Below are 57,671 nucleotides of genomic sequence, written 5' to 3' on the forward strand. Positions count from 1 at the left end.
GCTAACCTTTGGGAGCAAGCTCCCAAAGGTCCGCTCGACTTGCATGTATTAGGCACGCCGCCAGCGTTCGTCCTGAGCCAGGATCAAACTCTCATAAAAGTAGTTTGTTAGCTCATTTGCTGGTCTTACTAAATTAATTGTTGACGTTTCGTTTCGTTTCGTTCAGTTTTCAAAGATCAAATTTCCCAATCGCTCATTGGCGACTTAACTAATATACCATGCGAGCAAATCACCGTCAACCCTTTTTTTTAAAATGTTTTTATAGAACGTTGTTCCGGATTAACAGTAAACATATTCTATCATTAGAAACTATTAAAGTCAACTTGATTGTTCAAAGTATTTTTTTAACAAAAAGGTCGTAAAAAAAGACCTATCAGCTTTTGCCAACAGGTCAAATGTTAACTCTTCTATTACTTACTATAATTACTCCCACTCAATGGTTGCTGGCGGTTTGCTCGTAATATCGTAAACCACACGGTTAACGTGCTCCACTTCATTAACAATTCGTGTCGAGATTATTTCAAGCACATCCCAAGGGATTCTCGCCCAATCAGAAGTCATTCCGTCAATGGATGTTACGGCGCGGATTCCGATCGTATGGTCATATGTCCGGGCATCGCCCATGACACCAACACTGCGGATATCAGGCAATACCGTGAAATACTGCCAAATTTCTCTATCTAATCCTGCTTTTTTAATTTCTTCTCGTAAAATAAAATCGGACTCGCGAACGATTTCGAGCTTATCATCCGTTACTTCGCCAAGAATTCGAATACCAAGTCCAGGTCCTGGAAAAGGTTGACGCCAAACGATTTCGTCAGGAATACCGAGTTCAGTACCTAATGCACGAACCTCATCCTTAAACAGCGTGTTAAGCGGCTCAATTAATTTAAACTGCATATCTTCCGGCAAACCGCCGACATTATGATGCGATTTAATCGTTTGTGCAGTTGCTGTACCACTTTCAATAATATCCGTATACAGTGTCCCTTGGGCTAGGAAATCAATGCCTTCCAGCTTCGTTGCTTCATCATCAAAAACATAAATAAATTCGTTTCCAATGATTTTACGTTTTTGCTCGGGATCTGTTACACCTCGCAATTTTCCAAGGAACCGCTCTTTTGCATCCACTTTTATAACATTCATATGGAAATCTTCCGTGAATGTTTTCATTACACTTTCAGCTTCACCTTTTCGAAGCAGACCATGATCAACAAAGATACATGTTAGCTGGTCGCCGATCGCTTTATGGATTAAAACGGCAACAACAGACGAATCAACACCACCGCTTAAAGCACAAAGTACTTTTTTGTTGCCGACTTCCTGGCGGATTTTCTCCATCTCTACTTCAATGAAATTCCCCATTGACCAGTCGCCTTTACATCCACAAATCCCGAAGACAAAGTTTTTCAATATTTCATTCCCATGCACGGAGTGTTGAACTTCCGGGTGGAATTGAACTGCGTACATCCGCTTTGCTTCATTACTAATGGCGGCAATAGGACAAGCTGGGCTTGTACCATCAATGATAAAGTCTTCCGGTGCATTTTGAACCAAGTCGCCGTGACTCATCCAAACAACCTGCTCATTTGGCAAGCCTTTAAAAAGCTGAGAACCTTCTTTAACTTGCATAAGCGCCTTTCCATATTCACGGCCCTTTGCTCTTTCAACTTTTCCACCAAAATGGGTAGTCATAAGCTGCATTCCGTAGCAAATCCCAAATATAGGAATACCTAAATCAAATAGCTGTTCATCGCAGCGAAAAGCATCTTCCGCGTAAACACTGTTCGGCCCGCCTGATAAAATAATTCCTTTTGGGTTCATTTTTTTTATTTCATCTACGGTAACTGTGTGCGGATGTAGTTCACTATAAACTCCAAACTCACGGATTCTTCTTGTGATCAGTTGATTATATTGACTTCCGAAATCCAGTACAACAATCATCTCTTGATTATGTAACTCTGTTTTTCCTGGCATTAAGGCCCCTCCAATACTATTTAGAAAATTAAAAAACTGGAACTCTCCTTCTCATCTAAGAAGGCAGAATTCCAGTTTTATTGATGACAAAAAACGCGTAGCCCAGATAAACCCATGCATCTTTCCTGAGCATTCGCTTGTCTTCCGGAAAAACCTGCCTTCATAGTCAGGCCATTTACGGCGGCCTAGTAGAGACTCCCGGACCATATTAACGGGATTATATGAAGGGCTGCCAACAATAGAAAAGCTGAAGTGCCCGTTTGGCAACGTAGGCTGGCACTGCAGCTAGACGTATAATCATTCTGTCAGCAACGTTTCATGTATATTTGCTTCATTTTATACCTGTTTCAATTCACGGTCAACCTGTTGCCTTTTTGATTAAATTTTCCCATAATTTGCTCGCGTATTCCCATTCTGAATCCGGATAATCTCCACGATAAATGGCCCGTTCGTAAAGTTCTGTCAAGTCACTCATATCATTAGAGTCAAAGTGGCGATCAACATAGGCCGCATATTCACGTAAGGTCTGCCCAATCTCCCGCTTAACACCAAATCGATCCAATTGCTTCAGTAAGTCTTCATAAGCTTGGACAAATGTTTCTCCTCCAGACTTTCGTTTATAAGACCATAAAAGTAAATGTGGAATCCATTTTCCTCTATTCCAAAAGAGCGAAAAACCTAAAGCCACAATCGCTAGTAAACCGAATAACAATGCCATTTTATTGTTTACTGTAAATGATTTTATTTTGGGCCATTTAGTATTTGAAGTTTTAATTTCCTTCTTTTTACTAATTTCCGGTTTTGGTTTCTCTGCTTCAGATATAACTGGCTTCGCTGGCTTAACAGTTGGTGTAACTGTTCCAGTGTTTTCTATAGCCTCATCCCGAAGAAAGGTAGTGTAATTATCAAAACTTCTTGTCGGTTCGAACGGAACCCACCCTTGTGTCGGAAAAAATACTTCTACCCAGGAGTGAGCATCGTTATTCGTGACTTGATAAATCCTATTGTCAGTTCCTTCTAGGCCGTTATAATTACCGGCAGTATACCCTTTCGCCCATCTAGCTGGAATATTTACCGCTCGAAGCAGCGTAACCATTGATGTGGAGAAGTTATCACAATATCCTCGATATGTTTCGAATAAAAACTGATCCACATAATCTTCGTCTTCCTCTGGAATAGCGACATTCGTCTGATCATACACAAAGGCTCCCGATCGAAAATACCGTTCAATCGCCTTCGTCTGATCAAACCAGTTATCTTGACCCTCTATTAATTGTTCTGCTAATTCCCGTACCCTGATTGGCAACGATTCTGGAAGCTGTGTGTACTGCTCCAATATACCTTCGAAGTGTGGTTCATCAGGCAGCTTCTTTGTTCCTCGTAATTCCTTCATACTAAAGGCAGCTCTTCTATACTGCATTTCATATTCTTTCAGACTGACTTCTTTATCCTTACTTGTAAAAGTGGAAATTTTATTTAAATCGGGATCGAATTGAAAATATCCATCTTCATTGCCATGAACAGAAAGAAATCCATAAGGCACGACAATATGGGGATAAGGAATTTTTACATCAATAATAGCTTTTCTGATTGGCTCATCTGTAATAGATGCATAGTCGAGAATAAATTCCTTTCCATTACGAATCTTTCTCTGAGGAATGGGATTCTTTGATGCCTTCCAGCCTTTCCCGGTATAAATATCTTTCGTCTCTACTCTCCAATATTGTTGGGATGGTGTCCTAACTTCAAAAACAACACGGTCATCACCTTTAAATGGCCCCCCTAATCGGGAATCATCGATGCCATAGCCAATTGTAGAAATACTATTTTTTCGGGGCATGACATTTTCGGCTTTCGATTGGATGAAAGGGACTGGATCAGGCCATATCGGTCCCGCTTTTGGTGAAGCGAAACCGATAGTGATGCTGGCCACAACCATGATTGCCAGTGGAATCATCCATTTTGTCAACAGTACTTGGCGATTTTCGATTTGTTCTTTTTCCAATAACCGCTGAAAAAATAATATGCCAAGCAGGATAAACCCAATCGCTGTAATTCTAACAATCGCCCATTCACCATCGTATTTTGTAAAAGTATCAAGCACTCCTACGTAAATAATAGTCATAAAATAAAATACGAAAATTCTTTTTCTAATCATAAGCCAATATTGAAGAAGATACGTCATAATCCAAAGCAAGATAAAGAAAAGGACAGAACGAAATATATCTGATAAATCATAAATATTCCCAGATAGCAGCATCTTCAAATTGGCTACCATATCTTTAAAAAAGACGACGAGCCAACTTAAAAAGCTGCTATTTTTTTCATTAAAAATAGCATGAAGAAAATATAAAATAAATCCTGCTTTTAAAGAATAGCTTATCCACCAGAAAAGCGGAAGATAATTTACCAAAAGTGAGAATGCAATGAAAATAACGAAATAATGGATTTCACCCGTATCAGTTATTTGGTTAAGTGGTCGCAGCCATTCCCAAAGCAATAAAAAGCCAAAGAAATAAAGCGTGAATGAAAAAGCGATTCGTTTATTGGTCACGCCCGCATCACCTCTGAAAATGCAGTTCGGAACTCCCCGTCATATAACGTTTTTATGATCAAGCCGCTTTTTAATGCTGATGCCTTAAGCTTCATTTCTTGTGCGTGAGAAATACTACGTCTTTTTTTGATTAAGTAAATAATGAGTGTACCTTTTCGCCGCATATACATGCCAGCACGATCAATCAATTGTTTATCTAATGTTGAAGTAATTAAAATTAAAGCTGCCGGATGATTATATAGTGCGGCTTCTCCTTCAATCAAATTTGCTAAATGAACGGTGCTATCTGCATTCACTTTGGCAAGATGGTGAAAAATTTGCTGTTGTTGCTGTTCTCCGCCTTTGATTGGAATGATGGTTCTTTCTTTTCCTGCCGATAACAAACCAACCTGCCCCCCATTCCTCAAAATCGCCCTAATAGCTGATGCCGTAAACTTAACCATTTCCTCGAAGTTTTCGGTATGTGTCCGGTCCAAAACGATGAAGAGATCATTAGACTGCCTAATTTCAAATTCTTTTGACATCATTTCATTGGTTCGAGCTGTCGCTTTCCAATCAATCCAAGCAAATCGATCACCTGGCTGATATTGTCTAACACCAGCGACAAGCGATGTATCTTTTTGAAATTGCATAGCTGAGGTCGTTCCTCCTTGCTCGAATCTGTTTTCAAGGGGCCGATATATCATCTCTTCGAATTTCGGATAAACAAGGATTGATTCTCGACAGTCAAACCACCATTCCTTCTTTGCTATTCCAAGCACATCACCAGATGTAAGTCGGATCGCTTCAAAAATGTGCTCTCCTCTGGAGGCTTTGTCAATTCGATAAGATAGCTGTAACTCTCTTTTAAAACCAGGAAATAATACTTGTTTACTTCTAACACTATCAAGCCCCACTGGTGTAATATCTTCTACGATTAAAAAAAATAATGGCAATGGCATCCGCCTTCTTATCATAATCGTCACGTTCATATGATCATCTGCACTGTAATCTTTAGGCTCTATTAATCTTTCAACTTTAAATTGGCGACGAGAATAAAGATGTAGAAAAAGGGAATAAAGACCAAACGGGAAAAAGCTAAAAAATAAAAACCAGCTTACAAATCCGCCTTGAAACATGGCATATGAAAAGGTAAGTGCAAACAAAATGATTAGCATAAAAAAACCCAAAACTGGTTTTAAGCGAGTAAATAATCGGGGTTTACGAAATCTTGACTTCATTTTTACTTCACTGCCCTTTTAATAGGGACATGCGTTTTACTAATAATGGTTGCTAATATGCGTTCTAGGGATGCACCTTGATACTTCGCTTCTGATTTCAAAATGATCCGGTGGGTAAATACGTAAGGTGCTAAATATTGAATATCATCTGGTATGACGAAATCCCGCCCAGAAATAAAAGCGAGCGCTTGAGCGGCCTTCATCAATGCAATAGAAGCACGAGGACTTGCACCTAAATAAATACTAGGATCTTTTCTTGTTTGTGTGGCGAGCTCCACAATATATTGCTTGATTGTCTCCTCCACATAAACTTCTTTCACTTGCTGTTGCAGATCCCTTAATTCCGCCAGCGAAATAACTGGCTCAAGCTCATCGATTGGGGATACTTTCTGCGACCTTGTCAATACTTCGATTTCTTCATTTGGAAGTGGATACCCCATTTTCATTTTTAATAAAAATCGATCGAGCTGTGCTTCAGGCAGTGGATATGTTCCCTCATATTCAATTGGGTTTTGCGTAGCCATGACAAAAAATGGTTTTTCAAGTTTTAAAGTGACACCATCAATCGTTACACTTTTCTCTTCCATACTCTCCAGAAGTGCAGACTGTGTTTTCGGAGAGGTACGGTTAATTTCGTCAGCAAGAATAATATTCCCGACAATCGGACCTGGCCTAAATGTAAACTCCATTTCTTTCGGATTATAAATGGATACGCCAAGTACGTCCGATGGCAGTAAATCAGGTGTAAATTGGATTCTTTTAAAAGAGGCGTTGACAGATTTCGCTAAAGCCCTCACCATCATTGTTTTGCCCACGCCCGGAACGTCTTCCAGCAGCACATGTCCTTCAGCCAAAAGCGCAACAAGACTGAGCCTTGCCACATCGGTCTTTCCAATCATGACTTTCTCGATATTTTGAATGATTTTCTTTATTTGTTGTTGCTTCATATCAATTTTCATCTATATGCACCGCCATCAATTATTTTTCCCATCACCCATATATTCTGTCAATATTCGAAAAATCCTCTCGGTTAATTAAGAAAAGCGCAAGCGCCTCGCCATGGAAGAACGGCTAAGAGCGCCGCGTCCTTATGTCTTCGCCGTTCTGACCCGCATCCTGCGGGCCTCCGACAAGCAAATTTTCTGAGGGGCTAGGCGCTGGAGCTAGACATGATAGAAAAAGAAAGACGAGTCGAAAGTGTTATTTGCACTTTCAACTCGTCCCACCGGATCATTTCCAAAAATCATCAAAAATCGTAATTGGCATATGCCGCTTATGTTGAGATTTTCGGTAGAGAGCTTCAATTGTATTTTTTGCCGTATCTGAAACATCCTTACCTTCGAGATAGTCATCCACTTCTTCGTAGGAAACGCCCAGTGCCACTTCGTCCGGGAGCATTGGCCGGTCATCCTCAAGATCTGCTGTTGGAACCTTCATATATAAATGTTCTGGGCAGCCAAGTTCCTTAAGCATCTGACGTCCCTGTCTTTTATTAAGGCGGAAAATCGGCACTAAATCGGATCCACCATCGCCATACTTCGTATAAAATCCTGTTAGCGCTTCTGCCGCTTGATCCGTGCCGAGAACAACACAATTATAATTCGCAGCAATGCTATATTGAGCTTTCATTCTTTCCCGTGCTTTTTCATTTCCTTTTGTAAAATCGGTTATCTCGACACCTGCTGCTTTTAATGCTTCAGCACTCGCGTCTACGGCAGCTTTTATATTTACTTCAAAAGTGACGCTTGGCTGAATAAACGTTAGCGCATCATCCACATCACTTGCATCTTTTTGATTACCATACGGAAGCCTGACCGCAATAAATTGATATTTCTCAATATCTCTACCTTCATTTAGCTCATCAACGGCCATTTGGGCAAGCTTACCAACAAGCGTTGAATCTTGACCACCGGAAATTCCGAGCACATAACCGTTAAAAAATCCGTGTTTTAACATATATGCTTTCATAAAATCCACGCTCTTACGAATTTCTTCTTTTGGATCTATGTGTGGCAGTACTTCAAGTTCTTCGATAATTCGCTGCTGGAGTTCATCCATTATGAATCCTCCCACCAATCATGATTTTTTTAGATGATCTACTTTCTCCCTAACCTCTTCAATCTTTCTCATTTTATTGTCCCAGCATTTTTCACTGAGGTCGACTGGGTATTCTTCGGGATTTAGCGATCGTTTGTATTCGTCCCATAATAAACTGAGATTCTCCGATGCATAACCTTTAATTTGCTGAAGTGCAGGTAATTCGTACACGAGCTCTCCATGATTGAAAATAGTTTCATGCAAATTCACAGCATCAAAATCAGTCACAAATTTACTAATATATGTGTGAACGGGGTGGAACATTTTCAAACGCGATTCTTCTTCCGGGTTTTCATCCCAAAGAGTAATATAATCTCCCTCTGATTTATGGTTTAACCGATTAATGATGCGATAAACTTTTTTGCGGCCAGGAGTACTAACTTTTTCCGCATTTCCGGAAATTTTAATGGTATCTTGCATATCCCCATGCTCATCTTCAATTGAAACAAGTTTATACACAGCCCCTAAAGCGGGCTGATCAAATGCTGTAATCAGTTTCGTTCCAACACCCCAGGAATCGATTTTTGCCCCTTGAGCCTTCAAATGCAAAATCGTATATTCATCCAAATCGCTTGATGCAAAAATTTTGGCGTCCACGAACCCGGCCTCATCCAACATCTTGCGTGCTTCTTTTGATAAAAAGGCCATATCCCCACTGTCCAGCCTAATGCCTTTAAAATTGATCAGATCGCCAAATTCTTTCGCTACTTTAATGGCTGCAGGAACTCCAGATTTCAGTGTGTCATACGTGTCGACGAGAAACACGCAGTCCCGATGGCTTTCTGCATATTTTTTAAATGCGATATAGTCATCTTTGTAAGCTTGGACCATAGCATGAGCATGGGTCCCTGCAACCGGCATCCCGAATAGTTTTCCAGCTCTCACATTACTTGTTCCATCGAAACCGCCGATAAATGCAGCTCTTGTACCCCAAAGCGCCGCATCCATTTCTTGCGCTCTTCTCGAGCCAAATTCCAAAGCGATTTCACCGTTAACGACCTGCCTGATGCGAGACGCTTTCGTCGCGATCAATGTTTGGTAATTCACAATGTTAAGCAAAGCGGTTTCTATTAGCTGCGCTTCGGCGAGTGGCGCCTCCACTTGGATGATTGGTTCATTGTTAAAAACAACTTCCCCTTCCTTCATGGAACGGATTGTCCCTGAAAAGCGCATATTACGTAAATAATCTAAGAAATCTTCTTCATATTTAACTTCTTCCCGTAAATAGGCAAGATCCGATTCACTAAAACGAAAATCACGGATATATTGAATCACTTTTTCTAATCCAGCATAAATCGCATAGCCATTTGCAAACGGCATCTTACGGAAATACAGATCAAATACCGCATTTCGATTATGGATGCCATCCTGCCAATACGTTTTAGCCATATTGATTTGATATAAATCTGTATGTAATGTTAAACTATCATCTTCATAGCCCTGGTTCATAAACTTCACTCCTTTATTTCGACTGATGTCACTTTTGCCCCTAAGGTGTTGGCGAAATGGGTAAGAGCCCATTGATGACCTGCTTGGTTAAAACTTGCAACAGCATCTTCGTATATGACAATTTGAAATCCTTTATTATAAGCATCAACCGCTGTATGAAGAACACAAATATCCGTACAAACACCGCATAGATGTACTTCCTCTATACCCCGTTCACGCAGTTTTATTTCTAAATCTGTTCCGGCAAAAGCACTAAACCTTGTTTTATCCATATAATGTACGTTCGCATCATTTTTATGTTGCATGTAAACATCTTCTAATGTGCCATACAAATCACGGCCAGAAGTTCCTTCGATATTATGATCGGGAAACTGCCTTGATTCTGGATGATAGATATCCCCTTCAACATGTTTATCAATAGCAAAAACAACAAAATCGCCAGTTTCAATGAAGTTCTTAGTAAGAGAAACAATCGCCTTTTCAATCTCTTGTCCTGGTTTCCCGCAAGTCAACTTCCCATCTTCGGCTACAAAATCATATGTATAATCAACGTTTATAAGTGCTTTTTTTGTCATTAAAGAACCCTCCATTGATATGTTATTTAAGCTTTTCTATTAAGTCATCCGTGTATTTTTCAATATGAAGATCTGCTTCGATATCAGCGTTTTGAAACGCACATGTCTTCATACCAACGGCTTTTGCAGGAATTAAATCAAGCGCTCTGTCCCCAATGGCCCAATCCAAATTGTATTTATCATGCAAATACCGATATGCCCCAACATCTGGTTTCCTTGGGTAGCCATCGTCATCTGGACTGACAATTTCATCAAAATACTGGAGCAGACCCCATTTTGATAATAACTCCTTTGTTGATAACTTTGTGCGATGTGTCACAATGACATTCACATCAGTTGCTGCTAAAATAGCTTTTATCCCCTCAAACGGAGGGCTGCCAGCTTCAGCACGGGCATGGTCCAACTCTTTGAATCTTTCCCGGTAGTCTTCCGAAATCCCGAAATACTTAAACGCTTCTTTTGAAGTCTTTTTCAGCCACCTAAGTGCTTCCACTTTATCAACTGATCTCCCGTGTGCTTCTTCATGGACTGCACAAAAGCTCTCCAAAATCGCCGGGTATGTATCAAAAATGGTTCCATCCAAATCCCAGAGTAATTTCATAGGCAGACACTCCCTTTAATATTCAAATATTTCCTATAATGTTACCATTTCTTCATATTTACTTCCAGAACAAAAGCGGAGGCGCTAGAGCCGGATAAAAAAAGAAGATCACAATGGATCCCCTAGTTTTTCTGCTGCTGTATTTGGTTTAAATGGTTCTTCCTCATAAATGGCAATGCCAAGCCTACTAAAATTGCTGTAAATGGGAATTTTCCATCAGCTGCAAGCCATTCAAAGATTGAAACCGGTGTATAAATACCGTAAAAGAAAATCATTAAAAATAAATAAACTCGTCTCCATTTTCTTTCTTTTGCTGCCATATTCCCCTTCCTTTCCAAATAAAATCAATTCAGTTTAATTGTTTGGCTAATGGAAAGCTGTGAAACAAAATCTACTTTTGGACCTGCTGATTCTTGGAAAAGCTTCTTTTTAATGCCACTAAAATATTTATTATAGGCACTTCCTTCTACATTATTTGATGCCTTCACATAAATTCTTTCGTCCTTAAAAACTTGCATTTCTGCCTCATTGACATTTCCGTTATTGGCGACAATTGCGGCTACAGCAGCAGTTTTCATCTTAGGAATTATTTTAAAGCGAATATCATTTTCTAGCTGATTTCGCAGTGCTTCCTTACCAATACCTGACCGAAGTTGTTCTGATATAACTTGATTAATAGCTTTCCTCCTAATCTCATTATCACTATCATTTCGATAAGAATGGTTAGAACGTAATTGAGTGATTCGCTTATCCACCTTTTCCCTAATTGTTTCGGGATAGCTTTCAATCATTCCAATTAGCGACCGCTCATATTCATCTATTGAATACCATATTTCTTCATATAAGACTGATGTCGCAGCTAGACTCGCTTGCTGTGATGTCGTATTGGCCTGCTCTTTTACTGCCAACACTTGCGTCATATTAACAACTAACATAAAGAGAATCATCATAATGGAAAGAAGGCCAAGCATGAATAAAACGGCATTCCCATCTTCATTCTTCAAAATATTCTTCAGGAATTTCATTCTATCACCCTGCCCTTTGCAGTTGACGAAAAGGAGTAGGAGGGCGCAGCACCAAAATATTTTTGCGGAAGAAAGACAAAGCGTATATTCGCATTTACAGTAGCAGTATAATTTTTCTCACCACTTATAGGAGCACTTTGAAAAGAAAGATAGCTCCCCCCTGCCGAAATAATTTCTTGGGCTGCAGCAGATGCTTCACCCCGATTTTTTGTTAAAGAATATACTTTACCTGCTTCATTGGCAGCGGATTGAACTAAAATTACCGCGTGAATGGAAACAATTAACTGCCACATGATGACTACGACTAATAGAATAAATGGTAGTATTCCGAGAAATTCAATCGTCGCAGAACCTTCCTCATTTTGAATATATTTTTTTGAGCTCATTATGCTAAAAAGCCCCTTTCCTGTTACGCAAAAGCCTTATTTTTGTCCAAGCGTAAGGAACTTAAGTTCTCACGCCATTTAATGGTAAGTGATGTTAATACAACGATAAAGATCGGGAAGAAAATCGTATTTAGAAAAATTTGTGTAATCATAATTGCTGCATATGAAGGTGTAATTGATAAAATGATAAAGTTTAAAAATACGCCAATCCCTAATTCCAATAAGCTAAATAGTAAGATACAAAAAATTAAACCTAGAAAGTGCTTTTTGAAAATTTGCAAGCTTTCTCTCACACTCTTCCAGACTGATTTTTCATCATTCAATGCAATAATAGGAGCGGAAATAAATGCAGCCAAAATAATTAATCCCGGGATAAAGAAAAACATAAATCCGATTACGGCTGCTAAAGCGAGAAGAACAGAGAATACGAAAATATTAAAACCTTGAACAGCGAAACTATAAAATGCTGTTTTTAAGGAATTTTCATTTCCTTGATATTCATTAATTGTAAATTTTACAAAGGGAATGAGTACAAATAAAAGTAAAAGCAATGTAATAAATGCATAGTAAATATCTGCTATCGAGAATAACGAACCAAAAGTTGGCGTAATTGCGTATATATAGTTCGTTATAAACGAATGAATGAGTAAGAATGGTATTTGCACTAAGAAAACGATAATCAGGAATTTTTCATATTTCCCAGCAAATAAAGAAAAAGCGAAAGAAATGGGTTTATCCATTATGCAATACCTCCTATAGTAAAAATAGACTCTCGGCATTCACCGAGTCGGATGGTACAAGATTTTTTTGTCCCAATTTTTCATGTCCCCTCCTACTTTTAATAGGGGATTGACTATTCTGTATTGAATGAGATAAATAATCTACGTACAAAGTATTCTATCACCGTTGATTTCCGTTCCAGGCGGACGCGTTCCGGGGGGACCCGCGGAAAGCGAGCAACTGTAGCGGAAATCAACCAAGCACTACCTTGGTAAAAAAGCCTTTTTAAAAAATAAATATGTAAAGCTTCTTTGGCGTGTCTTTTTTTGAAAGGTTTAAAAACAAATACCAAATATTCAATAAAGCTCAATTCCAAGTAGGTTTTTGGAAATTCGGCGGATTTACGCCTCGAAATTCTGTGAGTCTATAAAAATGATTATTTAGCTGCCGGACCCCTTAACCTTTTTTCACGTTCCTTAATGAGCTGTTTGCCGCTGTTTGTCGTATCTTCAATCTTATGTCGAATCTGCTCATCAAAAGGCAAATGCTTAATGGACTGTTCGAACTTAAATTGTGCTACCCGATCATCGAGAATATGTAGGTTATCCTTCATCCCCATTAAGAACTTCCAGCTTTCCCGTGGAAGCTTACTTTTAAAGTTTCTTTTTTCTACTGCTTGAAAGAATGCCGGAAGTATCTCTTCATATTCAGACAGCAGCACCCCTTGCTGAAATTGGAGAAGATCTAATTTTGATAAAGCGGTCAAAGTATCATCAATATCCTTATCCCCGATGACATGTTTAACTAAAATCTCATTGTCATAATATTTTTCATACTTATTGTAAATTTGATTAAAATCTGTTTGTACGCGCATGAGTTTTTCAAATAAACTTTTACCCTTAACAATCGGATCACTAGTAGAGACGTCGCCACTCGACGATACTTCGTTTTCAATTGCCTCGATTGTATGTTTATAAAAATCGGGATGAATTTTACTGCGGGGCTCCATTATATTAAAAATATTCGCAGAAGCACCTGAAAAGAGAGTTAAAGGAAGCAATGCAGCTCTATATTCCTCACTTGGTCCTGAATCCAGGGAAATAACTGCATATCCTTTAAACTTATTTGGATCATTCGTATGGTAGTTTACAAGGTAATATTCGTTTCCGTTTATGACGTATGCGAAAGGATTCAACGTATACTGTTCTAGCCATTTTTTATATTGTGCTGCTTTTCGCATTAATTGGTCTGTATTCATGGAATCCACCTCGATATTATATGTAAAATGATTAGCTCAAAGGTGGCATAGCAACCTTTGAGCCATATAGATTATTATCTGCCAAACAATCCGCTTAGCTTGCTGAATCCTTTACTAATTCCGTTCGATACAGCATTTTTTACGTTTTTGTAAGTACTTGCAATCACATCTTTATTGTCAGCAATTAGCTTCGTTAATTTCGACGCACCCCAAACCGCTGCTCCACCAACGACTAACGCTGCACCTACCGCCTGACCGCCAGGTATAGCACTGGCAATAGCTCCTGCATTAAACAGGACTTCTCCAAAGCTTGCGGTAGCATCGGCAACAGCCGACACTTTCTCTGCACCTGTTGCATCGCTCTTTACAACTTTAACGGCATTAATCGTATCCATAGTCGTATTATATGCCCCGACACCTGCACCGATAGCGGCACCGGCAACAGTAAATTTAGAGAGCGCACCTACACCACCACTTGCTGTTGTAATTGCTCCTCTTGCCGCTGTAGTACCTGTTAAACTACCACCTCGACTCATGTCGATGAGTAACTTACCTTTTTCATAGCCATTAGTAAGCATATCAACTGCAGTATACGTATCTTCTGCTGCGTCTACGTACCAGGGTGTATTTTCACCAAGCCCAACCTTGACAGTGCTTAACGCTAAACCTGCAAGGAAATTTCCGCTTGGGCCAAAGCCCGTAGCACCGTCAAGATATTCGCCAATCATACTTACTTGGCCACCGATAATATCCTCTACCACGAAAGTACTTATATCGGAAATACTTGGAGGTGGGGCCTCAGCACCTGAAGCTATGGTACCGGCCCCACCTCCGCCGCCACTCATCCATGGTGATCCGTATAAACCACCCGGATTGGACCAAGGACCGTTACTCCAGCCGTTTCCGTTATAGCCTTGTGCTGCCCATGGGGAACCGTTATAGGCAGGGTTGTTCCAAGGTAAACCGTTATACCCTTGAGCAGCCCATGAATTACCATTGTATCCAGGTGAATTCCAGGAGTCCCCATTGTAACCCGACGCATTCCAAGAGTTCCCATGATAACCTGATGAACTCCATGAATTACCGTTATACCCTGGCGTGCTCCAAGAATTCCCGTTAAACCCTGGCCCTTGCCATGAGTTTCCTCCATTAAACCCTGGATTGGTCCATCCACCATTTTGCCAAGGATTGGCATACCATGGCCGATCTGTCCACGTATGCCCATCCCAGCCACTCCCACCTTGAGTGGGTGCGCCATTCCAAGAATCTCCTGTAGTGCCCGAACCTTCCCAAGATTCGCCTTTCCAAGGATTCCCTTCCCATTCTAAGTCGCCTGCATCCCAAGAATCGCCTTTCCAGGAATCACCTTCCCAGGAGTTTCCTTCCCATGGTTGGACAGAAGCCAAAACTGGAATGGAAAAAGTTTGCAGCAATACGATGAATAAAGCTAAAAGGGCAGCTATTCTATTAACTACTTTTCTATATCGCATTCGTATACTCCTCGTATTTATTTAACCCATCGCTGCCTGAACATTATGTATTGGATCGATATTTCTCATCGATCTGTTTTTTTAGCTCATCTATCTTTTCAATATTTAATTTTTCCAGATCGTTCACTACATCTTTTTGAGCTTGATTCACTAGATTCTCTAATTCGATGCTTCGCTTATTAAAAAAGTCCCTTTGCTCCATATTGATTTTTTCTTCTTCTTCCATAATGGACAAAAAGTAACTAATATTTAAATTCTGCGTATCAGCTCGAGAGCCCCAATCATTTGAAAATCCTAAAATATCAAAACTATTTTCGACTCTTTGATTATCAGCATCACTATGCGAATCGCTTTTCCACTCTTCCCATCTTTCCATTACTTTACTTGCACGTTCAAATTCATCTTGCAGCTGATCTCCGTTATTTACAGTTGTATAAACACCATTCGAGATTTTCGCCATTTCTTTTAATTGCTTTTGTGATTCAGAATCAACATTAAACCCAATCACATTAATAATCGGAGAAACATTTGAATCAGCGAATGATTTCGCAACTTCGACCGGGTTTCCACCACATGTTTCAATGCCGTCACTTACCACGTATATAAGGTTCGTGTTTGTTTTTGCATCAAATTTAGCAAGAGCCTTTTTTGATTCTTCTAATGCCCGGGCAAGAGGTGTCCATCCGCTCGGCTGAAATTTGTTTAACGACTTTTTAAAGGCGGCTTCTTCATATTTCCCGAAGCCATATACTTGCTCAATGCTGGAACAGGATAGTTTTTTATCACTTTCTGATCCCGTGCCTTTATGTCCATATACTCTTAATGATACGTTTGCTTCTTCTGGTACGCTGGCCAAAAATTTAGAAATTGCCTCTTTCGCCAGTTCCATCATCGTTTTCCCGCCAATTGTATGAGCCATACTTCCGCTCGCATCAAGAATGACTTCGACATTATAATTTTCTTTAAATGTAAACCGTCCGTCCTTCACAGCCGGATCACCAGACATTGAATATTCCCACTTGTTAATCAAATCTTCCGGATTCGGAAAATCAGTTGCTACTTGAGCATACACATACTGAAAATATTTCTCGTATTCTTCTTCACTAGCATCTTCAGATAGTGGTGGCATATCCTTTATTTCTTCTATGACTTTGGCTTCCTCGGAAAATACATCCTGATCCGCAAACTGTCCTGCTGATTGATGAATCAAATCACCTGCTGTTTTTGGAACATCTGGTAAATCCTTAAAAAACGCGACGTCTTCTTTTGTTTTTTCTGACTCAGTCGCGGATTCAGATTCCGGTTCAGGTTTGGTTTCTTCCTTATTTTCTTGGACGATTTGATCATTTTTCTTCCCAGCTTGGCTTACATCTTTATTTTCCCCTTTACAACCCGTCAAGGCGAGGAAGATGGCGATGATGAATATAAAAAAACTTTTCTTCATTAACTTCTTCCTCCCTATTTTTTAAAATTACTTTCCAATCTTGTCAATAAATCCTGTGAACTTTTTCACTACTTTATCTCCGAATTGGGTATCACCAGCAAATGCAGTGGAGATAAGTCCTACTGCTATAACGACTACTGCAGCGATACCAATCCACTCCAGTGTTTGTGATCCTCTTTCATTACGAATTACGTTATTAAGACGATTTGTGCATTTTACATACATTTCAGTGAGCTTTTTCATTTTTTTCATCCTCCAACATTTTTTTTAATGGTTAAAATAAAGTGAAAATACTATTCTCGCCGTATATTAAATTTAATAGCATCAACCCGGCGATGATTAAGATTGATACAGGGGCAACCACAAATGTCGTTACGAGCGTTACCTTTGGAGACGCTTTGGCAGCTAATTCTTTGATTTGTTCTTCGCGAATTTGCCTTAATGCTTCCGCTTGAATTTTGAATGTCGTGGCAATGGGAACACCCAGCTTTTGTCCTTGGATTAGTGCTTTTATCAACCCTTGGAATTCCTGGTTATCGTTTCTGTCTAATAGATTCCGATAAGCGGTCTCCCGTGGTACTCCAAGATCGACTTCATAATTGAAGCGAGAAAATTCCTCTCTGAGAGGACCGTCGAAGAAACGAATCACCTCCTTAAGTGCTTGATCCAAACTTACTCCTGCATGCAAGCTAGTGCTAATGGTATCTAAGAAATCAGGCAAGTCGAGACGAAGCGCTTCTTGGCGTTTCTTTGCCTGGTTCCGAACCGTAATGATTGGGATAAAATAACCGATGATCGGAAAGATGATAATGGCATATTGCGAGAAAGGAAGCCCAATCATAAATGACATTGCTCCCGCAAAAAAGCCGACGATTAGCAAAAATATTTTCATCCCCTGAAACCGGGCAACAGTCAATTGATATTTGTTTCCTGATTTTTTTAGCAAGACGGCAACATCCTGGTTTTCGCTAAAAAAGTTAATTCTTTGTCCTAAATCAGCAAATTCGTCCGCGTATTTCGTCATCTTTTGAAATAAAACCACACGTCTGTTGAGCTGTTTTTTCTTTTTCTCAAACGCATCGGTATAGGCAATTTCCGAGACATGTTCTAATAGCTGTCGTTTTTCTTTTATATAAACAGAGGAATGCCTAACAGTAAGAATAATCATGAACCAAAATAAGATAACGCTAAGAATAATTAATGCATCCATATACTACACCCTAATATTCGTAATTTTACGGATAAGCAAAAAGGAAAGCACAATGCCGGCAATAAATAAAATCAAAATTATGATTCCAGGGCCTGTCCATAATGGATCGATAAACCCCTCTACAATATTATTCATCACGAGTAAGATAAAAATTGGCATTGCAGGAACAATGTACGAAATGTACTTCTGCTCGGAAGTCATTGTTTTGATTACTTGATTTAGCACTTTTCGATCTTCCAACGTATTGGACATCGATTCGAGCGTGAGAGCTAAATTGCCTCCCGTTTTTTTCTGGATGAGAAGGGTAGCGATAAACAGCTGAAACTCCCTCGATTTATTTCTTTTTTGAACCGACTTCAAGGCGTGATCCAATGAAACTCCAAGCTTAAGTTCATGCGATATCCGTTTAAATTCAGTACCTGCAGGAGCTGATACTTCTCTTGCGACAATGTCAATCCCTTGGCTGATTGTCAATCCTGAACGGGCAGCATTTCCAAGCATTCGACATACTTCTCCTAGCTGCTCATTAAATCTTTCCTCATATTTATTCTTCCTTAGAGAGAAGAGCAAGAAATGCACGGCTGTCAAAATACCTACTGCGATCATCATACTTAGCGAAAATGGCATATTAAAAATATTGACGAATAGGAGCAGTAAAACTAGGAAACCTAAAATATGAATTCCGATATATTCAGATGGTAATAGTGGAAGATTAGCATTCTGTAGTTTACTAATGAGTGCCTGTGCATTTTTTGACTGATCGTAGCGATCTCCCCATACACTTATAGCGCTTTTCCTTTTTTCCTCGGGAAACCATTTATTTACTCGTTTCTGCCATTCCTTCTTTTGGCTTCTATACCCTAGATAGAAATAGCACGACCAGATAATGAGTAAGACTGACAAGCTATACAGTATGGGTACGCTCAAGTTCATTTCCAGCACCTCCTCCGACAGTAAAGATGGAAGGATCGAGATCGATTCCATAGATTCTCATTTGCTCTAAACATTTCGGAATAATACCAGTCGCAACAAATTCCCCAGTGACATGTCCTTTTTCATTTACACCACTTCTTTTAAAGTGGAAAATATCTTGGACTTGAATCCGATTCTCTTGATTTACATACACTTCGGAAATGTTTACGATTTTCCTTGTGCCATCGCTTAACCGTTCTGCTTGAATAATATAGTCAAGTGCACCGACAATATATTCCCTGATGATATGAGTCGGTAAATCCATGCCTGCCATAACCACCATTCCCTCAACACGGCTGATCGCATCTGTTGGCGTATTCGCGTGGACGGTTGTTAGCGACCCTTCATGCCCTGTATTCATGGCCTGCAGCATATCAAACGCTTCTGCCCCACGGACTTCTCCAACGATAATCCGATCGGGTCTCATCCTTAGGGCATTCTTAACTAATTGCCTAATTGACACTTCTCCTTTGCCTTCTACGTTTGGCGGCCGTGCCTCCATACCAACAACGCTTGAGCGGTTAAGGCGGAGTTCAGCGGAGTCTTCAATTGTGATGACCCGTTCGTAAGCTGGAATAGCTTTGGCGACTGCATTCAATAATGTGGTTTTCCCGCTTCCCGTTCCCCCGGAAATTAATATATTTGTTTTTGCTTTGACGAGAGCTTGAATAAAGAGAGACATCTCTTCATTTAAAGATTTAAAGTTCAGTAAATCTTCCATTTCAAACGGCGTTTTCCGGAATTTCCTGATAGAAATAAGGGTTCCGTTCAAACTTATAGGAGGAATGACAGCATTTACCCGGCTCCCGTCAGGTAATCGGGCGTCCACCATTGGCGAGCTTTCATCGAGCCGGCGACCGAGCGGGGCGACAACACGGTCAATAATATGCCGTATATGTGCTTCATCCTTGAATATAATATTTGCTTGTTCAAGTCTTCCGTTTTTTTCCACAAACACTTCTTTTGGTCCATTCACCAAAATTTCAGTGATCTCTTCATCATTCAAAAGCGATTCTAGCGGACCGAAACCAACGCTTTCATCAATAAGCCGCGATAATAAAATATCTTTCTCATGTCGCGGAATAATCACTTTTTCCTCGGACATAAACTGATTGATTAACCGTTCGATTGTAAGTCTTTTTTCGCCTTCTGAAAGACTGATCAACTGTTCGAGATTTGTTTCTGCCAGTAACCGAAGTTTATAATGTTCCACTAATTCATCGATATACGGATTTGCCAATGGGATACGAGTATCCACTAATGGCTCTTTTATTTGTGTCCGATCGAATTTTTTTTGGAAGAGCGACATTTTGGCGCCTCCTGTCTTTATCCATTTTTATTTTAAGTGCCTGATGAACGGGCGCTTTCGCTTTGGATCACTTCAGCATCGAGTTAACCCATTTATGTATGTCTTTTGCTGCAGGGATTAATTTTTTTTCTTTTGGTTCGGTTCTGATTGGCTTTCCTTGGTTGATGGCTGCTTGCACACCTTTGATATCTCTTCGTATTTCCGCAGCTACAGGATATTGGACAAAGCGTTCCAAGTCTTTTTTGGTGAGCTCGTTCTCTCTGCCTTTTTCATTAATCACTATTTCCATTCTCTCTTCAACGACAATGTTAAGCCTTTGGAAAAGTTCCTCTGCATGTTTTAATACTCGAATGGAGGGGGTATCAAGTGTAATCACATAATAGATACGATCAGCCTCTTCTAGGGCAGCGTATGAATTTTCATCAATCATCGATGGAAGATCAATAATAATGAAATCGTAGCTTCTACGGCAGGCTCTTAATAAACGGGTGACGAATTCGCCATCAATACTTTCCGCAAGTTCCGCATCACGGGGACTGATTAAAACTTCTAGTTTTGATGATGGCTCATTTTCCGAAATATTCCGGATATGATTTTCGTTGATTTCATGAATAACAGGTTTTAAATCAATTAAAGATCGACTGCTATCTATCCCAAGAAAAGTTTCCGCTCCACCATATTGGAGATTTAAATCGATATGTAATACTTGAGCCGTCGATTCAAGCTTTAGTGTTTGGGCAAATGCTGTACTTAGGAATGTTTTTCCTGTTCCGCCTTTCCCGCTGTAAAAGGCAAATACTTGGCCATTTCCTCGCTTGAAACCACCTCCAGCTGCAACTTCTGCATTGCCTGCCTGTCTTGTTGCAAGACCATGAATTCGATCAGCCAATATATTCATTTCGTCAGGAATTACTAAATAATCGATTGCACCTGCACGAATCACATCCCGAAGTAATTGGAAATCCTGACCATCATGAATATACAAAATGGACATTTGAGGATTTTCTTTTAGTAAAAATGGAATGATATCGAGTGGAGACTCCGCACCGTTTTTCAACACAATCGCAAGATTAGTTTGTGTATCCCGAAATTCGGATCGGATTTGATTCGGCTCGATTAATTTAATTTGGAATGTATCCTTTAATGTTTCATGAATAGATTCGTAAAGCTCATTATCTTCTCCTACAATCAATAGTTCCGTTCGTTTGCTCATTGGTTCCCTCCGTCAGTTCGCACAGCTTCAAAAAGCAATTACTGAAAGCCATGTTCATATGAAAGATTAGCTAGCGGGCCATTTAGTTTCCTTGCTTCTTCTGCTTTGGATCCGGCTTTTGCTTTTCCTTCGTTTTTTCTTCTTTTGTCACTTCCTCTTTAGTTGACTTTTCAGCATCTTTCGTTTTAGATTTAGCAGGTTGTTGATTTGCGTCCATTTCTTGATTTTCAATATCAGCCTTCTCTTCTATTATCTTCTCTCCCGGTGCTTTTTGATCTGTATCCTCAAGCTGCATCGACTCCAATTTTCCTACATTGGCTTTAACGATTCGGACACTATCCGCATAGTTTTGCATATGAATCAGCTCTGGAGCAGCTTCCAATGGAACCTCAAGCTGGACACCTTTAAATTTGTTCTTTTCTTTTGCAACTCTTGCGACTTTAACATCTTTCATAAAGACGATTGTTTCCTCTTTTGAGTTAAAACGATGAGAAACAATGATATCGACACGATCCATTGCCTCTAATGGCTCATCGAAGAAAATTCTGTCGGCCTGCATGAGAGTAATAAGGCGGTTATTTTCTTCAACAACTGAAGAAGCTTGCTTCAGCATGTTCTTTGTAATAATGTCCCCTGTTGATAAAGGTACAATTGAAACCTTATTCATTAGTTCTTCAGCATTAGTAATATGGTAATCTCTTAAATATTTTTGAGGAATCTCTTCCATTTTTATGTCTTCCGGACGAATCAGCGCTCTAGAAGGGATGTCATCATTAGCAACAAAGATTTGCACCATTGTGCCTAAATTGTTGTTTAGAGCCTGAACCTTTTTTAAAACAAGAAATCCGGATGTTAATGCTAATAATAAAGAAATCACAAAAAATATAATCGCTTTTCTCTTTGACTCCAGCATTCTTTGACCTCGTTTCTTTGCAGCGTAATCAACAAATGTAAACTTAACAAATATTGTTTTTATTTTATAAGTTAATAACATGTTCACATTTAGGTCAAACGTCTCGAAAATGGTGTCGAAATTTACCTAAGTCCTTTTAACCAGCATTACTTTGAAACTGAGATAATTTTCAGGTCCTATTACACGGTTTAAATTGTGACAAGCGAGGTATGTCGAATAAAAATACCCACAATTCGGTGAAATTTTTTCCGTTTTTTTACAAAAGTAGGTATAAATAATCATTTTTTAAACATTACTTTTAGTAATGGTCATTTCCATAATTTAGTCGCTTGATAAAGTTAAGCAAACAAAAAAAAGGATTAGCAACTTTTTGCCCATCCTCGCATTATCGAACTTATTCGCCACTATCTGACGGTAGCTTTATTGTCACAGTGGTACCTTTTTCATCATTATTGGTAAATTGAATTGTTCCTCGATGATTTTCAATAATCTTATAGCTGACCATAAGGCCAAGACCCGTGCCTTTTTCTTTATTAGAATAAAAAGGCTCACCCAACCGATTCAGGAATTCTTTTGGAATGCCCATTCCTTCATCTTTAACTTCAATCTGTACATATCCATTAGGCATGAGGGTTGTTGCAATATGTATATTACCTCCCAAAGGCATTGATTCAATCGCATTTTTAATTAAATTCATGACCACTTGCTTAATTTGCTTTGGCTCGCAGCTAATCGCTGGTAATTTTCTTTCAAAATTCATATTAATTTGTACTTTATGTAGTAAGGCTTCAGGATTCATGAAAAAAATGACTTCTTGTAAAATTACATTAATATCACTGCTAACAAATTTCATTTCCTCTTGTGGTTTTGCTAACATTAAAAACTCATTTACGATCGACTCGATTCTCTCAAGCTCTGTTAAAATAATATGATTATATGTACTTTTTGATTCTTGGGCAATCAGCTGTGAAAATCCCTTTACCGCTGTCAGCGGATTCCTGATTTCATGTGCGATTCCTGCTGCCAATTGGCCGAGTACTCCTAATTTATCTTGCTTCTTGATCATTTGGTCCTTCTTTTTCCATTCCGTTATATCTTGGGTTACACTAAGATTACGTGTAATTTGCCCATTTTCATTTGCCATAGGCGTGACTTTCGTTCTGACCCATCTTTCTTCCCCACCTTCAATATCCTTCAACTTAAATTCAATTTCAATCGGATCATTACAAGGAGATGAGAAGATTCTTTTAATTCTTTCAAAATCCTCCGGTTCAAATCTTTCAAACATGACAGTTGGGTCTGTATACATCGCTTCAATATTAAAACCCCAAAGCTTTTCATAAGAGGGGCTTATATAAAGAAATTTAGATTGTTCAAAATCAAATAAACAAATAACTTCACTTATATTCTCGGTTATCTCAAGTAATAATTTTTCCCGTTCAGCAATTACCTCATTTTGCCTTTCAATTAACATTTTTGTTTCCAATAGCTCAGTAAGGTCTTTTGTAATCGCTACATTCCCGATGATTCTCCCAGTATCATCGATAATAGGTGAGACAATCAATGAGACCGGAAAAATGGTCCCATCTTTTTTCATCCTTAGCGTCTGTCGATGGACTAATTTTTTGCCGACTAAAACTTCCCCTACGATGTCTCCAAATTCATATTGAAGATGCTCTGGAATTACAGGTAAAGTCTTTCCCATTATTTCCGCCGATTTCCAGCCGTACATTTGCTCGAATGCAGAGTTCAGAAAAATAACGCGTCCTTCCAAATCACACATATCAGCAGCCTCTTCTGAAATATCGAACAGATTATTCGCCCCGATATAATTAGCAAGATCTTTTCCGAAATTTTCAATAGTGTCCTCAGACAGACGGGCAACCGCGTGCACCCAACCATCATTAATTGCTTTTCCATTACACCAAAGCAAGGTGATAAATGTTCCATCTTTCCGGCGATATCTATTCGTATATGGAGAGAAGAAATTTTTATTTTGTATCGCCTTTACCACTTCCATTGTTTTCTCACGGTCATCATCATGAATAAGATCTAAGTAATTCATATGGACCAACTCAGAAAAATCATATTGCAAATTTTTTTCAAATGAAGCGTTCACGTACTTGATTCTTCCTTTGGAATCAAGCAAAATTAACATTTCATTTGAGGAATCTGCAAACCACTTAAGTGTTTCAATTATAAGGGCGTTTTCTCTCTCTACTGTCTTCCCCATATGCTAGCACCCCTTAAAGTTATCCTGATTACATAGTTATTACTATTTTAACAGAAAATTTAATTTTTTGCTAAAATTCTCAGTTTTGGAGAGAAGTTTACTTAATATTAGATGGGTTTTTGTGGACAGGATTCGCTAAAAAGAAGGATTACTGTCCTCATAATGGTTTACTTTGATTGTAAAAATTTTATTTTCATTAATTTTGCCATTAATGCGGGGAGATCGGTATTGTTGTGCAACCCTCTGAATAAATCGGAGCCAGGACCATATGCATAGAGCGGCACATCAACACCTGTATGCTGTTTCGTTGTCCAACCGACAAGCGCCCTTTCGGACACTATTTCATTCATCGCCAAATCCGGTTTGGTTGCCGTTTTTATTTTTTGGATTTCTTCTTCTGTCAGGTCAATGTTTGCGTGCTTCTTAACCACATCTTTCACATTGCTCCGGTCTTTTGTTAATTGGCTCACCATAAAATCACCTGTTGCTGTGACTCTCCGAAGGACTTCTAACTTTGCATCATACAGGCCATATCCTCCAACAGACATTCCGCCTGTATCATGGTCTCCTGCAATAACAATCAGTGTCTTTTTATCTTTCTTGGCGAATGCGAGTGCTTTGGCGACAGCGCCCTCAAATGCTTGAATATCTTTCATTGCCCATGCAGCATCATTGGCATGACCGGCCCAATCAACTTGGCTTCCTTCCACCATCAGAAAAAATCCGTCTCTATTTTTTTTCAGTATCTTTAAAGCTGCTTCAGTCATTTCCGCAAGGCTTGGCTCAGTTGTAGCATGTCGATCCAATTCGGGAGCCATCCCTATTTCTGAAAACAATCCAATTAACTTGTCTGTTTTTTTAGCATTCAGTAATTCATCGCGATTAGAAACAAAGTGATAGCCATTTTTTTTCGCTCTATTGATCAAGGTTTCGGGAAAGTACTTTTTTCCGCCGCCGAGAATGACATCCACTTTATTATAAATGTACTGAGGTGCAATTTCCGCTTCATCGGTGCGAGATGCCACATGTGAGGCAAACGCCGCTGGAGTCGCATAAGTAATTGTTGATGTTGCTACAAGGCCTGCTGCTTTACCTGCATCTTTTGAAGCTTCTAATATTGTTTTTAATGTCTCGCCAGTAGGAGCAATACTGATCATCCCGTTATTCGTTTTAACTCCTGTTGCCATGGCGGTTGCTGCAGCCGCGGAGTCCGTTACTTCTGAACTTGCAGAAAAGGTACGATGCATACCTACCAACATACTGTCCATAATTGAATCCTCCCCCTTATACCAACGATAGTTGGTGGCATAAGAAGTAGAAAAGCCGTCTGGAATCATAAAAATAACATTTTTTACTTTACTACTCTCTTTAGCGTCCACATAAAATGAAGAATTCATTGGTGTACTAAAGAGAATGATTAATATAATGATTACAGAAATTACTCTTTTATTCACGATAATCCCTCCTATACTGCATGATAGTAGGAATTATCCTTTGTAATCCTCTTCTTTTTTATCCAAAAATAAAGAAAGCCACGGGCAATCCCGTGGCCATATTTGATATTTCTTTCTCCGCCTAATCGATAGATGTGGTTGTTCCTCTAACGATTAGCTGCGGATTGAATAAAACCCGTTCTTTCCCACGGTTTTTTTCTTTGATTTCTTCAATAATGACGTCTACAACTTTATTACCCATTTCTGTAATGGGTTGTGCAACCGTTGTCAAAGCTGGAACAGTTGTGGTCGCTAAAATGGTATTATCGAAGCCAACGATAGATAAATCCTCCGGCACCTTTAAGCCCAGTTCTTTCGCACCTTGAATGACACCAATGGCAATTAAATCATTACAGGCAAAAATCGCTGTAGGCACATTTTCTTTTTGAACCATGTTTTTTAGGCACTCTTTGCCATTTGTAATGGAAGCGGTCGTTTGAAAAATATTCTCTTCGGAGCATATTAAACCATGCTCGGCGTGTGCTTCTCGATATCCATATATGCGCATCTTACTGCTATTAGCATTTTCCGCAATGATGGCGATATTTCGATGACCCGCAGTGATAAGATGTGAGGTAGCTTCGTAACCGCCCTTAAAGTCATCCACTGAAACAGATGTCACATCAAGTCCAATATCATCTTGCGTTAGCATCACGAGCGGAATGCGCAGTTTCTTTAAACCTTTTAACAGATTTTTATCTTGAAAACTAGATGCAACAATAAACCCATCTACTTGTTTTCTTTGCAATAATTCTAGATACTTCTTTTCTTTTTCCGGATTTTCATCCGTACTGCACATAATCACACTCATCCCTGATTCATGCGCACGATCTTCTATCGTTCGAGCCATCTCTGAAAAAAACGGGTTAGATATGTCGGGAACTAATAAACCAAGGGTTTCCGTTCCTTTACCGGTCAATGCAGAAGCCATTAAACTTGGTTGATAATTAAGCCTTAGCATGGCCTCTTTAACATTTTCTCTTGTAGAATCCCGCATTTTCCCTGTATTATTTATTACCTTCGATACGGTCGCAATTGATACGCCTGCTTCTTTTGCAACATCATATATGGTTGGTTTCATAACAATGCCTCATTTCTTATGCAACACCTATTCTGTTGTTGTTTCCCGCTTAATACCGCCTTAGGAATTTTATCATACTGAATAGGCAGAAAGAAGTGGTGCATGTGTTTCTTATCAATTAAGGCCAAGACTTTAGTTATATGCAACGCTTTCTTCCTTCACATTGATCAGCGTCTTAGTTTCGAAAGACTTTTTACAGGCATAGGCAAGTTTAGTAGATTCAACTCCATCTTTGACAGTAACTTCCGGTTTACGCTTTTCCAAAATACAGTTGATAAATTCTTCAACTTCACTTAAATATGCTTGCTCAAAGCGCTCTAAGAAACCATCTACGCACTCTTGAATCGCGCCTTCTTCCTTCATGATGACGATTTGGTTTCGTTCAGGAACCGTTCCGATCCGAAGCGTTCCTTTCGTGCCAATGATTTCGGTTTCAATATGATAGCCATGGGCACAATTTCGGCCAGCTACAAATATCCCAGTTGTATTATTATCAAACCGGACCATTGCAGCACCCGTTTCTGCATCTTGGATTTCGTCAAATTCTGGACGAGCATAGCTGCCGCCGATTGCCCATATTTCTTCCGGCTCTGCTCCTAAATACCAGCGTGCCAAATCAAAATCATGAATGGCCATATCGAGGAATAATCCGCCACTATAATTCGCTTTGGCAAATTTCAGGAAACTATCCATTTTATTAGCAGGATCCAAGCCATAACATCTGATTAAAACCGGTTGGCCGATTTCACCGGCATCAATTTTTTGCTTGGCAGCAGCGTAAGAACGATCATACCTGCGCATAAATCCAAGCATAAACACTTGATCCGGGTGAGCTTCTACCGCTGTTTGGACTTCAAGTGCTTCTTCCATATAAAGGCCTAAAGGTTTTTCACTGAAAACATGAAATCCAGCTTCCAATGCTTGGTTAATTTGTTTGCAATGATATCCGGAAGGTGAGGCGATAAATATGGCATCCAACTCTTTATTTTTAAGCATATCTTCATAGTTTGTATATCCGAATGGAATATTCCATTTTTGCATAACTTCATTGACTTCTTCCTCGATGACACTGCATACTGCCGTTAGTTCACAATGAGGGATTCGGAATGCCAAATTCTTTGCATGTTGGAGCCCTAAACGACCAAGCCCAACAATTCCGACTTTTACTTTTTTCATGATGCCTCACACCCCTGCTGTTTCTTTAATATAGTTTCGAGCCATTAAAGCATATTCGAAAGGATTTGCTTTTGATGGATCTTGTTCCGCTTCAACAATCATCCATCCTTCATAGCCTGACTGTGCTAAGATTTCAAAGATTGGCTTAAAATCAACGGCGCCGTTTCCAGGCACGGTAAAAACTCCTTCTTTTACGCCCGTTAAGAAACTTAAGCCATCTTGCTTTACCATTTTGGCAACCTCGGGACGAACATCTTTTAAATGGACATGCTTTATTCTCGACATATGGTTTTCTAAAACTTCTAAAGGATTCTCACCTGAAAAATAAAGGTGCCCCGTATCATAAAGTAAATAGACCAGATTTTCATCCGTCATTTCCATTAATTGATTAATCTCTTCAGTCGTTTGTACACCTGTCCCCATATGGTGGTGATAAACAAGCTTCATATCCTTTTCCTGAGCCAGTTCCCCAAGTTTATTTAAACCTGAAGCAAGTTTTCCCCAGTCATCTTCAGTGAAAATTGGCTTTTCTGCAAATAAGGGAGTTTCTTGCTGCCCTTGAATACTATAGCCTTGTTCAGAAACGACAATGACTTTTGCACCCATTTCATATAAAAAATCACGATGGGCCAAAAACGCTGTTTTCGTTTCATCAAAAGGTTTCGTTGTTAAAAATGCACTAAACCATGCGCTGGCAATTTCTAAGTTTCGCAACTTCAAAGCTTTTTGCAATACCGGGATGTCTCGCGGATATTTATTGCCCACTTCAGATCCTGTAAATCCTGCAAGCGCCATTTCACTGATGCATTGTTCAAAAGTATTTTCTCCACCTAATTCAGGCAAATCATCATTCGTCCATCCGATTGGAGCAATTCCAAGTTTCACGGCGTTTTTTTCGAACATAAGCTCCCTCTCCTACACTCCTATTTAGTACTTTCTTGCTTTTTGCAGTTGTTTTTCCTTTTCTTGAAAAGAGGCTTGAACAGATTCATTTTGAGAAACTTCAGCGACTCCAACATGCCACCAAGCACCATAGCCATCTGTCATTGTTTTCGGTAAAACTTTAATATCGATCAGCGTGGAAACAGTTTGTTTCTTCGCATCTTCCAATGCCTCATGCAGCTCTTCCATTGTTTTGACTGTATAGGTTTTAACCCCATATCCGGCTGCACTTTGAGCGAAATCGATACGCATAATGGATCCCGTCAATTGGTTCGTTTCATTATCACGTTTGCGGAATTCAGTTCCGAAACTGCCCATTCCGTTACCCATTTGAAGATTATTAATACAACCGAACCCTGCGTTATCAAAAAGAAGAACATTAATTTTCTTGTTCTCTTGTAAACTTGTAACAAGCTCGGAATGAAGCATCATATAGCTTCCATCCCCGACAAAGCTATATACTTCCTGCTCAGGTGCAGCCATCTTTACGCCGAGAGCGCCGGATATTTCATACCCCATGCACGAATATCCGTATTCCATATGGTATGTATTTGGCTGTCGGCTAACCCACATTCTTTGCAAATCCCCTGGTAAACTTCCGGATGCACCAATAACGATCGCATCTTCATCTACAACTTCATTGATCTTGCCAATGACTGCCGTTTGTGTGAGAGATGAGCCAAGCGTTTTTTCATATTCCGGCAGAACTTCGTCTAAATGACCCGAAACTTCTGGTTGATAACCTTCCGTTTCGTAATCGGTTTCATATAACCTTGACAATTCTTCTTGCCACTCATTTTTAGCTGCTTCAATTTCAGTTTCATACGAAGATTTATAATCTATTTCTGCTAGCTTTTGTGTAAGTACTTCCAGCCCTGCTTTTGCATCAGCAACCAATGGAGTTGCATCTAGCTTCCCCGCATGGAATTCAGATAGATTAATCGTTAAAAAGTCTACATCTGCCGATTGAAATAAATGTTTTGAGGCTGTTGTAAAATCTGTAAATCTAGTCCCAATTCCAAGAACGAGATCGGCTTCCTTAGCAATTTTATTTGCTGCAGCATTTCCAGTTACACCAAGCCCTCCCAAATTAAGCGGATGCGTGCTTTCAATGGCACTTTTGCCTGCTTGCGTCTCTGCGAAAGGAATGTTAAATTTCTCTGCGAATTCACGTAATGCACCCGCAGCTTCTGAATAACGCACTCCCCCGCCACAAACAATGAGCGGCTTTGTCTTATTGTTGAAAAGCTCCACAGCTTCCGCAAGTGCTTGATCTGTTGGCTTTTGTCTGTTCGAACGATATACACGTTTTTTAAAGAAGGATTCGGGATAATCATAGGCTTCACCTTGGACGTCCTGTGGAAGGGCAATCGTGACCGCCCCAGTATCTGCTTGATTCGTAAGCACACGCATAGCGTTAATCATCGCACTCATCAATTGTTCTGGACGCGTGATTCTGTCCCAATATTTGCTTACAGGCCTAAACGCATCATTTGTCGTGATGCTCGCATCGTACGTTTGTTCAATTTGTTGGAGAACAGGGTCTGGCTGACGCGTTGCAAATGTATCGCCCGGAAGCAGTAATAATGGAATATTATTGGCCGTTGCTGTCGCTGCCGCTGTAATCATATTTGCAGAACCAGGCCCGACTGAAGACGTGCACGCAATCAGTTGCTTATGATGATTTTGTTTAGCAAACGCAGTGGCAGCATGGGCCATCCCTTGCTCGCTGCGGCCTTGATATACTTCAAGATCACCGCTATCTTCTTCCAATGCTTGGCCAAGTCCCAATACATTTCCATGCCCGAAAATAGTAAAAATACCTTTGAAGAGCTTTTGTTCTTTGCCTTCCACTTCAATATATTGTTGATTTAAAAACTTAATGAGCGCTTGTGATGTTGTTAATTTCAAAAAACTCACCTCATAACATATGATATTCTTTCAGTTTGAAAGAAAGCCGGAGGCCCGCAGGATGCGGGGCACTCAGGCTGGATTGCATTGGAGCCACTTAGGCTTGTATTTTTGGCGTATGGGAATGGATTCGAAATATTCCCGGTAGGATTCGAGCCACTCGCGCTTGGCTTAGAGCCACTCACGCATGGATTCGAGCCACTCACGCTCGGATTCGAGCCACTCACGCATGGATGCGAGCCACTCGCCCAGATTCGAGCCACTCACGCTCGGATGCGAGCCACTCACGCTTGGATGCGAGCCACTCACGCAGATTCGAGCCACTCACGCAGATTCGAGCCACTCACGCCCGGATGCGAGCCACTCACGCATGGATGCGAGCCACTCACGCATGGATGCGAGCCACTCACGCATGGATGCGAGCCACTCACGCATGGATGCGAGCCACTCGCCCAGATTCGAGCCACTCACGCCCGGATGCGAGCCACTCACGCTCGGATTCAAGCCACTCACGCTCGGATGCGAGCCACTCACGCCGGTATTCAAGCCACTCACACCTATATACGAGCCACTCGCCATTTTTCGCCACCATTCTTCATGTAAAATGAAGTAATATATGGATGCTCCTCACGAAAGGTAGTCAACTAAACCCAACGAGCTGTAACTACTTTCTTTCTTGTATAAAATTCAACTCCGTCCGTTCCGTTAGCATGTAGATCTCCGTAGAAAGAATCCTTGTATCCGGAGAATGGGAAGAATGCCATTGGAGCCGGCACGCCAATGTTTACACCAAGCATTCCTGCGTCGATTGTTTCACGGAATTGACGAACGCTTCCACCGTCTTTAGTAAAGATACAAGCACCGTTTGCAAATCGTGATTGATTTGAAAGATCGACTGCTTCCTCAAGATTTTTTACACGTGTAATAGATAGAACTGGTGCAAAGATTTCATCTTGCCAGATTTTCATTTCACTTGTCACTTCATCAAAAATCGTTGGGCCAACGAAATAACCTTTGTCTTTAGCCTTCTCGTCATTCCGCCCATCACGAAGGAGGCGAGCACCCTCTTCTACACCTGTTTCAATATATTTCAAAGTCTTTTCTTTATGCTGATCACGGATTACTGGACCGAGGAAAACCCCTTCATCCAATCCGTTTCCGATTGTAAGTTCATTCGTTTTTTCCAATAGAAGTTCGATAAACTCATCTGCTACAGACTCTTCTATCGCTACAACTGAACATGCCATGCAACGCTCTCCAGCTGAGCCAAAGGCAGCATTGAGCACTTGAACAGCAGCATTTTCCAAGTTTGCATCGCCTAGAATAATTGAATGGTTCTTAGCTCCAGCAAGAGCTTGAACGCGTTTTAAATTGTTTGTTCCACGCTTGTAAACATATTCAGCTACAGGCTGGGAACCAACGAATGAAATAGCTTTTACATCTTTATGATCCAATAAGCCATTGACAACATCATGTGCACCGTGAACAACATTTAGCACACCTTTAGGAAGCCCAGCTTCTTCAAATAGTTCCGCCAAACGATTCGCTAATAGCGGAGTACGCTCAGATGGCTTTAATACAAATGCGTTCCCCGTTACGATAGCGAGCGGGAACATCCAGCAAGGCACCATCATTGGGAAGTTAAACGGTGTAATACCGCCAACTACACCAATTGGATAACGGTAAACGCCTGACTCAAGACCAGTAGCGATCGAAGGCAGTTGTGAGCCCATTGTCAGAGTCGGTGCACCTGCTGCAAATTCCACACATTCGATTCCGCGCAATACTTCTCCGTGTGCCTCTGTGTAATTTTTACCGTTTTCAATTGTGATTAGCTTTGCCAGTTCATCCCAATGTTCAACAAGCAGTTGTTGATATTTAAATAGAATCCTTGCGCGTCTTGGAACAGCTACCTCTTTCCATGTTTCAAATGCTTTAGCAGCCGCTTGAACCGCTAAATCTACATCTTCTTGTGTAGAAATCGGAACACGGGCAATTTCTTCACCTGTTGCTGGGTTGTAAACTGCCTCGGTTTTTGTTGTTTTTGCGTCTATCCATTCTCCGCCCACATAATTTTGTAATGTTTTCACTGTAGTTTGTGTCATTTAAGTAACCTCCAATGTTATTTTGAGATTTTTCTAGATGTCATCAAGGTAAATTGGGGGCAATCTGATTAATCCCGCGAGTTTAATCGATAATCCCGCCGATTTGATTAGTAATCCCGCCAAATTCATTAATAATCGCGCCGTTATTAAATTAATTCGGCCAAAATGCTTAGTACTACTTGCTGACTTTTTGCTCCGCAATTAAACGATCAATCTCATCCGTTGTCGGCATTGCGTCTGAACAACTATGCTTCGAAATGACAATCGCAGCAGATGCACTTCCATATTCCATCGCTTTTGGTATCTCCCATTGATTCATCAATCCGTAAATAAACGCCGATGCATAAGAGTCACCTGCACCAAAAGTTTTTAATACCTTTGTTTTAAACGTGCCTCCTCTATGGGAAGATCCATCTTTCGTATAAGCAATCGAGCCTTCAGAACCGTGTTTGATAACAACAATTTCTGCATGATAGCTAAACCACTTTTGCGCTGTTCGCTGGTCATCATTATCATTGCTTTCAAATTGTTCCATCATATCGAATTCTTCTCTTGTCCCGATAATGACATCGCATTTCTCAGCGGCTAGATTATAATAAACAGCCGTCTCTTGTGCAGATGTCCATGTATATGGGCGGTAATCAAGATCAAAAATGACAACTACATCATGTTTACGCGCATAGTCTAGAGCTAAAAATACGGCCTCTCTCGATGGACTTGCCGCTAAAGCGGTTCCAGAAATTAATAACGCTTTCGAATTTTTGATATATTCTTCCGAAACATTGCTCGTATCAAGCTTCAAGTCAGCTACATTATCACGGTACATAAGGATGCTGCATTCTTCAGGGCTTTTAATTTCTGTGAAAGCAAGTCCTGTAACAGCACCTGTTTGATCAACCGAGATCCCAGAAGTATCAATATGATTATCTTTTAAGTACTGAACAATAAAACGGCCCATTTGATCATCTGAAACTTTACCGATAAATCCTGATTTCAAGCCCAATCTCGCAGATCCAATCGCAATATTAGCTGGGGAACCGCCAACATATTTTGTAAAAGAAGATGTTTCCTCCATTGGTCTATTAAATTGATCAGCATTTAGGTCGATGCACAGTCTGCCTATTCCAATTAAGTCGATGGAACGGTCAGTTTTAAAATCTAAATTGTACATATAATTCCCTCCTACTTTTACACACTTAAGTTAAGCACTTTATCTCTAACTTAAAAATTTTTATTTCGGAAATAACCATTCATGATCTGGATCATTATGAAACTTCCATGTTCGTTTCGGACCAGCCATTACATTTAAATAGTATGATTCATAGCCTGGCACTGCTGATACAGGATGATACCCTTCAGGGACTAGTACGACGTTTCTGTTTTCGACACTTAATGTCTCATTCAGACTTCGATCATCATTGTAAACTCGTTGAAAGACAAATCCTTGTGAAGGATTGATTTCGTGATAGTACGTTTCTTCTAAGTATGATTCATTTGGCAAGTTATCTTCATCATGCTTATGAGGAGGATAACTGGATGTATTCCCATCAGGAGTGTAAACCTCTACAACTAGCAAACTATCAGCTTCTTTTTGTTCTGGTAAAATATTATGGATTTTACGGCTCATTTTTCCTGATCCACGATCTTCTTGGCCGACATCTTCCGGTGCAATTAACCGTGCCGGATAATTCCCTTTTCCTGGCGCCAAGCAAACAGCTAATTCAAGATCTGTCAAAGCTTTAACCGTATAGGAATCTTCATTTGGCACATAAACGGAGTATGGAGGTATTTTTTCAAACACACTCATTCTCTTTCCGATATTTTCAAACGATTCTTTTTCAGTTTTAACGTCTGCTCGTCCACTTAAGAGAACGAGACATACTTCATTTTCTTCTGTAGATGTGCTCAATGTTTCTCCTTGTTTTAAGGAATAAACTTCAAAACCAACATACTTCCATCCAGCAGATTCTGGCGTTACATGTAACACCCTGCCATTTTCGTCTCTTTGCTTAGGTTTTAAAAGTAGTTGAGACATATTATCCCTCCTGCTATAAAATAAGTTAAGCGCTTAACCAAAGTCTATCTGATTATCAAAATATAATCAATATTTTTTATATAATAAAGATTATTTCACTGCAACCGCATTCAATTCGGATAATGAAACGGAGCGTTTTTCTTTCCACGATAATTGGGCAGCTAATGCGATTAATTCAGCCTTATATCCATCTTCTCCGGAACAAGAAAGTGGTTTTTCTTCAACAATAGCTTTTGCAAATTCAGCAATTTCTGCTACATACGCTTCTTTATAGCGATCAAGGAAGAAGTATTTTGGATGATCAACTGTAATTGAATCTTTTGTAGAGATTTGGACGTTTGTATAACGTTCGTTTTCAGCTGAGACGACTCCTTCATCCCCGAATACCTCGATACGCTGATCATACCCATACACAGCCTGACGGCTATTATCGATTACTCCAAGGGAACCATCATCAAAGGTCAAGGTGATAATAGCTGTATCTACATCATTATTGCGTTTGAACTTTGGATCAATTAAATTCGCTGCACTTACAGACACCTCGGCTACCTCTCTGCCAGAAAGATATCGGATCATATCAAAGTCATGAATGGTCATATCCATAAACATCCCACCAGAACGCTGAATATAGGACTCATCAGGTGCTTGCGGATCCCTGGAGGTTATTTTTAAAATATGTGGCTTGCCAATTTTTCCAGCGCGAACAGTTTCAAAGACTTTGCGGAAATGTTTATCAAACCGACGGTTAAATCCAACTTGGAATTTCACACCAGCCTCTTGTACGACTTGAAGGGCTTCTTTCGTTTCCTCAATATGAAAGCTAATCGGTTTTTCACAAAATATATGCTTCCCGGCCTTTGCGCAAGCTTTAATAAAATCGACATGTGTGTCCGTTGATGAACAAATGAAAACCGCGTTAATTTCAGGGTCCTTCAATATATCATCAGTTTGTGTAGTGAGCACTGGTACTTGTTGCTCCAAATGCGTTCCTTTTAAATGATCAATGCTTATATCTGATATGGATTTCAAGTGGAATAAGCCTGATCTCAATATATTATCAGCATGCAGCTGACCGATTCTGCCAGCCCCAATAATGCCTACTGTTACTTTTTTCATCATAAATCACCTCGTAAAATATTAAATGGATTCTTGTTTAAGCTCCGGTTTTACTTTTTTTGCAATCGTCTCTTTCGGTATCGGGTCAAGTTTCTTATTTGTATTACGCCAGAACCAAACCACTCCCCCGATGAGAATCAGACTCGCCAAGAAAAACACAAGTGACATGTTTGAATAATCATAACCCGCTTTCGCTACACCGATTGGAGAGAAGAACGTATACACACCAACCATTAACGCAATAATCAGAATGGAAAAAGCTTTTGCATGCTTCCAAGGTTTTAGGTCAACTACCTTAGAATCATATAATTCATAAGCTGTTTCTCTAGGTTTTAATCTTCCAATCACAATCATTATTAAAATATTGATTGGGAATAATACAGTTAAAACATAAAGGAAATTAATTTCGTCAAGAATGAATTTTGACAACGCATACAAAATAACATGGACTACTATTGCAATCTTAGGAGCACTCTTCGGCACACGCTTACTGAAAAATCCTACCATTACCATTGCTATTATCGGCAAACTATAAAACCCATTCATTTCTTGTAAATAATAAAAGAGTCCTGATGGAGCATAGATGATGAATGGGGCAACAATGACGGCAGTAGCTGCAAGTAAGGCAGCAAATATCCTGCCGATCTTAACAAGCTCATCGTCTTTTGCTTTCGGTTTAAAAATTGGCTTGTAAATATCCAGCGTAAATAATGTAATAGAACTATTTAACACATTATTAAAAGAGCTTAAAATAGCGCCAAATAAAACAGCGGCCAGGAATCCTGATAATGCTATTGGCAGCACATCATTAATGAGTGTGGGATAGGCCATATCCGGGTTTCCAAGGGCACCACCATATAACAAGTAAGCGATGATACCGGGCAAGACTAAAAATGTTGCCCCGAATATTTTAAAGATCCCAGCAAACAGCACACCCTTTTGGCCTTCCGCTAAATCTTTTGCGGCTAATGAACGTTGAATAATCGATTGGTTCGTACACCAATAAAATAAGTTATTAAACAATAATCCCGTTAACAAAACCGTCCAAGGCACAGATGATGAATGGTTTCCAATTGAATTCAGTTTTGCGGGATTGGCCGTCATTAGCTTACCGACACCATCTACTAAACTACCACCGCCAAGAGCAAACAAGGCTAAAAATGGAATAAGCAAACCACCTATAATAAGACCGATTCCATTAATCGTATCACTCATTGCGCAAGCTTTAAGTCCACCAAGAATGACATAGCCACAACTGATAATCCCTATCGCCATTGAAATGAAAAAAATGATTTTGAATGTACTAATATTAGTGATCGTAGTTAATGAAAAAATGCTATCAATCACAAGTGCTCCCGAATATAATACAGTTGGTAAATATACGGTCGCATAACCTAATAAAAATAACACGGAAACAATCTGTCTCGTTCTCACATCATAACGTTGTTCCAAAAAGTCTGGAATTGTCGTTATGCCCGCTTTTAAATAACGAGGCAAAAATACAAATGCCATAAGAATCAAAGCTATAGGAGCGGTTACCTCCCAGGCCATTACAACCATTGACTCACCAAATGCTTGTCCATTAAGTCCGACGATTTGTTCCGTTGACAAGTTTGTTAGTATAAGAGAACTTGCAATGACAATTCCAGTTAAACTTCTTCCTCCAAGAAAATATCCATCTGAACTTGTTAAATCCGTACCTTTTGTCTTGTACCAAGAAAACCACATTACAAAAATGGTATATGCTAAAAAGGTTGCTGCAATAATCCAAAGCATATGTATACTCCTCCTTTTTTCGCGTGTACTACACTATTTCCGTTTACGTAGAAAGATTCGCTTTAAAGAAAGCGCTTTACATAAGTGTAAAAAAAATAAAACCACGCAATTTTTATTAATGAATCCTCTTTTCACCCCATTTTTAATCCTGACTTTAACTAAGGAAAATAAATTAAGGAAAGCGCTTAACTCAACCTCCCTAAAAATATATAACAAATATTATAATAAATCAAGCTTTTCTTATTTTATTGAAATATAAAAAATGAAGTAGTCCAGCCTTGGACTACCTCATTTTTTATATTGGATTGAGCGGGTTTTCCAAAGCTTACCGCTCGCTTTCCGCGGGGCGAGCGCCGAGCCGCTTCGTCGCTACGCTCCTTTAGGGTCTCGACTGTCTCGCAGATCCCGCAGGAGTCGAGCGGACGCTTCTCCAAACCAATACAATTCTACAATTTACTTTTCTGTTTACTCTTTCATTTTTATAACGGTAGAACGTTTCTTTGCGGAGGCGAAGGAAAAGGGCTTATTTTAACTGCCTTTTGTCTTCAAACTGAGTGTATAGTTTAAAATTTAAAACTGTCCACTATTTTAATTTATTATTGCACATTCAACTAATCCTACTTGTTATCTAATTTCCTCAAAATATCTTGAAGTGTGCGATTGCGTTCTTTTGCTAATTTAACAACCGAAACCGCAAACCAAATAACAAATATTATCGGAACTACATAAACAAGAAACATTAAGAATGGCAATATACTCATCATTACTTCACCAGCACCCAAACAACCGTCACCAACCTTTTATTGTTTATTTATCTAAACTCTCGCATCAACCTGATCAACGCAATTTCAACAAATCATTTTTCGTTAAATGTTTCTCTTTCATTTGTTAGCGTATTCTTCTATCCTCAGAAGTTGTTGCACAGATTTTATCGGGTTATAACAAGTTGGTTGCATAAGTGTAGCTCCATAAATGTGTAAAGCAACTCTAAAACGGACTATCACAAAAAATTATATTTACTCACTCTACAGATATAGTGATAACCGTTTTTAAAGATTCATCCTGGCCAATTATAGGCAATTCTTCTTTACGATTCATTTCATTCGTCATAGCCATCCATGGCTCTACACAAACAAAGTCTTGCCCCTTTTCTGTCCATAAATAAACGTATTTGAATTCTTCGCCGTATTTCATTAACACCTTTTTATTCAGTTCCGGCAATTCAAAAGCAATTTCCTTTTTTATAGCATCCAATAAAACAAGCGATTCCTTCTTATCGGATAAATCTAATCCTTCCTTCACATTCTTAATTTTAAAATCATTATCATCGCGATACGTTTTTGCATCTGTTTCATATGTAAGATTTTTCTCGGAAGTTTTGAAATATGGATGAAAACCTGGATAAATTGGCATGTCAGATTCCGATTTATTTACATATTCTTGCTGGATGCTCAAAGTATTTCCTTGCAATACGTATGTAAAGATTACTTCAAAATCAAACGGAAAAGATTTTCTGGTTTCTTCATTGCTTCTTAGTCTTAAGGTGATCGAAGCACCGTCAGTTGTGTCAGTATTCATAACTTCCCACGGATAATTTCTAGCAAATCCGTGGTTTCTCATTTCATATACTTTACCATCCCACTCGTACTTCCCATCCACTAATTGGCCTGATATAGGAAATAAAATTGGTATTCCACCTCTAACATTGGCCTCTTCATCATAAAAGGTCTTTTTATTCAAAAATAATAATTCCTCGCCATGTACACCAAAACCAGTTATGATTCCCCCTCTTTCAGGAGCCACTTTTATCCATGAATGCGCATTTGAATCGGTTACTTCATAGATTGTAAAATTTGCATCTTGTTTCTGAGTAACTTTATACATTGTTGCGTTATCCTCCTACAAATGATCAAGATATCTTTTCTTTTCTTTAAAATAAGCCCAATCTTTAAAACCAATTTCTTTGAGTCGCTGTCTCACCAATTCAAACTCGTCGCCAACTCTTTCCGGATCATGTGCATCAGATCCGAAAGTAGGTTTTACTCCATAATAAAGCGCTCTTTCAAGAATATCATCTGCTGGGTACCAGCCGCCGCAGTCCTTCGTATTACCTGAAGTATTGATTTCAATGGCAATCTCATTTTCACCGATTACTTTTAAAGTATGATCGATTGCATTCGTTTGAATCTTAGAAAAAGCGGGATAAAATCCCTTCATTGCGTCAATATGCCCGAGAATTTGAAATAACCCACTTTTCGCTGATTGTTCAATGAGATGATAATATCTTTCTTTCGTCGCTATTTTTTCTTGTTCAGTCAAACCATCCCATCGACCCTTCTTAAAAATATTAATGCCATCTACATGGTGAACAGAACCGATAATATAATCAAAAGGATACTGATCATATTGTTTTTTATAAAGGTTGATATGGTCTGGAAAAAAGTCTGATTCAATCCCTAAAAGAACATCGATTTTCCCCTGAAACTCTTCCTTCAACATTAAAACTTCTCTGATATAAGCTGGGAATTCACTTTTTCCCATAGCAATGCCAGGAAAAGGCTGTTCTTCTTCACTTGCAAAATACGGTGAATGATCTGCAATACCAATCATATCCAAACCGTTATTTATTGCTGCTTCGATATAATCTCTTATCTCACCGCGGGCATGTCCACAACGGTAGTGATGCGTATGAAAATCAAATTTCAAATGGGAGTTCATTTTTTTACCACCTTTTAAATAATTTCTTCTATGTATTAACATACTCCAAGCAGATGAGAAACCCCTTTAATTATGCTCAAAAAAGGATGCAGCACGAAAATATGCTGCATCCTTTCCTAATTTAAAGAACCGTTAAGAGTGTTCCTTTATATGTGACCGATGGATCTTCAATTAGTTGAACCTTCAAGTTTGAGGATTGAATAGTCCTTTTGTAGACCACCAATCCATTAACTTGAAGCGCCACAACATCACCTGTTTTTTCAATCGACAAATGTTGATATGTAGAAAAATCAGGGTCATTTTTTAATAATGTTTTATTGTGACTATCCCCTTGGCGAACTTCAAATGCCTTCTCGTCTGGATCAATTGTCCATTTTAGGACCATCCCATTCTCATCAGAAAGGCTTCCGCCAAGTGTAGAATTCTCAGGGTTAACCGTAGATAGGTTGGTCTCAAAGTAAAACGAATTAGCTGGATGGGAAGCTAAACTCTTATTAATCGAATGAATTCCATCATCAAATCTACAATCGACCGTTGGTAGCGATGGTGCAGGAATCGCTTCTAAAGTTGGCTCCTCAATTTTAATAAGATCATCTTGCCATTCAAATTTACCAACATGAACTTTTCTTCCCTTTTTTTCTGGATCTGGTTCATATCCATGATAGACCACATACTTATCTACACCATTAGGACCGCTCGTTACAACATGGTGGCCAGGTCCGAAGCATGCAGCATTGCTTGCAAGAATCGGTTTACCGCCTTCCCACTTCTTCCAGGTCGTATCATTCATTCCATTTGGCCCCATTGGTACTTTAGAAGTCGCAACATACATTCCGTACGTATCATCACCGAACCAACCAGCGCTGTACATTTGATAATATACACCGTTTTTCTTTAAAACAAATGGACCCTCGTTCCAAAACCATGTCCCTTCTTTATTCCCCTCATGCATCATTTCAGGTTTGACAACAAGCGTTGGATTGCCGGCAAGGGTTTCAAAATCTATCATTTTATCAACAACATTCCCACAGCCGATGACACCGTTAGGACCTTTTGTATACTCGTTTCGGACGTTGTAAAATAAAAACCACTGGCCATCATCATCTAAGAAGGGATGTGCATCAATCGACCACTCATTCGTTAATGGCTCGGCATTTAAGATAAATGGACCGATTGGACTTGTACTTTTAGCGACACCAATGTGACGAATTTCATCATCGGCATTGCCATCGGCTTTTGTCATCGCACCAGTCACGTACATATAAAACGTTCCATTATAATGGATGATTTCAGGGGCCCAAAGATCAATTTGAGCCCAATGATTTTTATCATTTGACGCTGTAAGTGCAACGCCAACTTTTTCCCAATCTACAAGATTTGTGGACTCATAGACGAGGATTTCATATTGTCCTGTATGGTATAAATAGTATTTTCCGTTATATTTCAAAATAGCAGGATCGCCATGATCCATATCAGGAACAAAAATGACTGGATTATGATAAATCATTTATTTTGCCTCAACTTTTTCAATCTTATATGTTTTACCTTCATTAATCGCACGAATCGTTTCAAGCGGAATTTTCGGTTCACGATCATAAGTCAATAAACCATTAATCTCTTGCTCGACATCCGTTAGTTGTGTGTAGCAAAATCCTTGAACAGTTGGTGACTCAAGCATTGCTGAGACGACGGCATTGTAACGATCTGCAAAATCTTCGTCACTATCCGCTCCACTATATCCCCAGCCTTCCCAATCACTCTTTTTATAGGCAATCCCGCCAAACTCAGAAACGAGGATGGGTTCATCTTGATATGAAAAACCTGGTGTTAAAATAAATCTTCCGGCAGGCATTGCTGATATTGTACTCTCAACCGTAGAATATCTTTCTGTTAATACTTCTTTTTTCGACTCATAGTCATGGATTGTAAGCAGATCGGATTTGGTATGTTCCCATCCATCATTGGAAATCACAGGACGAGTGCTATCAAGTGATTTCGTTAAGTAATATAGGCTTAAGCTATGTGCCACTTGACGGTCATCAGAAAGAAGACGCGGTACACCCCAGCTTTCGTTTAACGGTACCCATGCAACGATGGACGGATGACTATAATCTCGTTCAATTACCTCTTGCCATTCTTTTGTAATTCTTTCAACTGATTCGTTTGTATACGTATAGCTATTGGCCATTTCTCCCCAGACAAGCAGGCCTAATTTATCTGCCCAATATAAATAACGTGGATCTTCTACCTTTTGATGCTTACGCGCACCATTAAAGCCCATTTCTTTCGTTAGTTCTACATCTTTTTTCAGGTCCTCATCACTTGGAGGAGTTAAAATTCCTTTAGGGAAATAGCCTTGGTCAAGAATAAGTTTCTGATAGTAAGGACGGTTATTCAGCAAAAATTTGCCTTCAACGATCGATACCTTCCGCATGCCAAAATAACTTGTGACTTCATCTACTGTATGATCATTTTCCTTTACTCGGAGAACGATATCATACAAATTCGGATGTTCCGGACTCCAAAGTCTGCCTGGACCGTGAACATTAAAATCGCTTAAATAGATTTGTCGAGAACCGCTATTTGAACCAAGATGAACAGCATCTTTTGCTACTAGTTCACCGTCAAAGGAGATTTCAATTTCCAGTTGCTGTTCCGCTGTTCCTCCATTGACCACATAGTCAACGACAACTTCATCCGTATCAATATTAGGTGTGAACTTTACTTTTTCGAGGTAGCTCTCATTAACAGCTTCAAGCCAAACCGTTTGCCAAATTCCAGTCGTACGTGTATAGAAAATCGACTCTGATTTTTCTTTCCAATATTGTTTTCCACGTGGTTGATCCAATTCTTTTGACGGATCTTCCGCACGAACAACTACTTTGTTTTCTGCCTTAATGACATGACTAATATCCGCTTTAAAAGGAACATGTCCTCCCTCATGAGTGGCAACAAGCTCGCCATTCACCCATACTTGAGCTCGGTAATCTACCGCTCCAAAATGAAGAATGATGCGTTTATCATTCCAGTCACTTGGGATAGTAAACGTTCTTTCATACCAGACAATATCATGAAAATCCGTATTACCAATCCCGCTTAATTCACTTTGATATGAAAATGGGACGGTTATTTCTTGTTCATACGTATGGTCCTTATACCATTTATTGTTCATTCCTAGATTCTCATCATCAAATGAAAAGTTCCATACTCCGTTTAAATTGATCCACTCATTTCGAACGAATTGTGGACGTGGATATTCTGGTCTTGGTTGATTCATGTGAAATCTCTCCCTAAATTATATTTTTTACTGTCAATATGCTTTCCAAGGCTTCCATGCGCCTCTCCAACTTACTTCTAAATCAGCCTCATATGGACGAGATTCATATTTTGCTAGTAAATAAAGAAGTGAATAATAGGCTATAAATCCTAATAACCCTGCCCAGACAAGCAATAAGATTGGGACCAAAAGCGAAAGAATCGTTATTAACAAGATATATATAGATAGATTCAACGTAAAACTAACATTCTCAATAAATAATCGAAAAGATCGAATGATGATTAGTTTCACATCTAGCAAGTTTTGCTTCACCATCAATGAAACCATATACATCATCATAAATTGAACGCTAAACATTAAATACAATAGCGCAAACGAAAAACTGATTGCCCAAATATTATTAAGCGAAAATAATATTGAAAAATAAACTCCACCTGGAATCATGATTACTGCGTATAAAACAGTCAGAAGAAGTGTCGGCTTTTGATATCTTTTCATACCAATAAAAAAATTGTGAAAATCGTCTTCTCCCTTTTGTTTCTTCTCGATACTATATAGCAATCCGATTGTTGCAAATCCAATCGTAACGATGGGAATAGAACAAAGTAACCACAAAAGACTGATCCGTAAAACAAAGCCTAGTTGGTGATACGTTTCAAAGATACTTTTATGAAATACCCGTAACGAAGCTTTCACTTAGATCACCCCTTCACTCCTGAGAGTGAGATTCCTTTAACAAAGAATCGTTGTGCCAGTAGGAATAAAATTAATACTGGTACCGCTGAAATAAATGTTGCAGCCATCATTTTCGCATATTGAATATTGTATGTGCCTTGTAGGATCGATAATCCTACTGGTAATGTTCTCATTTCTATACTGTTCGTTACAATGAGCGGCCATAAGAAATCATTCCAGTTGCCCATGAACGTGAATAATGCAAGCACCACAAGCGCCGGTTTTGATAGAGGAAGGATAATTTTCCAATATATTTGAAAGAGTGTTGCACCGTCGATAATCGCCGCTTCTTCGAGTTCTTTTGGAATTCCGAGGAAAAATTGGCGTAATAAGAAAATGCCGAATACTCCGCCAAGACCAGGGATAATCATTGCCCATGGTGTATCAATCCATCCTAGGAAATTTACAATACTGTAGGCTGGAATCAAGTTCATGATTGGCGGAATCATCATTGTCGCCATTAAGGACCAAAAGATTTTGTCTCTTCCCTTAAATTCTAATCGCGAATAAGCATAGGCCGCCAAAGAGGCAATAAACAAGACTAATACAGTATGGCTAACAGCAATAAACAGACTATTAACAAACCACTTCAAAATCGGTGCCTCACTCGTATTTGAGATGACATCAATATAGTTTTTCAGTGTTGGTGTTTCGGGAATCCATCTTATTGGCCAGGATATTGCCGCACTTTCTGGCTTTAATGATGTTGATAAAATCCAAATTAAAGGTGCTATCCACAAAACCCCTACGGCCGACAAAAAGATAAAACTCGTCGTTTTTATTTTTCGTTCTTCACTTTTTACAGACATATTGCTTCCTCCTTTCTAAGAAAATTAAGCTTTCTTATCCTCTTTTCCAATAACTTTAAATTGAATTACACTCACAATCACTAAGAAAAAGCCCATAATGATCGCCATGGCTGAAGCTACTCCAGCTTCAGAACTCCCGGTAAATGCCACTTCCTGTATATACATAAGAAGGACTTTCGTGTCAGTACCTGGCCCGCCTTTTGTCGCCATAAACGGCTGTCCGAATATGTTAAAGGAAGCAATAGTCGTCATAATTAAAATAAAAATCATTTGGTTTTTTATTCCTGGTAAGGTGACATGCCAAAAGCGATGAATTGCGTTTGCGCCATCGATTTTTGCTGCCTCATGTAATTCAGGAGACACATCCTGTAAACTAGCTAAAAATAAAATCATATTCGATCCTAATGTCCACCATATCGTCATGACGATAATTGAAACCCATGCCCACGGTAGATCCGTTAACCATGGTATATTTTCAAACCCAAGTTTATTTAAATAATAGTTTACAAGACCAGCATTTGTATCGAGCATCCAAATCCAAATCAACGCGACAGTTGCAATTGAAAACAAGCTAGGTGCATAGAATAAGGCTCTAAAAAAATTACTTCCCCATGTTTTCGTGTCAACGGCCATTGCGATTAAAAGTGGAATGGAGATTAATAGAGGGACTGCAAAAACGACAAATAAGAGGGTATGTTTAAATGCATCCCAATAATAAGTGAAATAGAGACTATCCTTATTCACAATCAAATCCGCATAGTTCTGTAACCCGACGAATACCGGAGAACTAAAGAAGTCCCAAGAATGAAAACTGAGATAAATTCCGTATATGGTGGGAAAAATCATAAACACGGTAAAAAAGAATAAATGTGGCGCGATAAATGCATAAGGCGAAAGTTTATTTAAGACTGGTTTATCTTTGTTAACTTGAAGATTTTTTATTTCTGAACGATCGATCTTTGGTTTCACTTTCTCGCCCTCCTTCTCATTTCAAAAAAAGGGAGGGTGCCGGGGCCCCCACCTTTTTTCATGTAGTTTTTATTTCTTGGCAGCTGCTTCAGCTTGTTTCTTGCCTTTATCAGCTGCAGCGTCTAACGCTTCTTTTGCAGATTTTTTACCTAAAACTGCTAGGTTGATCGCTTCATCCGTAGGTGACCATGCATCCATAAATGTTGGTGATGCTGGTGGGAACACTAAATATGGAACTTGTTCTGCAATGGCACTTTGGTGTTCAAGGGCTTTAAACTCATCGCTGTCACGAACAGAGTTTTTCGCCGGAATTTGTCCCGCTTTCGCCCACTCTAAGCTATTATCAGTAATATATTTAATAAATGTCATCGCTGCTTCTAATTTTGCAGGATCTTGTTTCTTTTGTTTTGGGATAACAAAGTTATGTGATCCAGCAAATGTCGCTTCTTTTTCACCGAAGACAGGAATTGGAGCGGCACCATAGTTTAGTCCATCTTGCTCATTAAATCCGTTAATCATCCAAATTCCATTAAAGTGGAAGGCCAATTTTCCTTGACGGAATAATGTAACTTCTCCATCTTGTTGGATGTTTTTCGGTGAAACCCCTTCTTTGTGTACAAGATCTGCCATCGTTTGTAGCGCATTTACGCCTGCTTCACTGTTGTAAAGCGGTGTTAATCCATCCGGACTCACACTTTCCCCACCAAACTGATAAAGTGCTGAGTGGAAAATAAATCCTGACGGCCATAATGGTGGAATGGCTGTTCCCCATACGCCACTATTATCTTCTTGAATTTTTTTACTCATTGAAATAAGTTCTTCTAATGTTTTCGGTGGTGCATCAAATCCGGATTTTTCTAATAAATCTTTATTGTAGTACAATGCAAGCGGATGAACGTCTAGCGGTACACCGTAGCGTTTACCATCATAAACCCCTGCATTCCACACTTGTTGAATGAAATCACTTTCACTCATATTTAAATTATCCGCTAATTCATCAAGAGGTTCTAGAACATCCATAGCGGAATATTTCGCAATTTGATCTAAATGCATGATTGCAACATCTGGTGCTTTACCTTGTGAAACAACAGTACGGACTTTGTCATAAAAGTTTCCTGCCGGCATTGTTTCCGACTTAATTTGAATTTCTCCTTTATGATCCTTGTTGAATTCATCAACCATTTTTTTCATGTTCTCGCCATCTGGCCCGGTGAATATATTCCAATATTGAAGTGTAATTTCACCTTTTGCATTACTTCCGGAACTTTTGCTGCATCCCGCTAATACAACTATGAAACTAAGAAACATTACTGCCAGTATTTTTACCGGTTTCATTTTTCTACCCCCTAATTATTTTATAGATAGACTGCCTATGCATTCGATCTACCAAGATAAAAGTCCTTGCTCATTTAATACAACTTTTTTATACCAAACAACTTTGTTGCACCTATTAACTTCATGATAACGGTTGCAAAAGGTTCCGTCAATAACTTTGCAAAAGAATTTTTTACTTATTCATAAAAAAAGCTCCATTTGTTCAGAAAACCTGAAGCAAATGGAGCCTTTTTAATAAATCACCCGCATTAAAATATCTTGCTCATAATCCCCTAACTCTTTACCGAACAGATTTATTCCGCCGACATTTTTTGCATTTTGTTTAATCCCAACTCTTAAATCGACATACTTCTGCGTTCCTAGCTTTATATCTAATAAATTTACGGCAGATACCTTTACGTCATCTAAATAACTAGCATTATTGTCAATCTTCCATGTTTTTAATAATCCGTATTGCGTACTATTTTCTGGGAACCATGTAGGATTTAGCCTGCCTTTTCTGTCACCAAAATCCCCTGGACAGGTCCATGTATATATTTCAACCCCATTGATCCAAATCGTAATATCTGATGGCCAGTCATGGTCATACCGAGGGGCTTCTGAACAAAGCTCCATTGAAAACTGAAGCGACTGGACGACACTATTGGCAGGGAGAAAAAGCGGGAAACGATAATCAACAAAGCCTTTGCGGAACCATAATAACTGTGCATTCATGCGTTCCGGCAGAAAAAAAATAGACGGTTCATCTTCAGGCTTAATGATTCCAGTTTTACCAATTAATCCACATGTAGGTGCTATATCACAATTGATATAGTGGCCTACAGGCATTTCAATTTGATAATAATTATTTGGATTATTGTGACCCATATTCAAATTTAAGTTGATATACACGTCATCAAAATTACGGGAGCACACCTTCATTGTTCCCCTTGATGCAGGCTGTATTTCTGTTGCGATGATATCGGCATTTTCAAGCACTTTAATGTTGGAAGCTATAGTGGAAACCGGGAGATCCAACTTTTCAGCCAGTTCATTTATATTCATTTTTTGAAAGTTAAGCAGCTTTAAAATATCTATCCGAATTTTTGAAGATAAGGCATGTGATACTTTTATCAGTGTATCTGATTCATCAATTGTTAGTTCTAACAAAGTTGCTTCCCCCCTTAAATCATTCATTACAGAAAAAATGTTTTGAACAAACTTTATAAATACTATAGAATAAAATTAACTTCATTTCATCTTTCTTGTTTGAAACAATAATTTATTTATAGAGTATTACATATTTTATATTTATTTTACCAGTTAAACACTTTAGTTTGGTTTATTATTTTTTGTTAGCGCTTTTAAAATATTTTTTTAAGGAGATGGAAAATTAATTGAGCAAAGTAGAAAGCAAGCAAGTGAAGAAAGGGAATGCGAAAGTATTCATGTTCATTCCTCTAGCAATTTTAACATTGGCAGTCATTTCCTATTTCTTATTTTTTAATCAAACGACGGAGTACAAAAATCCCGTCTTTGAGCCAGTGATTGCAGATCCGTCAGTAATCAAAGCAGATGATGGGTACCTGTATGCTTATGGAACGGAAGATGACTGGGGTGATGGAAAAGGGTCTCATTATCTTCCAATCATTCGTTCAAAAGATTTAATCAGTTGGGAATATATTGGAGATGCTTTTACATTTGATACGAAACCTGATTGGAAAGATGGGGGCTTGTGGGCACCACATATTGCATTTTTTAATGATCAATACTATTTATACTATTCTATGTCAACGTGGGGAGATGCAAACCCGGGAATTGGCGTTGCTACTGCTGAAAAGCCCGAAGGTCCATTTAAAGACCAAGGCCCACTATTTACAAGTGATGAAATTGGTGTTTTAAACTCGATCGATCCTTTTCATTATATTGATAAAGATGGAACCCCCTACTTATTTTGGGGCAGTTTCCATGGAATTTACGGCATCGAACTTTCAAAAGATGGGTTCAGTACAGTTGGAGACAAGTTCGAAATTGCTGGAACTGCCTTTGAGGCTCCCTGGATCATGGAAAAAGATGGAGCGTATTATTTCTTTGGTTCGCTAGGTTCTTGTTGTGAAGGAGAATGGAGTACTTATCGTGTTAGTGTTGGAAAAGCGGACTCTATTAAAGGACCGTATTTAGATAAAGACGGAAATGATCTTCTTTATTCAGAAGGAACACTCGTCTTAGCTGAGGGTGATAATTTTGCCGGGCCTGGACATAACGCTATTGTCACTGATAAAAAAGGGACTGACTGGATTGTATACCATGCGATTGATAAGGAGAATGGCTGGCTGCCAAATGGCGCTACAAGACGACCAATGATGATTGATCCCATCGTATGGGAAGATGGATGGCCAATTGTAAAAGATCTTGTACCAGGGGAAGGAAAACAAAAAGGGCCGAAATTTTAACGAAGAACAGCGTCAAAGTTTATGAACTTTGGCGCTGTTTTTTCTCTTTTAACAAAATACGTTACCTGAATGTTAGCAATTTCGAACAATCTCTTAATATGAAATTAATAAAACCTTTATACTCATAGATTATGATTGGACTGTACATATCATATTAATGGAGGTTGGACTGGAATGAAAAAACATCTTGCTTTAACACTGGCTGCATCACTGCTTATCCCTTCTGCGGCTTCTATACAAGCCGCTCCGAAAAGTGTTGTTGTAGATTCGGTTGAATTTAATGGCATGGATGCACCGACAACAATTGAGGAAATGTCAAAGGCGTATTCAAATGCAACCATTGATGTGAAGTATAGTGATGGAACGAAGAAAACATTACCGCTCCGTTATGAAAAACTTTTTAAATCAACTGATACTTTTAATATGAAAGGAAAACAAGTTCCTGCTGGTACACCTATTGACGCGCAGGGCAATCCGATCATGGACAACAGTGTTCCAAATGATCCCGTTCCATTTATTTCAGATGCACCAGATTCGAACAGTTTACTGGAGCCATTGAATGGTAATAGCGGTAAGCTTCATTTAGTTTCTCACTACGAATATCAAACCGTGGATCACTCTGGCTCCAGCGCTTATGGAAGAGTTCCTGCTTCAATGACCTTAACATCATTACAACAAGATAAAAAAACAGGAAATTTGACTGTTGCGGGTGTTGAAAAAATTGATTTTGCCGGAACAAATGGACTTTGGATTCCATGTAACGGCTCACTATCCCCTTGGAACACTCATTTAGGATCTGAGGAATATGAACCCGATGCAAGAATTTTCGAACAAGAAATTGGAACAGACAAGGATTCTACGAATGTAAAAGCATTCGCAAACTATTATTTTGGCAAAGAGGGAATGGAGAAGGCAAACCCATATTGGTATGGATTCGTTCCAGAAGTAATCGTTCATCCAAACGGCAAAGCAAAAGCAGTGAAGCATTATAGTACCGGGCGTTTTTCGAAAGAATTAATGAAGATGATGCCAGACAGCAAAACAGCTTACTTCGGGGATGACGGCGCTTATACGATGATGCTTATGTACGTCGCAGATAAAGCGAAGGATCTTTCCAGCGGAACATTATATGCGGCTAAATTTAATCAGACAGGAACTGAAAATGGTGGTTCTGGGGATCTTTCTTGGATTAAGCTAGGCCATGCAACAGATAAAGAGATTGAAAAATATATTACAGACGGTATTACTTTTAGCGATATTTTTGAAACATCAAATGAACCGAAAGAAGGATTTTCAGAAATTAAAACATACGCCAATAAACAGCAGGTAGAGTATTTGAAAGTGAAGCCAGGAATGGAACAGGCGGCTGCCTTCCTAGAAACGCGACGCTACGCGGCAACACTTGGTGCAACGAGCGAGTTTAATAAAATGGAAGGACTTGCTCTTAATACAGCTGATAAAAAAGCGTATATGGCGATTTCCGATCAAAGTAAAGGAATGGAAGTGAATCCTACTGATCCGCAGGATGATATCCGCCTTCCAAAAATCAAATCCGGTGTTACGTATGAACTGGATTTACAAGCTAGCCAAAAAGATCGGAATGGAAATAAGATTAATAGCAGCTATGTAGCAGCTTCCATGAAGGGCATCATTATTGGCGAGGACATGGCAAAGGCTGATGCATATGGGAATACAGCCCATCCTGAAAAAGTCGCAAACCCAGACAATCTATCCTATTCTGACGCGATGGGAACACTCTTTATTGGAGAAGATAGCGGCATGCATACGAATAACTATGTGTGGGCATATAATACTAAGACGAAAAAACTTTCCCGTGTTCTATCTGTCCCGGCTGGAGCGGAAGCAACAGGACTGATGGCGGCGGATGACCGTAATGGATTTGCCTATATTATGAGTAACTATCAGCACCCTGGCGATGAACTCGAAGGTAAAAGTATTACAGCCGTTGATAAAGAAAAGCTGATCGAAACGATTGACAAGGAAATTGGAGTGAACAAATCGGGAGATGTAGGATATATTACAGGTCTTCCATCTTTCACAAAAGCAAAACATGATAAAAAATAAAAATATTATTACTGATCAATTAATGGGGACAAAGCAGTACAATACCAGGTAAAATCATAGACCTATTCGCAAACGCGGATAGGTCATTTTTTATAGAAGGATTGCTTGTCTATCAAAGACTAGCAAAGTCCCTTTTTACTGATATCTATCTCGATTGCTTCGGTGCTGGACTCAAAACTCCAGCTTCACCAATATCTGTCTTCAGTCCCTCTATTAATGATTGTGATTACCATTTTACTGGTACATCCTGTAAAATGGTATATATATATCAGATCCCCCTTAGAGTATACAATATATAGTACTATTAATCTTAAAAGGAGTAGTTTAATATGAAAATATTAGCTGTAACTGCATGTCCAGTTGGTATCGCTCACACATATATGGCCGCTGAAAATCTCCAAAAAGCAGCTGACCAATTAGGCGTTCAGATAAAAGTTGAAACACAAGGCTCAACAGGAGTGGAGAATGCGCTCACTGATAAGGATATTCAAGAGGCAGATGGCATTATTATTGCCGCTGACAAATCAGTTCCAAAAGAACGGTTTGCAGGTAAAAAAGTTATCGTAACAGGTGTTCAAGACGGAATCCGCCGACCTGAAGAATTAATTAGCAAATTTCAAAATGGAGATATACCTGTCTATAAACCTGAGCAGCGTTCAATAGAAGATACAAAGAAAGAACGAGCTTCTAAGCAAAATCCGATTTATCGCCATTTAATGAATGGTGTATCTTATATGATTCCGTTTATTGTCATTGGTGGATTATTAATCGCGATTGCCTTAACTTTGGGTGGAGAAAAAACACCGGGTGGGATTGTCATTCCAGAGGATTCCATTTGGAAAACGATTGAAAGTCTTGGAGGCGCAGCCTTCACCTTTATGATTCCAATTTTAGCTGGATTTATCGCCGTTAGTATTGCAGATCGACCAGGATTAGCACCGGGAATGATCGGCGGTTTTATTGCTGCGAATGGTAGTTTTTACGGCAGTGAAGCAGGAGCCGGATTTATCGGTGGAATTATCGCCGGTTTCCTTGCGGGTTATGTTGCACTCGCAATTAAAAATATTAAAGTGCCTAAAGCACTGCAACCCATTATGCCCATTATCATTATTCCTATTTTCGCCTCATTGATTGTCGGATTAGCTTTCATTTATATTATTGGAGCTCCAGTTGCTGGAATATTTGAGGCTTTAACTACATGGTTAGCCGGAATGCAAGGAACAAGTTCAATATTACTGGCAATTATTCTTGGAGCGATGATTTCATTTGATATGGGTGGCCCATTTAATAAAGTGGCTTTCTTATTCGGATCAGCGATGATAGTAGAAGGTAACTATGGAATTATGGGACCAATTGCCGTAGCAATTTGTATTCCTCCAATCGGCATGGGACTTGCAACCTTTTTAAACAAAAAGAAATACCGGAAAACAGAACAGGAAGCAGGAAAAGCTGCATTTACGATGGGATTGTTCGGTATTACGGAAGGTGCCATTCCATTTGCCGCACAGGATCCGCTTCGAGTTATTCCAAGTATTATGGTTGGATCAATGGTCGGATCGGTCATTGCTATGATTGGTAACGTCGGTGATCGAGTAGCACACGGAGGCCCTATTGTTGCAGTGCTCGGCGCTGTCGATAACGTCGTTATGTTCTTCATTGCAGCAATTGTTGGGGTATTTGTAACGGCCATAATGGTTAACTTTTTGAAGAAGAATGTTGATGTAGATCAAGCACCGTCTGTTGAACCGCAAGTAGCAGAAGAAAATAAAGTAAAACAAATTCACAAATTAACGGATATTATAAGTATCGATTTAATTGACGTCAATTTACAGGGCACGTCTCGAGATTCAGTTATTGACGAATTAATAGGCAAACTAGATCGCAACGGTGTACTTGATTCAAAAGATGTGTTCAAACAAGCGATTATGAATCGTGAAAAAGAAACTACAACCGGTCTCGGCATGAATATTGCCATTCCTCATGGTAAATCAAAAGCTGTACGAGAGCCTGCGGTTGTGTTTGGTTTAAAAAGAGATGGTGTAGACTGGCATAGTTTAGATGGAACAGACGCAAAAATCATTTTCATGATTGCAGTACCAGAGGAAAGCGCAGGAAACGAGCATTTAAAAATCCTTCAAATGCTATCGCGCAAGTTGATGGACGATTCATTTAGAAACGAACTATTGTCTGTTCAATCGAATGAAGAAGCGTATAAATTGCTTGAAAAGATCCATTAAAGAAAATATGAAAAAGAGCTTGTGAATTCAAGCTCTTTTCACTTTTTATTCACTAACTCCCCTAATTGATCAGCAATCTCCTCAATATTCGCCCGCTTTTTACCTGTCGACATATTGTGATAGGCTCTTATTTGATCATTTGAATCAACGACATACATATTCGTGGAATGGGTGAGAAATCCATCTTCATTTTTTTCGTAAATCATGTTCTTAAAGTATTGGGTAAATTTCTTTGTTTTTGCAACCGAACCTCTAAAAAATAACCAGTTGGGACTCGTAATCTCAAAACTCTTTTCATATTGTTTTATTCTCTCTACCGTATCGTATTCGGGGTCTAATGTTACTGATAAAATCAAATACCGATTATCGGATATCCCCTTTTTCATCATTTCTTTCTGTAAATCTTTCAAATCCCACATTGTTAAAGGACAAACATCTGGACAGTTTGTATAGAAGAAGGTAACGAGCTTCGGTTTCTTTTGATTGTATTGGTTCCCACTCACTTCCTCAAGTGGCCATTCTTTTACAGTACCAATCTTCGGTAACTCGATTGATTTGGGCCATAAAAAATAAAAAGCAAAAAATCCGGCAACTAAACTGAGGGCAATGGCGAATACTTTCACTTGTTTCCCCCCCTCCCCTTAAACGAATAACGGATTAAATGACTAATTAGCCCATGAATTAAAGCTATGAACATAGCAAGGCTATACATGTTTGTAACCATCATTGCATCTGACTTGATTGGGATGTTGCATAGAGCCGGATTTAGAAGAACAGACCCAAGCATCATTCCCATTATTCCTCCCATTGTGCCGTGATAAATACCGCTTAAAGCAGCGGGTTTGATGATTTTATCGAACTTCCAGCCTATTATCAACCCAGTTAAGATTGGGAAAAGGTAAAAAGCAATATAAGGTTCAGGGAGTAGTAGTTTAATGTGAAGAGCTATGGAAAAAGAAGAAATCATAGTAATGGCTGTACACATTGTGGTCGTAATACGCTCATCAAATAATAAATGTTTCTTTTTAATAATGGAATATATAGAAACTAGTTCAACTAAAATCCAGATAAATAACATCAAGATGACGAACAAGGTTTACATCACGACCTTTTAATTGCAATGATAATAGTAAGTAAACTTAAAATAAAAACGGCCTGAATAAACCATACATATACGGATGGCATTTCTAACACTGTTCCAATCATCGGTGACATTAGCCCAATGACCATAGCATTCGTGGCCCCCATCACAAATATTTGGTAATTGAATAATAATCCAAATAGGCCTCCCGTTATGCCGCCGATTATAGTGGAAATAACTGTAATCAATGTGAAATGAAAGGGAAATTGCAAGATGAGTAAGATCCCAGAAAGTAATCCGGCCATCCCTCCCATTACCATGCTGATATTCATCCCTAACTGGAGTCCGATTTTTTTCTTCACCCGCAAAAAATAAAAGTAACAGCCAATTGCAATACATATATCCACATACATAAATAGTATGATTACAATGTTACCCACAACACCACCTCAAATTAACCTATGTCGCCTAAACTTATTTTATGAAGTTCTAAAATTCGGGGACCTGGTCAATTACATCAATCTTGGAAAAATAAGATGAATACGTTTGGACGGAATTCTTATTACACGAATGTAACAAATATATTAATTTGAAGAAACACTTGACAAATGATGTTTTCTTCAAGACAAGCCGGGTACTTGTATTAATGTACAAGATAAACACAGAGGAGGAATTCATAATGGCAAAAGATAATAATAACAACGGTAAAATGACTGTAGAGGAAGCAGGACGTAAAGGTGGAGAAGAAACTGCAAGAACTCACGATAGAGAATTCTATGAAGAGATTGGTAAAAAGGGCGGCGAAGAAACCGCAAGAACTCATGATAAAGAATTCTATGAGGAAATCGGCCAAAAAGGCGGAGAGGCAACAGCTAAAAACCATGACAAAGATTTCTATGAGGAAATCGGCGAAAAAGGTGGAAAAGCGCGAGCTAAACAGCGTGATGACGACTAATAAGTATAGAAAATCCAGTTAGAAATGGCGGAGAATAGCCATTAAAGCTTAACTGATAAGAGTTCTAAGTCTTTTTGTAATAAAAAGATCCCCTGCAGAATGTAGACGCTATCGCCATGGTGCGATTTTGTCTACATTCTGTTTTTTTTGCTTCCCCCTATTGCAAGGCATTCAAGTTCTTCTTATAACACATTGGTAATATACATATAAAAAAGAGCATTAGAAACAAATCATCTTATATCCATTTGATTGATTTATGTAGATTAGCATAAAAATTAATCGTTGGAATGGGGATATGATTATGATCGATTGCACAGTCATCATACCTGCTCTGAATCCAAATGAATCATTAATTGAGTATGTGAAAACATTGTTATCAGAAGGTGTTGCACACATTATTGTTGTAGATGATGGCAGCCTTGAAGATTTAAAATATATCTTTACTGAATTAAGCATGATAAAAGGTTGTACTGTCTTAGCACATAAAGAAAATTATGGAAAAGGCAGAGCTTTAAAAACAGGATTTAAACATTATCTAAATGAAAAAAACACTTTAACAGGGGTTATCACAGCCGATGCTGATGGACAACATTCAGTCGAAGATGTGTGCAAAGTAGCAAAAGCAATGGTCAATAGCAATGAAGGAATTTTTTTTGGAGTGAGGGATTTTAACGAATCTAATATTCCAGTTCGCAGTTATTTTGGAAACAGAATAACTAGTTTTATTTTTCAACTATTATTCCGTTATAGATTAAAG

50 protein-coding genes, 1 rRNA gene, 1 pseudogene and 1 riboswitch (1 of these 53 running past the window's edge) are annotated in these 57,671 nt (G+C 39.1%); of the genes and pseudogenes, 5 read left to right on the plus strand and 47 right to left on the minus strand.

All coding sequences use genetic code 11. The features are described 5' to 3' along the window. The 44 genes from KHA88_RS19130 to KHA88_RS19340 form a co-directional block, all read right to left on the minus strand. Nucleotides 1–99, minus strand: a 16S ribosomal RNA gene (locus KHA88_RS19130); the annotation flags it as partial. A 324-nt stretch (nt 100–423) separates the two neighbouring features. After that, complete coding sequence (guaA, locus tag KHA88_RS19135; protein WP_213099966.1) at nt 424–1,977, minus strand: glutamine-hydrolyzing GMP synthase; 1,554 nt, start codon at nt 1,975–1,977, stop codon at nt 424–426. A 143-nt stretch (nt 1,978–2,120) separates the two neighbouring features. Next, nucleotides 2,121–2,222: riboswitch (purine riboswitch) on the minus strand. 113 nt (nt 2,223–2,335) lie between these two features. Next, the gene (locus KHA88_RS19140; protein WP_213122644.1) at nt 2,336–4,531 is read right to left on the minus strand and encodes a transglutaminaseTgpA domain-containing protein; all 2,196 of its coding nucleotides are present in this window, start codon (nt 4,529–4,531) and stop codon (nt 2,336–2,338) included. Beyond that, nucleotides 4,528–5,688 (minus strand): DUF58 domain-containing protein, encoded by a 1,161-nt coding sequence (locus KHA88_RS19145; RefSeq protein ID WP_213122645.1) that lies wholly within the window; start codon nt 5,686–5,688, stop codon nt 4,528–4,530. The genes KHA88_RS19140 and KHA88_RS19145 overlap by 4 nt, the downstream gene beginning before the upstream one ends. Before the next feature lie 65 nt (nt 5,689–5,753). Beyond that, on the minus strand, nt 5,754–6,710 hold the full coding sequence (locus KHA88_RS19150; RefSeq protein ID WP_249313334.1) for an AAA family ATPase: 957 nt from the start codon (nt 6,708–6,710) through the stop codon (nt 5,754–5,756). A gap of 271 nt (nt 6,711–6,981) precedes the next feature. Then, complete coding sequence (nadE, locus tag KHA88_RS19155; protein WP_213122646.1) at nt 6,982–7,809, minus strand: NAD(+) synthase; 828 nt, start codon at nt 7,807–7,809, stop codon at nt 6,982–6,984. Nucleotides 7,810–7,827: 18 nt separating this feature from the next. Continuing rightward, nucleotides 7,828–9,297, minus strand: coding sequence for a nicotinate phosphoribosyltransferase (locus KHA88_RS19160; RefSeq protein WP_213122647.1), 1,470 nt, complete (start codon nt 9,295–9,297; stop codon nt 7,828–7,830). 5 nt (nt 9,298–9,302) lie between these two features. Next, on the minus strand, nt 9,303–9,872 hold the full coding sequence (locus tag KHA88_RS19165) for a cysteine hydrolase family protein (RefSeq protein ID WP_213122648.1): 570 nt from the start codon (nt 9,870–9,872) through the stop codon (nt 9,303–9,305). A 22-nt stretch (nt 9,873–9,894) separates the two neighbouring features. Continuing rightward, nucleotides 9,895–10,473, minus strand: a complete 579-nt coding sequence (locus KHA88_RS19170) for an HAD hydrolase-like protein (protein WP_213122649.1) — start codon at nt 10,471–10,473, stop codon at nt 9,895–9,897. A 122-nt stretch (nt 10,474–10,595) separates the two neighbouring features. Continuing rightward, nucleotides 10,596–10,793 (minus strand): hypothetical protein, encoded by a 198-nt coding sequence (locus KHA88_RS19175; protein ID WP_213122650.1) that lies wholly within the window; start codon nt 10,791–10,793, stop codon nt 10,596–10,598. Nucleotides 10,794–10,817: 24 nt separating this feature from the next. Then, the gene (locus KHA88_RS19180) at nt 10,818–11,477 is read right to left on the minus strand and encodes a Tad domain-containing protein (RefSeq protein ID WP_213122651.1); all 660 of its coding nucleotides are present in this window, start codon (nt 11,475–11,477) and stop codon (nt 10,818–10,820) included. Nucleotides 11,478–11,494: 17 nt separating this feature from the next. Continuing rightward, complete coding sequence (locus tag KHA88_RS19185) at nt 11,495–11,884, minus strand: TadE family protein (RefSeq protein ID WP_213099956.1); 390 nt, start codon at nt 11,882–11,884, stop codon at nt 11,495–11,497. A 23-nt stretch (nt 11,885–11,907) separates the two neighbouring features. Further along, on the minus strand, nt 11,908–12,624 hold the full coding sequence (locus KHA88_RS19190; RefSeq protein ID WP_213122652.1) for a hypothetical protein: 717 nt from the start codon (nt 12,622–12,624) through the stop codon (nt 11,908–11,910). Between the two features lie 416 nt (nt 12,625–13,040). After that, a complete protein-coding gene (locus KHA88_RS19195; RefSeq protein WP_213122653.1) occupies nt 13,041–13,862 on the minus strand; it encodes a hypothetical protein in 822 nt (273 codons plus the stop codon). Nucleotides 13,863–13,936: 74 nt separating this feature from the next. After that, the gene (locus tag KHA88_RS19200) at nt 13,937–15,352 is read right to left on the minus strand and encodes a hypothetical protein (RefSeq protein ID WP_213122654.1); all 1,416 of its coding nucleotides are present in this window, start codon (nt 15,350–15,352) and stop codon (nt 13,937–13,939) included. A 43-nt stretch (nt 15,353–15,395) separates the two neighbouring features. Further along, a complete protein-coding gene (locus KHA88_RS19205; RefSeq protein WP_213122655.1) occupies nt 15,396–16,796 on the minus strand; it encodes a VWA domain-containing protein in 1,401 nt (466 codons plus the stop codon). 27 nt (nt 16,797–16,823) lie between these two features. Continuing rightward, a complete protein-coding gene (locus KHA88_RS19210; RefSeq protein ID WP_213099951.1) occupies nt 16,824–17,039 on the minus strand; it encodes a hypothetical protein in 216 nt (71 codons plus the stop codon). 31 nt (nt 17,040–17,070) lie between these two features. After that, the gene (locus KHA88_RS19215) at nt 17,071–18,006 is read right to left on the minus strand and encodes a type II secretion system F family protein (RefSeq protein ID WP_213099950.1); all 936 of its coding nucleotides are present in this window, start codon (nt 18,004–18,006) and stop codon (nt 17,071–17,073) included. A gap of 3 nt (nt 18,007–18,009) precedes the next feature. Next, on the minus strand, nt 18,010–18,939 hold the full coding sequence (locus KHA88_RS19220; RefSeq protein WP_213099949.1) for a type II secretion system F family protein: 930 nt from the start codon (nt 18,937–18,939) through the stop codon (nt 18,010–18,012). Continuing rightward, complete coding sequence (locus tag KHA88_RS19225; protein ID WP_213122656.1) at nt 18,911–20,287, minus strand: TadA family conjugal transfer-associated ATPase; 1,377 nt, start codon at nt 20,285–20,287, stop codon at nt 18,911–18,913. The genes KHA88_RS19220 and KHA88_RS19225 overlap by 29 nt, the downstream gene beginning before the upstream one ends. 67 nt (nt 20,288–20,354) lie before the next feature. Then, nucleotides 20,355–21,500 (minus strand): CpaE/TadZ family protein, encoded by a 1,146-nt coding sequence (locus tag KHA88_RS19230; protein ID WP_213099947.1) that lies wholly within the window; start codon nt 21,498–21,500, stop codon nt 20,355–20,357. Between the two features lie 82 nt (nt 21,501–21,582). Continuing rightward, nucleotides 21,583–22,413, minus strand: a complete 831-nt coding sequence (cpaB, locus tag KHA88_RS19235) for a Flp pilus assembly protein CpaB (RefSeq protein WP_213122657.1) — start codon at nt 22,411–22,413, stop codon at nt 21,583–21,585. A gap of 394 nt (nt 22,414–22,807) precedes the next feature. Continuing rightward, nucleotides 22,808–24,646 (minus strand): PAS domain-containing protein, encoded by a 1,839-nt coding sequence (locus KHA88_RS19240; RefSeq protein ID WP_213122658.1) that lies wholly within the window; start codon nt 24,644–24,646, stop codon nt 22,808–22,810. A gap of 167 nt (nt 24,647–24,813) precedes the next feature. Further along, nucleotides 24,814–26,043, minus strand: coding sequence for an alkaline phosphatase (locus KHA88_RS19245; protein WP_213122700.1), 1,230 nt, complete (start codon nt 26,041–26,043; stop codon nt 24,814–24,816). A gap of 178 nt (nt 26,044–26,221) precedes the next feature. Then, nucleotides 26,222–27,220, minus strand: a complete 999-nt coding sequence (locus KHA88_RS19250; protein ID WP_213122659.1) for a LacI family DNA-binding transcriptional regulator — start codon at nt 27,218–27,220, stop codon at nt 26,222–26,224. A 132-nt stretch (nt 27,221–27,352) separates the two neighbouring features. Further along, entirely contained in the window at nt 27,353–28,396 is a 1,044-nt protein-coding gene (locus tag KHA88_RS19255) for a Gfo/Idh/MocA family protein (RefSeq protein ID WP_213122660.1), read from the minus strand. A 6-nt stretch (nt 28,397–28,402) separates the two neighbouring features. Then, a complete protein-coding gene (gene iolE, locus KHA88_RS19260; protein ID WP_213099942.1) occupies nt 28,403–29,299 on the minus strand; it encodes a myo-inosose-2 dehydratase in 897 nt (298 codons plus the stop codon). Between the two features lie 24 nt (nt 29,300–29,323). Beyond that, nucleotides 29,324–31,258, minus strand: a complete 1,935-nt coding sequence (gene iolD, locus KHA88_RS19265) for a 3D-(3,5/4)-trihydroxycyclohexane-1,2-dione acylhydrolase (decyclizing) (protein WP_213122661.1) — start codon at nt 31,256–31,258, stop codon at nt 29,324–29,326. Nucleotides 31,259–31,554: 296 nt separating this feature from the next. Then, nucleotides 31,555–31,716 (minus strand): hypothetical protein, encoded by a 162-nt coding sequence (locus tag KHA88_RS21500; protein ID WP_430413721.1) that lies wholly within the window; start codon nt 31,714–31,716, stop codon nt 31,555–31,557. A gap of 177 nt (nt 31,717–31,893) precedes the next feature. Then, nucleotides 31,894–33,354: a CoA-acylating methylmalonate-semialdehyde dehydrogenase gene (locus KHA88_RS19270; protein ID WP_213122662.1), complete on the minus strand. Its 1,461-nt coding sequence runs from the start codon at nt 33,352–33,354 to the stop codon at nt 31,894–31,896. 175 nt (nt 33,355–33,529) lie between these two features. Beyond that, nucleotides 33,530–34,525, minus strand: coding sequence for a 5-dehydro-2-deoxygluconokinase (gene iolC, locus KHA88_RS19275; protein ID WP_213122663.1), 996 nt, complete (start codon nt 34,523–34,525; stop codon nt 33,530–33,532). A gap of 60 nt (nt 34,526–34,585) precedes the next feature. Beyond that, a complete protein-coding gene (iolB, locus tag KHA88_RS19280; protein WP_213099938.1) occupies nt 34,586–35,389 on the minus strand; it encodes a 5-deoxy-glucuronate isomerase in 804 nt (267 codons plus the stop codon). Nucleotides 35,390–35,479: 90 nt separating this feature from the next. After that, nucleotides 35,480–36,505 (minus strand): inositol 2-dehydrogenase, encoded by a 1,026-nt coding sequence (iolG, locus tag KHA88_RS19285; RefSeq protein ID WP_213122664.1) that lies wholly within the window; start codon nt 36,503–36,505, stop codon nt 35,480–35,482. 21 nt (nt 36,506–36,526) lie between these two features. Further along, complete coding sequence (locus tag KHA88_RS19290) at nt 36,527–38,281, minus strand: solute:sodium symporter family transporter (RefSeq protein WP_213122665.1); 1,755 nt, start codon at nt 38,279–38,281, stop codon at nt 36,527–36,529. A 617-nt stretch (nt 38,282–38,898) separates the two neighbouring features. Beyond that, nucleotides 38,899–39,063: a hypothetical protein gene (locus tag KHA88_RS19295; RefSeq protein ID WP_213122708.1), complete on the minus strand. Its 165-nt coding sequence runs from the start codon at nt 39,061–39,063 to the stop codon at nt 38,899–38,901. A 238-nt stretch (nt 39,064–39,301) separates the two neighbouring features. Further along, nucleotides 39,302–40,165, minus strand: a complete 864-nt coding sequence (locus KHA88_RS19300) for an aldose epimerase family protein (RefSeq protein ID WP_213099935.1) — start codon at nt 40,163–40,165, stop codon at nt 39,302–39,304. 15 nt (nt 40,166–40,180) lie between these two features. Further along, nucleotides 40,181–40,999 carry a histidinol-phosphatase gene (locus KHA88_RS19305; RefSeq protein ID WP_213108700.1) on the minus strand — a complete coding sequence of 273 codons (819 nt, stop codon included), beginning with the start codon at nt 40,997–40,999 and terminating at the stop codon, nt 40,181–40,183. Nucleotides 41,000–41,120: 121 nt separating this feature from the next. After that, a complete protein-coding gene (locus KHA88_RS19310) occupies nt 41,121–42,506 on the minus strand; it encodes a glycoside hydrolase family 43 protein (protein WP_213122666.1) in 1,386 nt (461 codons plus the stop codon). Continuing rightward, on the minus strand, nt 42,507–44,276 hold the full coding sequence (locus KHA88_RS19315) for a glycoside hydrolase family 2 protein (RefSeq protein ID WP_213099932.1): 1,770 nt from the start codon (nt 44,274–44,276) through the stop codon (nt 42,507–42,509). Between the two features lie 33 nt (nt 44,277–44,309). After that, the gene (locus KHA88_RS19320; RefSeq protein WP_213122667.1) at nt 44,310–44,972 is read right to left on the minus strand and encodes a DUF624 domain-containing protein; all 663 of its coding nucleotides are present in this window, start codon (nt 44,970–44,972) and stop codon (nt 44,310–44,312) included. 5 nt (nt 44,973–44,977) lie between these two features. Then, nucleotides 44,978–45,820 (minus strand): carbohydrate ABC transporter permease, encoded by an 843-nt coding sequence (locus KHA88_RS19325; RefSeq protein ID WP_213108704.1) that lies wholly within the window; start codon nt 45,818–45,820, stop codon nt 44,978–44,980. Between the two features lie 24 nt (nt 45,821–45,844). Continuing rightward, entirely contained in the window at nt 45,845–46,789 is a 945-nt protein-coding gene (locus KHA88_RS21360; protein ID WP_346729208.1) for a carbohydrate ABC transporter permease, read from the minus strand. Between the two features lie 69 nt (nt 46,790–46,858). After that, a complete protein-coding gene (locus KHA88_RS19335; RefSeq protein WP_213099928.1) occupies nt 46,859–48,124 on the minus strand; it encodes an ABC transporter substrate-binding protein in 1,266 nt (421 codons plus the stop codon). 231 nt (nt 48,125–48,355) lie between these two features. Continuing rightward, nucleotides 48,356–49,273: an ArsR/SmtB family transcription factor gene (locus KHA88_RS19340; protein WP_213099927.1), complete on the minus strand. Its 918-nt coding sequence runs from the start codon at nt 49,271–49,273 to the stop codon at nt 48,356–48,358. Nucleotides 49,274–49,500: 227 nt separating this feature from the next. On the opposite strand from KHA88_RS19340, the gene KHA88_RS19345 reads away from it, so the two are divergent. The 3 genes from KHA88_RS19345 to KHA88_RS19355 all read left to right on the plus strand — a co-directional run bounded on the left by KHA88_RS19345 (nt 49,501) and on the right by KHA88_RS19355 (nt 54,878). Next, on the plus strand, nt 49,501–50,556 hold the full coding sequence (locus tag KHA88_RS19345) for a family 43 glycosylhydrolase (protein WP_249313336.1): 1,056 nt from the start codon (nt 49,501–49,503) through the stop codon (nt 50,554–50,556). 174 nt (nt 50,557–50,730) lie between these two features. Continuing rightward, nucleotides 50,731–52,641, plus strand: coding sequence for a PhoX family protein (locus KHA88_RS19350; RefSeq protein WP_213122668.1), 1,911 nt, complete (start codon nt 50,731–50,733; stop codon nt 52,639–52,641). A gap of 329 nt (nt 52,642–52,970) precedes the next feature. After that, complete coding sequence (locus KHA88_RS19355) at nt 52,971–54,878, plus strand: PTS fructose transporter subunit IIABC (protein ID WP_213122669.1); 1,908 nt, start codon at nt 52,971–52,973, stop codon at nt 54,876–54,878. 38 nt (nt 54,879–54,916) lie between these two features. On the opposite strand, the gene KHA88_RS19360 is transcribed toward KHA88_RS19355, so the two are convergent. Genes KHA88_RS19360 through KHA88_RS19370 form a run of 3 tightly spaced genes read right to left on the minus strand, consistent with a single transcriptional unit; the run spans nt 54,917 to nt 56,399 of the window. After that, a complete protein-coding gene (locus KHA88_RS19360) occupies nt 54,917–55,501 on the minus strand; it encodes an SCO family protein (protein ID WP_213122670.1) in 585 nt (194 codons plus the stop codon). Continuing rightward, a complete protein-coding gene (locus KHA88_RS19365; RefSeq protein ID WP_213122702.1) occupies nt 55,498–55,956 on the minus strand; it encodes a hypothetical protein in 459 nt (152 codons plus the stop codon). The genes KHA88_RS19360 and KHA88_RS19365 overlap by 4 nt, the downstream gene beginning before the upstream one ends. Nucleotides 55,957–55,979: 23 nt before the next feature. Then, nucleotides 55,980–56,399 carry a hypothetical protein gene (locus KHA88_RS19370; protein ID WP_346729209.1) on the minus strand — a complete coding sequence of 140 codons (420 nt, stop codon included), beginning with the start codon at nt 56,397–56,399 and terminating at the stop codon, nt 55,980–55,982. Between the two features lie 239 nt (nt 56,400–56,638). Here KHA88_RS19370 and KHA88_RS19375 point away from each other — a divergent pair. Beyond that, nucleotides 56,639–56,911 (plus strand): annotated as a pseudogene (locus KHA88_RS19375) (KGG domain-containing protein); the annotation flags it as partial. Between the two features lie 304 nt (nt 56,912–57,215). Then, on the plus strand, nt 57,216–57,671 hold the 5' portion of the coding sequence (locus KHA88_RS19380) for a glycosyltransferase family 2 protein (protein ID WP_213122671.1). The gene runs 300 nt beyond the window's last position; 456 of the gene's 756 nt are visible here — the first part of the coding sequence; the start codon lies at nt 57,216–57,218; its stop codon lies off the right edge, out of view.

This window comes from Lederbergia citrea (genome assembly GCF_018343525.1).
GTDB lineage: Bacteria > Bacillota > Bacilli > Bacillales > Bacillaceae_C > Lederbergia > Lederbergia citrea.

Excerpts from the sequence above, each read along its gene's own strand:
- guaA (WP_213099966.1), bottom strand. The coding sequence starts at position 1,977 with ATGCCAGGAAAAACAGAGTTACATAATCAAGAGATGATTGTTGTACTG.
- KHA88_RS19145 (WP_213122645.1), bottom strand. The coding sequence starts at position 5,688 with ATGCTAATCATTTTGTTTGCACTTACCTTTTCATATGCCATGTTTCAA.
- KHA88_RS19150 (WP_249313334.1), bottom strand. The coding sequence starts at position 6,710 with ATGAAAATTGATATGAAGCAACAACAAATAAAGAAAATCATTCAAAAT.
- nadE (WP_213122646.1), bottom strand. The coding sequence starts at position 7,809 with ATGGATGAACTCCAGCAGCGAATTATCGAAGAACTTGAAGTACTGCCA.
- KHA88_RS19160 (WP_213122647.1), bottom strand. The coding sequence starts at position 9,297 with ATGAACCAGGGCTATGAAGATGATAGTTTAACATTACATACAGATTTA.
- KHA88_RS19165 (WP_213122648.1), bottom strand. The coding sequence starts at position 9,872 with ATGACAAAAAAAGCACTTATAAACGTTGATTATACATATGATTTTGTA.
- KHA88_RS19170 (WP_213122649.1), bottom strand. The coding sequence starts at position 10,473 with ATGAAATTACTCTGGGATTTGGATGGAACCATTTTTGATACATACCCG.
- KHA88_RS19175 (WP_213122650.1), bottom strand. The coding sequence starts at position 10,793 with ATGGCAGCAAAAGAAAGAAAATGGAGACGAGTTTATTTATTTTTAATG.
- KHA88_RS19185 (WP_213099956.1), bottom strand. The coding sequence starts at position 11,884 with ATGAGCTCAAAAAAATATATTCAAAATGAGGAAGGTTCTGCGACGATT.
- KHA88_RS19190 (WP_213122652.1), bottom strand. The coding sequence starts at position 12,624 with ATGGATAAACCCATTTCTTTCGCTTTTTCTTTATTTGCTGGGAAATAT.
- KHA88_RS19195 (WP_213122653.1), bottom strand. The coding sequence starts at position 13,862 with ATGAATACAGACCAATTAATGCGAAAAGCAGCACAATATAAAAAATGG.
- KHA88_RS19200 (WP_213122654.1), bottom strand. The coding sequence starts at position 15,352 with ATGCGATATAGAAAAGTAGTTAATAGAATAGCTGCCCTTTTAGCTTTA.
- KHA88_RS19205 (WP_213122655.1), bottom strand. The coding sequence starts at position 16,796 with ATGAAGAAAAGTTTTTTTATATTCATCATCGCCATCTTCCTCGCCTTG.
- KHA88_RS19210 (WP_213099951.1), bottom strand. The coding sequence starts at position 17,039 with ATGAAAAAGCTCACTGAAATGTATGTAAAATGCACAAATCGTCTTAAT.
- KHA88_RS19215 (WP_213099950.1), bottom strand. The coding sequence starts at position 18,006 with ATGGATGCATTAATTATTCTTAGCGTTATCTTATTTTGGTTCATGATT.
- KHA88_RS19220 (WP_213099949.1), bottom strand. The coding sequence starts at position 18,939 with ATGAACTTGAGCGTACCCATACTGTATAGCTTGTCAGTCTTACTCATT.
- KHA88_RS19225 (WP_213122656.1), bottom strand. The coding sequence starts at position 20,287 with ATGTCGCTCTTCCAAAAAAAATTCGATCGGACACAAATAAAAGAGCCA.
- KHA88_RS19230 (WP_213099947.1), bottom strand. The coding sequence starts at position 21,500 with ATGAGCAAACGAACGGAACTATTGATTGTAGGAGAAGATAATGAGCTT.
- cpaB (WP_213122657.1), bottom strand. The coding sequence starts at position 22,413 with ATGCTGGAGTCAAAGAGAAAAGCGATTATATTTTTTGTGATTTCTTTA.
- KHA88_RS19240 (WP_213122658.1), bottom strand. The coding sequence starts at position 24,646 with ATGGGGAAGACAGTAGAGAGAGAAAACGCCCTTATAATTGAAACACTT.
- KHA88_RS19245 (WP_213122700.1), bottom strand. The coding sequence starts at position 26,043 with ATGAATTCTTCATTTTATGTGGACGCTAAAGAGAGTAGTAAAGTAAAA.
- KHA88_RS19250 (WP_213122659.1), bottom strand. The coding sequence starts at position 27,220 with ATGAAACCAACCATATATGATGTTGCAAAAGAAGCAGGCGTATCAATT.
- KHA88_RS19255 (WP_213122660.1), bottom strand. The coding sequence starts at position 28,396 with ATGAAAAAAGTAAAAGTCGGAATTGTTGGGCTTGGTCGTTTAGGGCTC.
- iolE (WP_213099942.1), bottom strand. The coding sequence starts at position 29,299 with ATGTTCGAAAAAAACGCCGTGAAACTTGGAATTGCTCCAATCGGATGG.
- KHA88_RS19270 (WP_213122662.1), bottom strand. The coding sequence starts at position 33,354 with ATGACACAAACTACAGTGAAAACATTACAAAATTATGTGGGCGGAGAA.
- iolC (WP_213122663.1), bottom strand. The coding sequence starts at position 34,525 with ATGTACAATTTAGATTTTAAAACTGACCGTTCCATCGACTTAATTGGA.
- iolB (WP_213099938.1), bottom strand. The coding sequence starts at position 35,389 with ATGTCTCAACTACTTTTAAAACCTAAGCAAAGAGACGAAAATGGCAGG.
- iolG (WP_213122664.1), bottom strand. The coding sequence starts at position 36,505 with ATGAAAAAAGTAACAGTAGGCATTATTGGGGCTGGCAGAATCGGTCAG.
- KHA88_RS19290 (WP_213122665.1), bottom strand. The coding sequence starts at position 38,281 with ATGCTTTGGATTATTGCAGCAACCTTTTTAGCATATACCATTTTTGTA.
- KHA88_RS19300 (WP_213099935.1), bottom strand. The coding sequence starts at position 40,165 with ATGTATAAAGTTACTCAGAAACAAGATGCAAATTTTACAATCTATGAA.
- KHA88_RS19305 (WP_213108700.1), bottom strand. The coding sequence starts at position 40,999 with ATGAACTCCCATTTGAAATTTGATTTTCATACGCATCACTACCGTTGT.
- KHA88_RS19310 (WP_213122666.1), bottom strand. The coding sequence starts at position 42,506 with ATGATTTATCATAATCCAGTCATTTTTGTTCCTGATATGGATCATGGC.
- KHA88_RS19315 (WP_213099932.1), bottom strand. The coding sequence starts at position 44,276 with ATGAATCAACCAAGACCAGAATATCCACGTCCACAATTCGTTCGAAAT.
- KHA88_RS19325 (WP_213108704.1), bottom strand. The coding sequence starts at position 45,820 with ATGTCTGTAAAAAGTGAAGAACGAAAAATAAAAACGACGAGTTTTATC.
- KHA88_RS19335 (WP_213099928.1), bottom strand. The coding sequence starts at position 48,124 with ATGAAACCGGTAAAAATACTGGCAGTAATGTTTCTTAGTTTCATAGTT.
- KHA88_RS19350 (WP_213122668.1), top strand. The coding sequence starts at position 50,731 with ATGAAAAAACATCTTGCTTTAACACTGGCTGCATCACTGCTTATCCCT.
- KHA88_RS19355 (WP_213122669.1), top strand. The coding sequence starts at position 52,971 with ATGAAAATATTAGCTGTAACTGCATGTCCAGTTGGTATCGCTCACACA.
- KHA88_RS19365 (WP_213122702.1), bottom strand. The coding sequence starts at position 55,956 with ATGTTATTTATCTGGATTTTAGTTGAACTAGTTTCTATATATTCCATT.